The following is a 46497-nucleotide window of genomic DNA, read 5'->3' as shown; positions in this document are numbered from 1 at the left end:
TTCGGAACAGCTATTTAGGCTGCCGTTCTGAAAAAACAAGGCTAAATAAACGACAGAGATAGACTCATAATTACCACATAGTACCGATGCCCCCACTCTGCATCGGCCCAGTCTATGTTTGATAGACATGAGGAATACCTTAATAAAAAGCACAGTGCAACACAATCCACTATATCAAATCAGGAGAGTAGGTCTGCAAACTCAGTGGTTAATGATATACCCCCTCCCCAATTAAGCCCTTGAAGAAATTGCCATCAAAAAATTATCTTATCCATATAAATCATCATGTTATGATGCCCCTGATAGCTGGTTCTTGATTTCTACAGCTGCAAAGGTAGTAACCAATAGGAAAGGCAGCACTTTAAGAACTGGCTTTCCCGTGAGATTACTGTCCCTTGGCTTCCTTTGCTGCACTATTGGCTCGCTGATCAACGCTATTGATCACTGAGGTGGCTACAGAGCCTGTCAATAAAGGCTCGGTTGGGTATAGCACCAACGCCTCACGACGCAGTGCATTGGCATCCTCAATCCGCCCCAGTGCATTAAGAGCTATGACCATATTGGCGTATATATTGGCTCTTGGCGTATGGCGAACAAACTCTTTGCCCCAATCAAGATAAGCTTCAAGTTCACCTTTGTTATGGGTCTGCAAACCAACCATAAGACGAACCGAGTTCACATCAAACTCAACTCTGGTCAACCATGCCATTGGATTGACGATATCCAGTAACAAGGTCGGCTCCTTATAGCCACCTCGCTCATATTTGGTAACTACCCAGGCGGTATGGATCGCTGTCAGCATAAAAGGAACCACGACCAGAGGAATCGCAATTGCCATAAAACGCAATAACAACCAAGGGCGACACTCAAATTCCCACCATGTGGTACGCCCATCATTGGCAAGAGCGGCCTCTTCAATCTCTGCATCAATAATGTAAATAAACGTCAGAAGCAGCCACCACAATGCGATAGCATGATAGAGAGGATATTCAGTCTGGGTATGCAGCAAGATGGGTGTAACCAGCGCCAACAACGCCATTCCATGACTCAATCTTGTCTTGCTTAGCTGCCACAATAGTGCCCCCCCCATGATCACCATTCCGACCATGGGGGCAATGCCACCTTCAACAGCCCAGTAGAGAAATTCATTATGTGGATGATCTAGGTTGTATTCGATCTGAACCATGCCAGGATTCAGCGCTTTATCCGCCATGTAGTGATGCAGAAATACTGACTCAAAATTGCCATATCCCCACCCAGTCCAGGGTGCCTGTAAAATCATCTTTATTGCGTAGGGCCAATAAATGGATCGCATACCTCCAGATTGATAAATCTCTAAGCCACGCTTTGCTCCTGCCATCCAATATTGTGATAGCAATCCAATCACTACCGCCGATATAATCAGAGCCAATACGCGCCAGAGCAATTGGTGACGATACAGTTGCGGCCACAATAAAAACAGGGCTAAGAGGCCACCCAATTGGCCCACTCGGGATTGTAAAACAACCAGTAACAGTGCCGCAGATAGAATGACGCCATAGCGCAGAGTCATCAGCAAGCGACTCACCTCGCTACGTAATTCCAACCAGATAGCAAGAGCAACCCCGGTTGCCATAAAGGTTGCCATCACATTTGGCTGCTGGAATATCCCATATGGGCGATTGGCCTTGGTGTCATAGCCAATCCAGTTGCCCGGAGTCAACAGATAGAACTGCACCAGACCAATCACAGCCTCTATTGCGATCGCAATCAGGATCAGGTAGAGCAGGCGATCACGCTGCAGCCGATTAAAGCTCCATTGATAGAGCCCGAACAAAAACAGCAGACCAGCAAACAGCCCCAACAATCTGGGAATGGCAAAATCCTTAAGTGCAAAACCTGGATAGAGCATAGGGAGCAGCAGCAAAAAAGCCCCTATCCATAACGCAGCCTGTAATGAAGAAAATACCAGACGCTGGCGTAACGTCACTTGCCACAATCCTAGCCCAATAACCAACGAAGCAAAGACCCACCCCCATGTATTAAAGGGAAGATACAGCCCTGCACCACCAGGGTTGTGCATAAAAAAGTGCATGCCCATCAGCCAGTAGAGCACGCTTAAAATCATCATGATTCGCGTTAACGTCATAGCCCAGTTCCTGAAGCAGACCCAAAACTGAAAGGGCACCGAAAAGATAGATAAAAAGAAAGGGGGCAAATAGCCCCCTCCACTCAGTCAACCACTCACATTATGCTGCTTCTGGCCGACGAAAAGCATGGCGTACCAGCACAATTGCGACCCCCAGCATACCACCGAGCAGGGTTGCCAATACCACTATCAATGGACGTTTGGGTTTATCACGGCTTAGCGGCTCTTCTGGAGCATCAAGATACGAGAAGGGTCTGAAGCTAATATCATCCATTTTGACAAGCTTGAGACGATCAATCTTCACCTGAATCTCGGTCAATTTAGGTTGATATGTGGTCAGATCGAGAGTTTTGAGCACCTTCAGTTTTTCTTCCAACCCTTTGGTACCCAAAGTGAGTGCAAAGCGATCATCGTTATTATAGTTAGTCAGTGGTTGCTCAACTCCAGCCGCTTTGGCAATTGATATAGTCAGAGCCAGATTATCAATATCACTTTTTAACGCGCGTTCGGCATCTTCTTTGATTAATTGCAAGCTAGTGCTCAAAATAGAAATATCAGCTGACTGTTTTTCCTTCAGTTTGCTGACTAATTCGTGCTGTTGCTTTGAAATAATGAATTGAATATAGGTTTCCAGCAACGTTAATGCTTGACTAGAATTTTCTGCACTGCTCGTAATGATACTCCCGGGTCTTTCCCCCTTTTTATCCACGGCCTCAGCAGTGATAAACTCGGCCCACTTACGTAACCACAGGCGTTGTTCACGCGAATCCAGCTGAGCCTCTTGGACTTGTTCTTGGAAGAAGGAAGTACCCTTCAAAAAATCGCGACGATTCTCATAAGAGTTGAACTCACGAACGAACTCATCATACAACTCCTGTCCACTGGGAAAGTCGCTTATCCCAAGCAACTTGGCTTGGTTTGCAGCCCGTACCAGAGAACGAAGATCTTCGCTACTCGGCACAGAAATGACCGCCTTGGCTGACCAAATTTGTGGCGATAATATGGCATATGCGATCCCCCCCATAGCAAATACGCCAGTCACCAACAATATCAATACTTTTTGGCGCCACAATACCAATACCAGTTCACGCAGATCGATCTCGTCTGATTCAGGTGTTTGTACCCACTGGTTAGGAATGGCTGGCGTTTTTTTGCTCATATATCTCTCTCGTCATTATTAATGTTAAAAATATTACAACAAGGACACGACTAAGGGGCACCAACAAAACAAGGGGCTTGGCGATCTTTATCCGACAGCAATAAGGGCCACTGTTCAGATAGTGGCCATTTTATCGCCAGATTAGGGCTATCCCATCGAATAGTAGCTTCATCACCGGGATGATAATAATCGCTACATCTGTAAAAAACATCAGCGCTATCACTGACCACATAAAAACCGTGCGCAAAACCGGGGGGAATCCAGATAAGCTCACCAAGTTCTGCATTTAACAAACAACCCAACCATTGCCCGTACGTTGGCGACGCTGGCCGAACATCAACCGCCACATCAAAAATGGTTCCGCTGATGACCTGCACTAGCTTGCCCTGTGGTCTGCTGCATTGATAATGCAAGCCACGCAACGTGCCCCCGACCGAACGACTCAGATTATCTTGCACCAGCGGATAATGGCCGCAGTGTTGCTCAAACTCATCTTGACGAAAACACTCACGGAATTGGCCACGATGATCAAAAAAAGTTGTGGGCGTAAGGATCATAACCCCCGCTAGCGATGTTGCACGATATTGCATTGATAAACCCATGCGAAAAAGAACCAGATAACCGCTTGCTTACTGTTTGACTTCCCAGACCGAACGTCTCCTTCAAAAAACTCACCCGACTCACACATCAGGCCGAGTGGCAAGCAACCGTATCAGGTATTGACCATATCCATTTGTTGCCCGCTGATTAACGAGCGTTCGCAACTGATCTGCATCGATAAATCCCTTGCGCAAAGCGATCTCCTCTGGACACGCAACCTTTAATCCCTAGCACTTTTCGATGGTCTGAATAAAGTTACTCGCTTCAATCAGGGATTCATTAGTTCCGGTATCAAGCCAAGCATAACCGCGCCCCATTATGGCGACAGTCAATTGCCCGGTGGTAAGATAGTGATTGATGATATCCGTTATTTCCAACTCACCACGTGGCGATGGCTTCAAGCTCTTGGTAATCTCTACCACACTGTTGTCGTAGAAATAGAGGCCGGTAACTGCATAGTCACTCTTGAGCTCCAATGGCTCCTCTTTCAGAAAGATAGCGGTACCCTCTTTATCAAATTCCATCACCCCATAACGCTCAGGGTCATGCACGTGGTAGGCAAAGACGGTAGCGCCACTCTCTTTGGCTGCCGCAGTTTCAAGCTGTTTCTGCAGGTCGTGGCCGTAGAAGATGTTGTCGCCCAGCACCAGCGCGCAGGGGGCTGACCCGATAAACTCTTCACCCAGAATAAAGGCTTGTGCCAACCCGTCCGGACTTGGCTGCACCTTGTACTGCAAATTCAGTACCCCACTGGCTGCCGTCACCCAGCAATTGCTCAAAACGGGGGGTATCTTGCGGCGTGCTGATGATCAAGATATCGCGAATACCCGCCAGCATCAGAGTGCTGAGCGGGTAGTAGATCATCGGCTTGTCATAGATGGGCAGCAGCTGCTTGCTCACCGCCATGGTCACCGGATAGAGACGGGTGCCTGAGCCACCGGCCAGAATAATACCTTTACGTTTGGTCATGATGCTTGTTTCTTATTTTTAAATTGCAAAAGAAAAGGATGGCGTTAGGCCACTCCTTTCTGTTTTATCCCTGCCAGACAGGGAGGCGTTCAACACATCCCTAGCCAGTGATTTATTTGCCCAGGATCTCGGTCAACATCCGCTCTACACCGACGGTCCAGTCCGGCAGCACCAGATCGAAGGTACGCTGGAATTTGCTGGTATCAAGGCGGGAGTTATGGGGGCGTTTGGCCAGGGTCGGGAAGGCGCTGGTCGGCACCGCATTGAGTTGCGTGACAGCCAGTTCAACCCCGGCCTCTCTGGCTTTGGCAAACACCAGTTGGGCGTAATCAAACCAGGTGGTGGTACCGGAGGCAATCAGATGGTACAGCCCGGCGACCTCGGGTTTGCTCTGCGCAACGCGGATCGCATGAGCCGTGCAATCAGCCAGCAACTCGGCACCGGTCGGTGCGCCGAACTGGTCATTGATAACCGACATCTCGCGACGCTCTTTGCCAAAACGCAACATGGTCTTGGCAAAGTTGGCACCACGGGTGGCATAGACCCAGCTGGTGCGGAAGATCAAGTGACGGGAACAAAGGGCAGCGCCTTGCTCACCCGCCAGCTTGGTTTCGCCATAAACGTTGAGCGGTGCCGTCGCATCGGTTTCCACCCAGGGGCGCTCACCGCTGCCATCAAACACATAGTCGGTGGAGTAGTGCACCAACCAGGCTCCTAATGCCTCCGCTTCTTTGGCAATCGCAGCCACACTGGTGGCATTGAGCAGCTCGGCAAACTCCCGCTCGCTCTCGGCTTTGTCTACCGCAGTGTGGGCTGCTGCGTTCACGATGACATCCGGCTTGACCAGGCGTACCGTTTCGGCCACCCCCGCCGGGTTGCTGAAATCGCCACAATAGTCGGTGGAGTCAAAATCAACGGCAGTGATACGACCCAGCGGCGCCAGTGCACGTTGCAGCTCCCAGCCTACCTGACCGTTTTTGCCAAACAGCAGAATATGCATCAGGCACGCTCCCCCATCGTTCTGTTCAATCGCGGATATAGTGCTGCTCAATCCAGGATTGGTAGGCACCGCTCTTGACGTTGCCGACCCACTGCTGGTTATCCAGATACCAGTGCACGGTTTTACGAATTCCCGACTCGAACGTTTCTTGCGGTTGCCAAGTAAGCTCACTGCTCATCTCGGTCGCATCGATCGCATCGATCGCATAGCGACGATCGTGACCGGGACGATCCGCCACATAGGTGATTTGATCGCGGTAAGAGCCCGCTTTTGGCACCATCTCGTCCAGCAGATCGCAGATGGTGTGTACCACCTCCAGATTCTGTTTCTCGTTATGGCCGCCGATGTTGTAGGTCTCCCCCACCAAGCCCGTGGTCACCACCTTGTAGAGCGCGCGCGCATGATCTTCTACATAGAGCCAGTCACGGATCTGGTCGCCCTTGCCATAGACAGGTAAAGGCTTGCCATCCAGCGCGTTAAGAATGACCAGCGGGATCAGCTTCTCGGGGAAGTGGTACAGGCCGTAGTTGTTGGAGCAGTTGGTGACTATGGTGGGCAGACCGTAGGTGCGGCGCCAGGCGCGTACCAGGTGGTCACTGGAAGCCTTGGAGGCAGAATAGGGGCTGCTGGGGGCGTAGGGGGTAGTTTCGGTAAAGAGCGGCAATGGCTCACCGGCTGCGACTTCATCCGGATGGGGCAGATCCCCATACACCTCATCGGTGGAGATATGGTGGAAACGGAAGACCGCCTTGCGAACCTCGTCCAGGCCGTTCCAGTAAGCGCGAGCCGCTTCCAGCAACATATAGGTGCCGACGATATAGGTCTCGATAAAGTCAGAGCGATCAACATGACTCTCGGCAGCCAGATGCATCACCGCATCCGGCTGGTGCAGGGAAAATACCCGATCCAGCTCGGCGCGATTGCAGATATCCACCTGCTCAAACACATAACGCTCGTTCGACGATACATCGGCCAGGGATTCCAGATTGCCGGCATAGGTGAGTTTATCGAGATTGATAACGGAGTCCTGAATATCACGGATGATATGGCGCACCACGGCAGAACTGATAAAGCCTGCGCCACCGGTAACGAGACTTTGCAACATATTTAAGCGAGAATTTCTATTATATGAGGTCGGCTGACGATATATGGTTGAAGAGTATTTCCCTGATGAGGAGAGAGGATTGCTAACAGGCTATTTATGCTCAACATATCCTCCCTCTGTCCATCTATCTGCTCAGCTATTGACGCAAACCGCGCGCATGCCATAAGGCAAGCAGTTTATTGCATCGGCTGATGACTCTCTGAATCAAGAAATTCAATGTCCTCAACCACACTTAGACACGGTTCATGCGGCAAAGTGTTTTTGGCTTGCCACACCAGATCGCAGATCCCGTCGGTAGGATTAAAACCGGTCGGCATACTTAATAGCAGGCTTCGAATCTCTTCATGATCAAAACGGAAACACGCACTATCGAGTTCGGCCAAAAACGCCCGCAGTTGTGGCCATGGCAGCATTAACTCGGAGGCTTTCATGATCCGAGGATGGGCAGTGCCCTCAACCTGTTCACCAATAAGCAGCTCCTCAAACAGCTTCTCACCTGGGCGTAAGCCAGTGATCTTAACCTCAATATCACCAGTGGGGTATTTTTCGCTCTTGAGCTTCAGACCACTCAAACGGATCATCCTGTGCGCCAAATCGATAATCTTGACCGGCTCACCCATATCCAACACAAACACATCCCCCCCCTGCCCCATGGCTCCCGCTTGGATCACCAACTGCGACGCTTCAGGAATGGTCATGAAATAACGAATGATGTCGGGGTGGGTCAAAGTCAAAGGGCCACCATCACGGATCTGCTTACGAAACAACGGCACAACAGATCCGGATGATCCCAGTACGTTACCAAAACGCACCATGCAGAAACGGGTTTGCTGCTGCGCAGCAGCCAACGATTGCAACACCAGTTCGGCCAATCGCTTGGTGGTCCCCATGGTATTAGTGGGACGCACCGCCTTATCAGTCGAAATCAACACAAAGGTTTCAACTTTGGCCCTGATAGCCGCCTGTGCACAATAAAGAGTGCCAAAAACATTATTGCGCACCCCCTCAACCACGTTATATTCAACTAGGGGGACATGCTTGTAAGCCGCAGCATGGTAAACCGTCTGTATTTGGAAGGTGCTCATCACCGCTTGCAAGCGATGTTGTCGCTGCACCGATCCCAGCAATGGCACTATATCAACCTGTAACCCTTCTTGCCGGCTAATTTCTTGCAGTTCTTTATCGATGGCATACAAGCCATATTCAGACAGCTCAAACAACACCAGTTGCTCGGGTTTGCAACGGATAATCTGACGACACAATTCAGAACCGATGGAACCGCCCGCTCCCGTCACCATCACCCGCTTGCCAGATATATTGGCATTGATCAGTTCAGGGATTGGAGCAACCGCATCACGCCCCAACAAATCCTCAATACTGACTTCTTTAAGCTCATCGATATGAGCATTCCCCTCAACCAGATCAGCCATACCAGGGATAGAGAGAACCTCACATGGGCACTGCTCCAATCGATTGATCACCGCTTGCCTCACACTACGCGAAGCACTCGGCATAGCAAGCAAGATTTTTTTAATATCAAAGCGCTCAATCAATGCCTCGATAGCGTCAGTACTGTAAACGTTAACCCCCTGAATCACGGTCTTAACCAATGCGGAATCATCGTCAACAAACGCCACTGGCAGGTACTCCTGACCTTGATTCAATGCAAGTTGCAACTGACGCCCGGAAGAACCTGCACCATAAATAAGCACTGCCACTCGTTGCTGACGATTGCGCTGAACTAACGCCCGGAAAAACAGCCTCACCCCACCGATCAGCAACACCGAAAACGCAAAATAGATAACAGATACAGTACGAGGAAGTGAACCCCCCATAAAAAATGCCAGCATAACCAACGACATCGTAGAAAGAAGAGCTCCAAGCGACACAGTCCACAACACCTTGAAACCGACATAGCGTAATACTGCGCGATAAAGTCCTAACCGCATAAAGATGATGATGGTTATCGGCAGTAACAACGCCAGCATTTGCCAATGCAGCCCACTCTGAAATGGAATATTATCATCAAGGCGAACCCAATAACCGCCCCAGAATGCCAAAGTTAGCAATAGCAGATCAGCACAGACACTAATTCCCCGTTTATAAACACGGGGGATAGCCAAGAAAGAGGTCAACATAATGGCACCATCTTGTTAACAACGGTAAGTAAGATAAGGTGAAGCAACTAGGTACAATACTATTTCGATCCAACCGCATCGCCTGTACCACTACCAGTTGCCGTCATGATGATATAACGAAAGTAGCTAGTTAAGGTGAGGGTATCGATCATCTGCCGATCTGTTTTAGCCAGCAATTCCGGAGTAGACATATCGATATTTTGTACCTGTGCCAATCCGGTAATTCCGGGTAAAACCTCATAAACTCCTAGAGCATCACGCTCTTTGATTAGTTCCTCCTGATTAAAAAGATTAGGCCGCGGCCCAACCAAGCTCATCTCACCTTTAAGTACATTGATCAGTTGTGGAAGTTCATCAATTTTAGTCTTACGTAAAAAAGCCCCTAACTTGGTGATCGAACTTGTGCTCGCCAAGTGGCTCGCCACCGACTGGGTATCGACCGACATGGTACGAAATTTAATCAGCTTGAATGGTTTTTTGTGTTTACCAACTCTGGTTTGCACAAAAATCGGCGAGCCAGTGTCAAACAGGCCAATAATAGTGACGATAAGCAAAATGGGCCATAACAGCAGCAGCCCCAAAAAAGCTGCGCACAAATCCAGCAACCGTATCAACATAATTATTCTTCCTCAATAAAACAACGCTGAATACCTTCTGCGACCGATATAGGTGGTTGCCAACCCAACGTATGTTTGGTGTGACAGATATCAACCTGAAGATTACCACACAGTCGCTCTATCACAGCCTGTTTTCCTGTCATGCGTCCCAAGAACTGCAGCCAACTCACCGGCACCGGTAATAACAGTGGCTGTTTACCCGCTGCGCGCGTCATCATCTCAAGCAATTCGGTTGTTGAAATATCGTCATCATCACTGACTAAAAAGGTTTGATTCGCCGCATTAGGATGACGGATACAGGTGATGATCAAATGGACCAGATTAGCCAGTGCTACCATGCTGCGTTGGTTATTGATAGATCCCAATGGCAACGGAAGATTTTTTTTTGCAATAGTCAGTAATGAAGAAAAATTACCTTTAACACCAGGCCCATATACTAGTGGTGGACGAATTATTACCAGCTCCATTCCTGAGTTGGCCACCAATTGTCGTAGTCCATTTTCTGCAGCTTGCTTTGAACGCCCGTAAGCATCCTCAGGGGCAGCAACACAATCATGCGTAAAAGGCTGGCTATAAATGGTCGATTCGCCATTTACTTTAATAGAACTGATAAAGATAAAACGCTTCACGCCCGCAGTAATTGCCTGGCGCGCCAATTTCAAGGTACCATCGACATTAATATCCCGATAAAGATCTACCTCATTACACACTAAATCATTCATCACATGCGCTTGTGCTGCACAATGAATGACCACATCAACATCAACCAAGGCGGCGGCATAATCCACTGTAGCGCTAATCCCTCCCACCACATGGCTAATCATTTGAGAACTGGTATCGGCAGCACGGTTAGCCTTTATGCCAACGGGTGCGCGACGACCATAAGTACGTATTGTTACATCAGGTTGCTGCATTAACTGCTTCAATACTGCATTACCCACAAAGCCGGTGGCACCGGTTAGCAATATTGTCATTTATTTGACTCTAAAAATGTATTAATTATCTGTTGAGCCGCGGCCTTAACTGAAAAGTTAGCTGCAAGAACAGCATAACCACGCTGCCCCATTTCAACACGCAATGTTTTATCATTTAAAAGATTAACTGCCGCCGTTAACAAGGCATCATCCTCACCATTGATATATGCCCATCCAGCACCTTGGCCATTAATGAAATCAATCACGTCATTCCCCTGATTCACACTACCAAGAATCGGCAAAGACTGAAGCATATAACCAAGCAACTTCCCGGGAAAGTTATGTGCTTTATGTGTTTTAGCTAATGAAAACAAACCAACATCAACCTGCGTCAAAACTTGCTTATATGCATCTTGGTTGATTGAAGGTAGCAGCGTTAGGTTGTGAAGGTTTTCAACAACTATAGCCTTCTTGACTAACTCGAATTCATCACCCTGGCCAATAAATAAAAAATGAGCATTTGAGTATCGAGTCATATTTTTAACTAAACGTAATAAATTACGCATATCTTGGGCGTGGCCAATATTTCCGCCATAAAAAAATATGACTTTACCATTCAAACCATATACTTTCCTAATATCTATAAGTTGCGACGAGAAACTGATAGGATTAATATCAGCCCAGTTCCTTAGCACTTGTAGATTATTGTACTCGGAATGCAGAGTTCTAAAATAATCAACATTTGCAGGAGACATTAAACCAATGCAGTCAGATGCATTGTAATTTATTTTTTCAAAAAAATGGAAGTATGATGCGATCGGTGATTTAGCAGAAATCAATCCTTCATCAATTACCCATTGTGGGAAAATATCTCTCAATACCAAATAATTAAATGTTTTTGCTTTACGTTTAAACCAATGCATTAATGGACCAAAAAAAATAGTTGGAGAATAATTAATGCATAGTTCGAATGAATATATATCCTTTCTATTTCTAATGGCAAAAAAAGCATTAAGAGATAGCAATGATTCACTTATCACTCTTTTAACCTTGCCCTGCCCCCGCATAGGTGGATTACGAAAACGCCATATTTCTACACCATCGATAGAATCAACCTGAAGACGTTTAATTTGTTTGCCATGGCTGGGTGTTATTATCACCGGTTCATGGCCAAGCCTTTTAAGCTCTAATGCCAGTTCATGGAACATTTTGGCATGAACTAAAGTACTATTCGGTAAATAATCATCAGGGAACAGGGCGATTTTCACAGCGACTTTCTCCACACCACTCGATTGACATAATCGGTGTAGCTTAAAATTGTGCGAAGCACTTTATCTGATACATTCGGAGCAATGTAATCTTGTACCTTATTGATCAGACGTGTTGTACCACGTGATTGTTGCTCCAAAACTTCAATCGCCTGAAGGATCCTTTCAACACTCATTCCGGTGAACATCACAGCTCCTTCTTCAAACCCTTCTGGACGCTCTTGTGCTTCCCGAATATTGATGGCAGGGAAGTTCAAGATAGATGACTCTTCCGTAATGGTACCGCTATCGCTTAGCACTACCTTGGCATCCATTTGCAAGCGCACATAATCACTAAAACCAAGTGGTTTTAACAAATTAACTAAAGGGTGGAAAGTTAATTTCAATGCTTCAATTTTTTTCCGGGTACGTGGATGAGTCGAAACAATAATCGGATACTGGTATTTTTCAGCAAGCTCGTTTAATACCCTAACATAACTGTAAATATTTTTATCCGAATCCACATTTTCTTCACGGTGTACACTGACCAAGAAGTATTCCCCCTTAGTGAGTGACAGGCGAGTTACCACATCGGCAGTGTGAATTTTATCGTGATAAAATGCCAGTACCTCGTCCATTGGACTACCGGTTTTAACGATTAAATCAGGTTTAATCCCCTCGTTTAAAAGATATTCGCGAGCAATCTCGCTATATGGCATATTCACATCAGAAATATGATCCACAATTTTACGGTTGATCTCTTCTGGTACGCGTAAATCAAAGCAACGATTACCCGCTTCCATATGGAATATCGGGATTTTTTTACGTTTGGCAGAAATAGCAGCCAATGCACTGTTTGTATCCCCCAGAATAAGGAGTGCATCTGGCTTTAAATCAGAAAATACCTTATCTGACTTGCTGATAACTTGCGCCATCGTTTCAGCCGCACTGCTGCCAGCACACTCTAAAAACACATCAGGGGCACGTATGCCTAAATCATCAAAAAATATTTGATTGAGTTCATAATCATAATTTTGGCCGGTATGCACCAAGGTATGATCACAAAACTCATCTAGTTTAGCTATCGTACGTGAGAGACGAATGATTTCAGGACGAGTGCCTACAATAGTCATCACTTTTAGTTTTTGCATTGCACATACCTTGTCAAATAATCGTTATGCATAAATTCAATCAACTCATTCCAACTGGGTACAGTCAAATCCAGCTCTTGGCGCAAGCGGCTAGAATCAAGCGAACGGTCGATCACCAATTGGGTTGACTCATTAATCTCAATATCTTTGCCATAAATATCAGCCACCAACGAGATTAAATTGTGCTTATTAATAGGCTCGGCAGACAAATGGTACAACCCACAAATCTCAGGTCTGTTCAGAATGTTGTCAGCCAGTAGTTTGGCGATGTAACAAGTTGGCACTCCAGAAAACACTGCCTTAGAAAACCCATTCACAGCACCTGATTGACTTAAAAACCAATCAACCAAGCTAACAGCTGAATCCAGCTCATGGCCAATAATTGAGGTGCGCAAGGTTAAGTGGCGGCCATAGCTAACCTCACCTAGACACTTAGACTTACCATACAGATCTGTCGCGGTCGGCAAGTCAGCTTCCTGATACATGCCTTGCTTGCCATCAAACACACAGTCTGTCGAAAAATGGATTAACCGCGCATCATATTGGTCACACAAAGCAGCCAACTGATGTGGCAGCAGTGCATTTATCTCTATCGCCGCCACATGCTGCTTGGCAATATCGTGCTGCTTAATCAAGCCAATACAATTGATCACCACCTCTGGCTTGGTAGTGACGAACGCCTGCTCAATACAGGCGATATCAGTGACATCAATACCTTGCAACAGTTGCTTTTGGTACTGCGCAAAAAAAGCCCCCTTGCCGGTCACGTTGCGTACTGTGCCCATAACGTTTAATGCTGGGTTATCAGCTAAATTGCTAAACAGGCTGTAACCCAACATACCAGTGGCACCCAAGATTAACACATTCACCGTTATACCCCTTCCGGCACGATTAGATTACCGGCTTCGATTTCACGAATGAAATCGAGCTTACGCAGCAGTTGCTTCATCTCAGCTACATCGAGGCGATCAGTATTATGGGAGTTATAATCTTCAATTTGTGACAGATCTTTCTCACCCTCTTCAAAATATTTTGAGTAATTAAGATCACGGTTATCAGCTGGCACTCTAAAATATTGCCCCTGCTCTTGGGCTACAAACATTTCCTCTCGGCTACACAAAGCCTCAAACTGCTTTTCTCCATGCCTAGTTCCTATAATGTGAACCGGGTGGTTTGGTTTACCAAGGATATCAAGCAGAGCTTTTGTTAAAACTTCAATAGTAGCTGCCGGAGCCTTTTGTACAAAAATGTCACCGTTTTTTCCATGTTCAAACGCATGTAAAACCAGATCAACTGCGTCATCTAGTGTCATCATAAAGCGAGTCATATACGGGTCGGTAATGGTGATCGCATCACCATTAACGACTTGGCGAATAAACAGTGGAATAACTGAGCCACGTGAGGCCATCACATTACCATAACGGGTACAGCAGATCGTTGTATTCGTGTTTTCCAAATTACGACTCTTGGCTACGATCACCTTTTCCATCATAGCTTTGGATATTCCCATTGCGTTTATAGGGTAGACTGCCTTATCTGTGCTTAAACACACAATCCGCTTCACACCATGGCTGATGGCGGCCTCTAAGACATTCTCAGTACCAAGCACATTGGTCTTTACCGCCTCTAATGGATAAAACTCACAAGATGGTACTTGTTTTAAGGCAGCCGCATGATAGACATAATCCACACCACGCATAGCATTAGCCACACTTTGATAATCACGGACATCGCCTAGATAAAATTTTAATTTATCTGACTTAAATATCTTCCTCATATCATCTTGTTTTTTTTCATCGCGACTGAATATTCTAATTTCAGATATGTCAGTATCAATAAACCGTCTTAGCACGGCATTTCCAAAAGATCCTGTACCACCTGTAATTAGCAGCTTTTTATCAAGAAACATAAATCCACCCATATTAGTGTTGAATAGAAAATCATTAAAAACTATATACTTATCAGTAAAATGATATTTATAACATGAAAAAATGACGTATATTAGTGAGACTATTACTACATATAGATGCAAATTTAATATGTAATAAATAACATATCGCATCAGTTTTTAGCCTAAAAATTGACATTCATAGAAGCTAACATTAAAACATACTATGAACCAGCCAATTCTGGCATGCCTACCTAGCGTTGAATAAATAGCACTTGATTAAATTCACATTGACCAACCATTAATAATCATAGATCAAATCTAGATTTAAGCGCATTGGGGCCAAATTTTAAAACTGAAAATATAAACGATAATAACGCCCTATACCTATTTATCTTTAATGAAAAATCAGGCTTTTTGGATGAATAGGAAACAAAAAGACTTGTAGTTTTTTTAATGTTAAATTCTGCAGCTTTGTCTCTGTGTAAGCCAGACAAATATTGAAACTCTTCATTGTTCATATAATAAAGTGATGATATTTTATCATAAATAGATACTCTTGTATCAGTTGCACCATCTTCATTATATGAGAACCCCTTAACTTCAGAGAAAAAACCACACGTAAGAGGCATCTTTATGGACTCTATACCAACAATAGACGGTATACCAGCAGAGCTAGCTTCTATTATCGTTGTTCCAGAGCCTATAAAGCAAAAACAACCATCAAGAACTGAATGTAAGTCAGAATACTCTACACTCCCCATGAAATGAACAAAATCACAGACCCCAAGCTTTTTAGCTAAATTTAACAGATCATTTTTCTCCGGTCCATCTCCATAAATAAAATACTCAAAAGGAGCAATTTCACGCAATTCTTTCAACAATGTGATAACATGACGATTGTATGTTTTAAAATCAACCAACCTGCCTACAGATACGATCTTCAGTGAGCTCTTTATTGGTGAAATGGCTTTGTATTTTTCTAAATCAATCCCAAGAGGAAGTATATGTGATTCTGACAGGTCAGAATCAATTAAATCATCGGCCAACTTCAACATAAACTCATTTGGGAACAACGTTAACATGACATTTTTATCATAGAGTTTAAGTAAACTCTCCCTAAAATAACAGGATCGATCCCGCCACCAAGATATTTCTTTGGCATGATAAATTCCAATGCTAAGGTTTGTGAAATTAATTTTGTCTTTATTAAAGAAAACAAAACCCAGCGTCATTAGATCGACCACATGAACAATATCGTATTTTTTCCCAAGCTTTTCCTCAAGTTTTTCCCCACATAATGACATTGCGTTGAGCCAACTAGAAGAGGATATTAGAGGAAAATAATCCAGAATATATATAGATGCAAACTTGGAGAGCTCTTCATAGTTTTTTGCATTAAATGAATTAGATAACAATATAAAATCTATATTTTCGCCTTGTTCTCTTAGTTCTTTAGCCAAGCGTATAACATACGTCTCAACCCCCCCAATATTTAACCCACCAAGCACAAATAGAATGCTTGACATTTCAACCTCCACTTTATTAAAAAGTCAATCCCAAAGAATTAAAATGGAATCCCACCAGACCAGGATGTATTAAAATTAAAATCCATCAACAATGTTAATAATGCATACATAACCACCACTACAACCCCACCTTTTCCGAATAAGACAGAAAAAGCGAATGGTATTATAATGTATTCAAACATTGATATTACAGAATACCCTCTCCCTGACAAAATTGCAAAGCTACCAAAGAAAACTCGAAATGCAAATGCAGAAAAAAAGTACATGAACGAAAAATAAAATGTTGGAAACTTTGCGTTTAAAGCATCCCAATAAAATAAACAAACAACAACAAAAAACAGATTTTTTATATTCACTACATCCCATAATGGTATTTGATATGAATACATATCTGCATTCAAATACAGCTTCAACTTTTCTCCATACTCTCCCCAACCAGAAAGAGTCCACATTATATCTTTAATATTTAGCCATGGAGAAACAAATAATAAAAGAACAGTAAGAAATATTAACGTTCTTTTTGACGGATGAATAAAATATAAAACGATAGGAATTATAGATAATAATGCAGTTATGTGGACACCAAGAGAAACCAACCAAAATAAAAATGATTTAAAATATTTTTTATAGTAAAGCTCTTTTGCCGAGAAAAAGACTAGCGCCGATGCTAATCCGACGCGAATTGCATTTAACTCTTTAGCTAAATAAAAATGAGAAAAATAAACTAAAACTGACACTAAAAAAAATGGAGATAATTCTTTTATAGCTTTCAAATTAAAAGCCACTGCTAAAAATGAAACCACAAAAAACAAAAATATACTATCGCTACCTAAAAGCAAAATTATCTTTAATAAAAGAAAAAATAAAAATTCAACATTATAATCTGAATATCTATACTCAAAAATAGATGCAAGACCATTCCCGGACTCGGCTATTTTTTTAAAAATTTCGACATATGCCTCATCATCACTACCAAATCCAACATTTCGGAAGGTGGCAATAGCGCATAGAACAAAGACAGAATACAAGAATGATATATTATTCGCCGAATCTTCCCCATATATTAATGACCAAAATGCCATTGATAACAACGAAAAGAAAAAAAGTATAAATAAAATCTGACTCTCTAACATTAATAATGCCCTTTTCATAATAGAGCCAAATAAATATCTCTACAAAATGATGTGCAAACGTCTCACCAGAACAATTTTATTCATCTGCTCATTTTATTGCAAATAAAGGAAAAAACAAATAGGCTCAATATAAAATAAATGCAGTAAGACAGTGCATATGAGAACATCACATTTTCAGCATCTATAGCACCTGACAAATAAACTTTCGCATACAAAACAAGCAGAATTAATGAACATTGAAATAACTCTGCAAATATATATATACGACTGGCCGCTTTAGCCACTGCGACAAAACCAAATACACTAGCTGTGATTTTAAAAAAATCACCAACAAGCTGATATATTAATATATCACATAATTTCAAAAAGTCTTTCGAGAGCAAAGTGGAGATAAAAAAACCCCTGAATAAATATAACACCCCCAACCCTAAAAACACTCCGAACGCTGTTATTAGCATCCCCCCAAAGACTTTACGCTTGATTATATACCAGTTTTCTTCTTGAGAAATAATAGGCATGAACCAATATGCCAGGACAACAGATATTAGGCTAGTGTATGCAGCTGATAATCTTAGTGCGCCTTGCCACAATCCAACCTCGTGGTAACCATCATTTATAGAATGAATAATATATTGTCTTATAACTATTTCTGTTAGTGGAAACGAGACAACACTGACCAATAGCATCAAAGTAAACTTACTCAAGTTTCGCGTAAACTTAGGATCATATAAATTTATATTTATTAGTGAATATAGTCCATGCTTAGACGAATAATAAACAGCTGGGATTATTGGAGTTAAAACACTAAGAATAAGAGAAATAATAACACCACTGAACCCCATATTATTTATAAGCAACCAACATATAGGTATGCCAATTATACTTCCTATGATTTGTGATTTAGCATAAAGAACATTCTTTCCTATTCCATTAAACACCCCAAGATTTATATTAAGAAGAGCCAATATAACCTGAGATATAGACAGAACAACTATATAGATATACAACTCTCCGCTGCCAAATATAAATTTTGATATAGTTTCAGAAAAAATAATAAAAATAAGCAGCATTATAACTGATGATATCAAAGAATATCTAATAGCTGAGGATACGAATAGCGTCAAACGTTTAACATCACCTCTATACTCTGATGTATATTTTATCACTCCATTAATAATACCTCCACCAGCCAGAATTCCGCACACAGTTAAAAGGCTCATGAAGTTCCCTATCCTACCGAGACCATCAACCCCCATTTTGTATGCGATTAGTTTTAAAATAAAAAAGCCCATTAATAATTTTGACAAATGAGCCATAAATGTGAGCATTACACCATAATAATTTTTAATTTTCAAAGCTGTACCTGCTAACTCCTAAAAGACAATCATATATTGACAAGTTTAAAAAATTAAAATGCAGCTAAAAAATCAAGACAAGATATATATGAATGCATGGTGTTGATGCATATCACATACACTACCTTGCCTCCTATTCGCTATATTTATGAATTTAAAAAAGTATATAATAACAGGTCTAGTTTCATTTTTAAAATAACAGTGCTACATCACGAACGTAGCACTGTTCAACACAATTATATTTCTTCCAATATAGAGCACACCCTACTGACACAGTGTTCATCTATCCCAAGCCATATTGGAAGACGCAATAAACGTTCACTTTCCTTTGTTGTGTGTACTTCATTATTATGGAATACACCAAGCTGCAAACCAGCTGGTGCACTATGTAACGGAATATAATGAAATGCTGTTGATATACCACCTTCTGTTAAAGCTTGCATAACCGTTGTCCTGGCATCAAGATCCTTTAGCTTTATATAAAACATATGCGCATTGTGTTCGCACCCCTCAGGAATAAATGGTAGTTCAATCGAGACTCGACTTTTTAATTCTGAAAGCTTTAAGTAATACTTATTCCAGAGAGATAATCTAAAATTATTTATTTCATTTGCTTTTTCTAGTTGCCCATACAGATAAGCAGCTTGCAATTCCGAGGGTAAGTAACTACTTCCGATATCAACCCAAGTATACTTATCTACCATTCCGCGAAAGAAAAGACTTCTGTTAGTGCCTTTTTCTCTAATAATCTCAGCTCGTCGAATAAGAGTGGAATCATTAATAATTAGTAACCCCCCCTCACCACCGCTAGTATAATTTTTTGTTTCATGAAAACTATAAGCCCCCAAGTGACCTATAGTACCTAATGCCTTTCCTTTGTAGGTAGACATCATGCCTTGAGCTGCATCTTCCACCACATAAAGATTATATTTTTTAGCTATCCCCATAATTTTGTCCATTTCACATGCTACACCAGCATAATGGACAGGAACAATGGCTTTTGTTCTATCTGTAATAGCATCTTCAATTAAATTTTCATCAATATTCATTGTATCAGGACGAATATCAACGAAAACTATTTTTGCGCCTCTTAATACAAATGCATTTGCCGTGCTAACAAACGTATAGCTTGGCATAATGACTTCGTCACCAGGTTGAATATCTATGAGCAATGCAGCCATTTCAAGAGCTGCAGTACATGACGGAGTCATTAATGCCTTTTCACATGGTAAGTTTTCTTCAAACCAAGATTGACATTTCTTACCAAAAAAGCCATCACCTGAGAGCTTATTACTTTTCACTGCTTGCAAAATATACTGCTCTTCATTGCCTGTTAGTGGTGGCTTATTAAATGGAATGTTCATTGTTAATTTCCTTCAAAAAATCTGACTCAAGTCTGGCAATATTTCTATCTCGTTCTTTCAAACGATAAGCTGGATTACCTATATATATTCCCCATGAGGCGGTACTTTTCAATAAAAGGCTCATAGCACCTATAGCACACCCTTCCCCAATGGTAACGCCAGGGAAGACTACTGAATTCGTACCAATAACGACCTGCTTTTCTATCTTGACAGGCAAAAAAATTTCATTTTTATATTTTTTGGGGATTAGTGAATTGACCATGCTTCGACCAGAATAGTCATCACTTTGTGAAAAAATTTTCACGCCATAGGCAAGTGTACAGAAGTCGCCAAGATATACACCTGGTATACCTCCTGCAATAAGACACATTGGAGTAATATGGCAAAATTTACCAATTGTCACATTGCCAGATAAAATACAAAAATCATCAATTCTAGAGCAATCATCTATTGTAATTTTTTCCGGATCGTAAATTCTGGCTTTATCACTAATTTTTACATTCTTACCAAGAAATTTAAATCCTAGAGAATGCAACTCGTCTTCATTTAGATACGCCATAAATCAAGCTCTAGTTAACTCAATGAGATACTGTCCATAGCTGTTCTTTGCCATTGTATTTCCAATTTTTATTACTTCATTCCGACTAAGCCAACCATTACGTAAGGAAATTTCCTCAAGGCATGCTATTTTGAATCCCTGCCTTGCCTCTATTGTCGCGACAAAATTAGATGCTTCAAGAAGGCTTTCGTGAGTCCCACTATCAAGCCAAGCAAAGCCACGACCTAACAACTCAACATTGAGTTGATTGCGCTCAAGGTATATCTGGTTAATGCTTGTAATTTCGAGTTCACCTCGTTTTGATGGTTTTACTTGTTTAGCGATTTCAATGACCTGGTTATCATAAAAGTAGAGTCCAGTTACTGCAAAGTGAGACTTGGGCTGAGCGGGTTTTTCTTCAATAGAAATTACACTTTGTTTTTCATCAAATTCGACAATACCGAAACGTTCCGGATCTTGCACTTTATAACCAAATACCGTGGCGCCATCTGTTCTCTGTGCAGCTTGACGCAGCATAGGTGAAAAACCCTGCCCCCAAAACAAATTATCACCCAAGATAAGACAAACTGACTCTTGGCCAATAAACTTTTCACCAATGATGAAAGCCTGAGCCAGTCCATCTGGACTTGGCTGAACCTCATATGTCAATGAAATCCCAAATTGGCTACCATCACCTAAAAGTCGCTGAAAACTAGCCTTATCTTCAGGAGTGGTAATAATCAAAATCTCTCTTATGCCAGCCAACATTAATACCGATAGAGGGTAATAGATCATAGGCTTGTCATAAACGGGTAATAACTGCTTGGAAACTCCCATCGTAATGGGGTAAAGACGGGTACCAGAGCCACCAGCCAGAATAATGCCTTTCATTATTTTTTCTCCCCGTACTGTAATTCAATCCAAGATTGGTAAGCACCGCTCTTGACGTTATTCACCCACTGCTGGTTATCCAGATACCACTGCACGGTTTTACAAATGCCAGACTCGAACGTTTCTTGCGGTTGCCAAGCAAGCTCACTGCTCATCTTGGTCGCATCGATCGCATAGCGGCGATCGTGACCGGGACGATCCGCTACATAGGTGATTTGATCTCGATAAGAGCCCGCCTTCGGCACCATCTCGTCCAGCAGATCGCAGATGGTGTGTACCACCTCCAGATTCTGCTTCTCGTTGTGGCCGCCGATGTTGTAGGTCTCTCCGACCACGCCGGTGGTCACCACCTTGTAGAGCGCGCGCGCATGATCTTCTACATAGAGCCAGTCACGGATCTGGTCGCCCTTGCCATAGACCGGCAGCGGCTTGCCATCCAGTGCATTGAGGATCACCAGCGGGATCAGCTTCTCGGGGAAGTGATAAGGGCCGTAGTTGTTGGAACAGTTGGTGACGATGGTCGGCAGGCCGTAAGTACGGCGCCAGGCGCGTACCAAATGGTCGCTGGAAGCCTTGGAGGCTGAATAGGGGCTGCTGGGGGCGTAAGGAGTGGTTTCGGTAAAAAGCGGCAATGGCTCACCGGCAGCCACTTCATCCGGATGGGGCAGATCCCCATACACCTCATCGGTGGAGATATGGTGGAAGCGGAAAGCAGCCTTGCGTACTTCATCCAGACCGTTCCAATAGGCACGTGCCGCTTCCAGCAACATATAGGTGCCGACGATATTGGTCTCGATAAAGTCAGCCGGGCCTGTGATGGAGCGGTCAACATGACTCTCGGCGGCCAGATGCATCACGGCATCCGGCTGGTGCAGGGCAAACACCCGATCCAGCTCGGCACGATTGCAGATATCCACCTGTTCAAACGTATAACGATCGCTTGTCGATACATCGGCCAAGGATTCCAGATTGCCGGCATAGGTGAGTTTATCGAGGTTGATAACGGCATCCTGAGTATCACGGATGATATGACGCACCACAGCAGAGCCGATAAAGCCTGCGCCACCGGTAACGAGAATTTTCATAGATATGCGTTCTCTTGCGAGGAATGAATACGGAATTGGGTATCGGAGGGATAGAACGGTGATCAGCTATAGCTGCTCAAAAAAATCAACAGATAGCGTCTGTTACTAACACTATGCAGCGCCCCTGGTTAAACATTAAGCAAAAAGACGGGTGATACCATGGCTACCGCCCCTGGGTTACAGCCCCCAGTTTGCTGCTTTTAACCGAATTTTGTTTGCTGTTGGTCATCGTGTCCTCCAGCATTTTTATGTTTTGATGGTCGATAACAGTGTTACCCGCTCGCATTTTATATGCCAAAAGAGGGGTACCAAACCAAACGACACATAGTCTACCAGCCCGATAAGGGGCAGATTCTATCTCGTTTTCTGTAAACCTGCACACCAAAAAGTGCCTTCATCAAGGGTTTTCAATCAAGATTCGATGGAGAACCGAAAGCACTTGATGATCTCATCCGAATCACCTTTCAAAATCGAACAGATCACAGCCAAGTTACCGTTTTTCAGGTGGAAAAAATGGGGCAACCGCTCGTCTTGCCCCATTTTATAGTCAGCTTTAACTGACTCATTTATCAAATTGTGATCTGTCGCTCAGAACAGATGGACACGCTTTTGCTCAGTCACCTTTTGACTCAACCGCTGCAGCCATGCGCGCCTCTTTGCTCTGGTGGCTGGTGAAGTAACGCATCACCAGCACAAAGAAGAGCGGCACGAAGAAGATGGCCAGCACGGTGGCGCTGATCATCCCCCCCATCACGCCGGTACCGATGGCATTACGGCTGCTGGCACCGGCGCCGGAGCTGATCACCAGCGGCAGCACCCCGAGGATAAAGGCGAGCGAAGTCATCAGGATCGGGCGCAGACGCAGACGCGCCGCCTCCACCACCGCCTCACCCAGCCCCATCCCCTTGTCATAGAGCTCTTTGGCAAATTCCACGATCAGGATCGCGTTCTTCGCCGACAAGCCTATGGTGGTGAGCAGGCCCACCTGGAAGTAGACGTCGTTCTCCAGCCCGCGCAGGGTGGCAGCCAGAATAGCCCCCAGTACCCCGAGCGGCACCACCAGCATCACCGAGAAGGGGATGCTCCAGCTCTCGTAGAGGGCCGCCAGACAGAGGAACACCACCAGCAAGGAGATGGCGTAGAGCGCGGGCGCCTGCGAGCCGGCCTGCCGCTCCTGGAAGGAGAGCCCGGTCCACTCGATGCCCACCCCTTCCGGCAGCTTCTTCACCATCTGCTCGATGGCGGCCATCGCATCACCGGTACTCTTGCCCGGTGCAGCTTCCCCGACGATCTCCATCGCCGGCACGCCGTTGTAACGCTCCAGCCGCGGCGAGCCGAAGCTCCACTCGGTGCTGGCAAACGCGGAGAAGGGCACCATCTGACCGGCGCTGTTGCGCACATACCAGAGCTTCAGATCTTCCGGGTTCATCCGGAAGGGAGCATCCGCCTGCATATAGACCTTCTTGATCCGGCCACGGTCGATGAAGTCATTGACGTAGGCAGAACCCCAGGCGCTTGCCAGCGTGTTGTTGATCTCCGCAATGGAGAGCCCCTGCGCCAGCGCCTTTTCGTAGTCGATCTTGATATCGAGCTGCGGCGTATCTTCCATCCCGTTCGGGCGCACCCGCACCAGAGTCGGATCCTGCGCCGCCATGCCGAGCAGCTGGTTGCGCGCCGCCATCAGCTTCTCGTGGCCGATACCGCCGCGATCCTGCAGGAAGAAGTCAAAACCGGTCGCCGTCCCCAGCTCCGGGATGGGAGGCAGGTTGAAGGCGAAAACCTGCGCCTCCTTGATGCTGAACAGATAGCCCATGGCGCGGCCGATGATGGCATTGGCACTGCGATCCGGGCTCTTGCGCTCGCTCCAGTCTTTGAGTTTGATAAAGGCCATACCGCTGTTCTGACCGCTACCGGCGAAGCTGAAGCCCGCCACCGTCAGTACGGAATCGACGTTATCCTTCTCGTTTTTCAGGAAGTAGTCGCGCATGTCCGCCAGCACCACCTCGGTGCGCTGCTTGGTCGCCCCCACCGGCAGTTGCACCATGGACATGATGACCCCCTGATCCTCCTCCGGCAGGAAAGAGGTGGGCATCCGCATAAAGAGCACCGCCAGCACCACCAGCATGGCACCGTAGATGAGGCTGTAGCGCACGCCCTGCTTGATCACCTTGCCCACCCCGCGCTGGTAGCGCTGGGTGCCGGCATCAAAGGCGCGGTTGAACCAGCCAAAGAAGCCGCGCTGGGCACCGAACTCGCCATGTTTCATCGGCTTGAGCAGGGTGGCACAGAGCGCCGGCGTCAGGATCAATGCCACCAGCACCGATAAGGTCATGGCCGAAACGATGGTCAACGAGAATTGGCGATAAATGGCACCGGTCGAGCCGCCGAAGAAAGCCATCGGCACGAATACGGCGGAGAGCACCAGGGCAATCCCCACCAGCGCGCCGGTGATCTGGGTCATCGACTTGCGGGTCGCCTCCAGCGGGGAGAGATCCTCCTCGCTCATCAGCCGCTCCACGTTCTCCACCACCACGATGGCGTCATCCACCAAGAGGCCGATGGCCAGCACCATGCCGAACATGGTGAGGGTGTTGATGGAGAAGCCGAACGCCGCCATCACCCCGAAGGTACCGAGCAGCACCACGGGCACCGCAATAGTCGGGATCAGGGTCGCCCGGAAGTTCTGCAGGAAAAGATACATAACGCAGAACACCAGGAAGATCGCCTCGATCAGGGTCTGCACCACCTCCTCGATGGAGATCTTCACGAACGGCGTGGTGTCGTAGGGGTAGACGATCTTCATGTTGGCCGGGAAGTACTCCGACAGCTCGTTCAGCTTGGCACGCACCTTCTCGGAGGTATCCAGCGCGTTGGCACCGGTCGCCAGCTTGATGGCTACCGCCGCGGTGGGCTGACCGTTATAGAGCGCCTCGGCGTCATAGCTCTCGCCAGCCAGCTCGACCCGGGCCACATCTTTCAGCCGCACCTTGGCGCCATCCTGAGTCACCCGCAGCAGGATATCGTTGAACTGCTCGACGGTGGAGAGACGGGTCTGGCCCATGATGGTGGCGGTGAACTGCTGATCGGCCACCGAGGGGGTACCCCCTAGTTTGCCAAACGCCACCTGGGCGTTTTGCGCTTTGATCGCCAGCTGCACATCACTCGGGGTCATCTGCACCCGGTTGAGCTTGTTGGGGTCGAGCCAGATCCGCATGGAGTACTGGCTGCCGAACAGGGTGATATCCCCTACCCCGTCCAGACGGCTCAGCGGCTCCTTGATGTTGGAGACCACATAGTCCGCCAGATCGTCGTTCTTCATGCTGCCATCGCTGGAGATGAAGGCGGCCACCATCAGGAAGCTGCTGGAGGTCTTCTGCACCCGAATGCCCTGTTGCTGCACTTCTTGCGGCAGCAGCGACATCGCCTGCTGCAGCTTGTTCTGCACTTGCACCTGGGCGATATCTGGATCAGTCCCCGGCTGGAAGGTCAGGGTCACTGACACCCGGCCGGCAGAGTCGGACTGGGAGGACATGTAGAGCAGGTGATCCAGCCCCGTCATGTTCTGTTCGATGATCTGAGTCACCGAATCCTCTACCGTCTTGGCAGACGCGCCCGGATAGCTGGCGGAGATGCTCACCGCCGGCGGCGCAATGCTCGGATACTGGGCGACCGGCAGCTTGATGATGGCCAGGCTGCCCGCCAGCATGATCACCAGCGCGATCACCCAGGCAAAAATGGGTCTGTCTATGAAAAATCGAGCCATGAAGCGACTACTCCATCCTACTTGTTGGCCGGGGTGGCGGCAGTTGCCGACGCCGCAGCCTGTTCAGCCGGATTGACCACGGCACCCGGACGCACTTTCTGCAACCCGGCCACGATCACCCGCTCGCCGGCATTGAGACCGGACTCAACCACCCAACTGGTGTCGACGATGCGGCCCAGCTGAACGTTGCGCAGGTCCACCTTGTTGTCAGCGGTCACTACCAGCACGGTGGCGCCACCATTAGGAGTGCGGGTTACCGCGGTTTGCGGCACCAGCAGCCCTTTGGCCCGCTCGCCCTCTTGCAGGGTGGCGCGCATGAACATGCCGGGCAACAGCAAGTGGGTGGGGTTGGGGACAATCACCCGCAGGGCCACCATGCCGGTGGTCTCATCCACGGTGACGTCGGAGAACTGCAGCGAGCCCTCTTCGCCATAGGTAGTGCCATCTTCCAGCTGGAAGCTCACCTTGGCCCCTTTATGTTCGTCCTGCACCACCTTGCCCTCGGCCACCAGTCGCTTGAGACGCAGCAGATCGGCGGTGGACTGGCGCACATCGACATACATGGGGTCGAGCTGCTGGATGACGGCGAGGCTGTCAGCCTGCTGGGCGGTTACCAGCGCCCCTTCGGTCACCGCGGAGGTGCCGATGCGGCCGCTGATGGGCGCCGTGATGCGGGTGTAACCCAGATTGATCTCGGCGGTGCGCAGGGCTGCCTTGCTCGCCATGATTTCAGCCTGCGCCTGCTTCCAGCTGGCGTCGGCATCGTCATAGTCCTGACGGCTGATGGAGTTGACCTTGAGCAGCTCCTGATAGCGCTTGGCCTTGAGGCGGGCGCTCTGCTCGTTGGCCTGCGCCTTGGCCAGATTGGCCTTGGCGCTGGCGACAGCAGCCTGATAGACAGCCGGATCGATCTGATAGAGCAGATCGCCAGCCTTCACATCGCTCCCCTCGGTAAAGAGGCGCTTGAGGATGATGCCACCCACCTGCGGGCGCACTTCGGCCACCCGCAACGGGGCGCTGCGGCCGGTCAGCTCACTGGTCAACTTGAGCGGAGCACTCTGCAGGGTCACCACGTCAACCGCAACGGGAGGCATGCCCCCCTGTCCCTGCGGCGCGCCCTTGTCGCCACAACCTGCCAGCAAGCCTGTTGCCAGCAGGGCAAGACCTACCGAACGAGCAAGAATATGTTTATGCATGAAACACCTGAGCCTTTGCCAGTCAATGAACAATCAGGGCCACGTGGGCCCTGTTGGTAAAAATCGGAAAGATGAGGCAATATACATACATTCATAAATGTATGTAAGTGACTTTTTTTGCTGATTAAGGGGCGCAGAAGCAGATGGCCAGACGGACCAAAGAGGAGGCACAGCAGACCCGCTGCACCATCATGAAGACGGCGCTGGATCTCTTCTGCAGCCAGGGGCTGGCCAAGACCAGCCTGACCGACATCGCCAGAGCCGCTGACCTGACGCGCGGGGCCATCTACTGGCACTTCAAAAACAAGGAGGAGCTCTTCTTCTCCCTCTGGGAAGAGCTCTGCCAACCCCTCGCCCATCAGCTCGACGCCTGCGTCAATGAAGAGGAGCCCGACCCCCTCGGCAAGCTGCGCGACTTCCTCAAAGAGGTGCTAACCCGCATCACCCGGGATCAGGCCCACCAGCAGATGTTCACCATCCTGTTCAATCTGGAATCACTGGAGGGGGAAGCCATCTCCCTGCGCGAACATATCCGCAGCCAGTCCAGCAACTTCTTTCGGGATCTGGAGACCACCCTCACCAACGCCATCCGGCGCGGACAGCTGCCCGCCAATCTGGATCTGCGGCGAGCCTCCACCCTGCTCCACTGTACCCTCGATGGCTACATCATCAACTGGCTCCACTTTCCGGAGCGGATCGATCTGGCCGCCGAGTCGGAGTACCTGCTCGACTGCATGTTCACCATGCTGACCCAACCCCGCAATCCGGCGGTTCGTTCCTAGTGTTCCCCCTCTGCGCCAACTTGCGGGCCACTTTGCCAGCGCAGCCCCCGATTTGCTAAGGTAGCGCCCCCTGCAGCCGCTTCGGCCCGAGACCATCGCTGTGACATCCACTGACGCCATCACCCAAGATACCGCCCATTCCGCCAGCCCGACTCCGGCGCACACCGCCTTTACGGCCCGGCTGGCCGCTGGCGCCCACCTGCTCAACCTTGACTGCGACGACGGGGTGGACCTCTGCTGGTTGCGGGATGGTGGTTTTCGGGTCACCGCCTGCGAGCCCGAGCTGGCGCTGGCCCGCAGCGCATCGCGCCGCTCGGGTCAGGCGGTGCGGGTTTGCCCCATCGCGGGGATGCGCAGCGTGCTCCCCTATGACGGCATCTGGCTCAGCCGTCCCGCCGACCTTGCCGGGCAGAAAACAACTGACACCCTGCGCCATCTCGCTACCCTGCTCAAACCGGGTGCGCCGCTGGCGTTGCCGGTTGCAACCGATCGCGCGGCAGCCATGACTCAACTGGCCGAGCGACTCAAAGAGGATGAGATCCCGCTGGCGATCTGCGCGGAGCAGCCCGCCCAATCCGCGGCGGCGTCGAGTTATCTGCTGCTGACCCGCACGTTCGCTTGATTGGCGGCGGCGGTTAACCCCTTAACGGCGCTCGCTTTTATCCCTAGCAGGCTCTAACCCCGAGGCCCCGCACGCCCTCTGTCAGCCCACCATGTTCGATACACCATGCCGCATCTTGCGCGTTTAAATATCGGCGTTTTCCGGTCGGGAAAAATAGCCGTTAACAATATTTAACTCGGCATTAACCCATTCAAGACAGACATAATGCGGATTCTGTGTTAGAAAGTGTGATTAATATCAAAATTTAATAACAAATCTGACAATACAACCAACACCGGATTTCCTTATGAAACTTGTCCTCAAACTCATTGCTGGCATCCTTGCCGGTCTCTTGCTCGGTCTCTACGCCCCTGAGTGGGTGGCGCGCGTGCTGTTTACGGCCAAGACAGTCATAGGTCAGCTCATTACCTTCACCATTCCGCTCATCATCCTCTTCTTCATCATGAGCGGTATCGCCAGCCTGCCGAAGAACTCTGGCAAGCTGCTGGGCAAAACCGTGGCCCTCTCCTACTGCTCCACCATTCTGGCGGGCCTGTTCGCCTTTACCGTGGCGAGCCACCTGATCCCGCAGCTGACTACAGCCGCCGAACCCACTACCGCCGAGGCGGTCAAGCTCGCCTCCTACGTCAATCTGGAGATCCCGCCGCTGTTTGGCGTGATGTCCGCGCTGGCCGCCGCCTTCGTGTTCGGTATCGGCATCAGCGCCACCCAGGCCACCGATCTGCGTCGGGTCGCCGATCAGGGCCGTGACATCATCGACCGCCTGCTGGCCAAGGTGATCATTCCGCTGCTGCCGTTCTACATCGCCGGTGTCTTTGTCGAGATGACGGTGGAAGGCACCGTGTTCGCCACCCTGAAAACCTTCGGCGTGGTGCTGGTGATGGCGATCCTGATGCACTGGGTATGGCTCTCCGTATTGTTCGTCGGTACCGGTCTGGCCCTTGGCCGTTCACCGGCCCAGCTTATCAAGAACATGCTGCCAGCCTATTTCACCGCGCTGGGTACCATGTCGAGCGCCGCCACCATTCCGGTTGCCCTGCAGTCGAGCAAAAACAACGGCGTGAGCGACGGCATCGCCAACTTCACCGTGCCGCTGTGCGCCACCATTCACCTCTGCGGCTCCACCATTACCCTGGTGACCTGCGCCACCGCAGTGATGTTCCTCTCCGAGCATCTGGCCATTCCGGGCATCGACACCATGCTGCCCTTCATCATGATGCTGGGTGTCATCATGATCGCCGCCCCGGGGGCTCCGGGTGGTGGCGTCATGTCGGCACTGGGTCTGCTCACCTCCATGCTCGGTTTCGGTGAAGCCTCCATCGCCCTGATGATCGCCCTCTATCTGGCGCAGGACAGCTTCGGCACCGCCTGCAACGTCACCGGTGACGGCGTGATCGCCCTGTGGGCCGATCGCTTTGCCAATGGCAGCGAGAGCGCTGCCCCCGTAGCCGAGGCTGAACAGGCGTAAGCTCGCCGGGATGGCCCGACCATCCTCTGCAAAAACCACAGGCCCGAACCTCTGTTCGGGCCTGTGTCGTTTCTGCCTTAACCCATCTGACCAGAGCCAGTCAGGCAGCATCAGCGCAAGCCGGCACCCCACACCATCAAATCGGCATCATGGGGCCACCCGCTGCACTCGTCAGATTGTTACTTTAGCGAAACAGTTGCCAAGTAGACTGTTGCGCCCAAGATAACAATCAAGCGCATCAACCGCCGCCGGGCCATACTTGCTGCCAGCATCACAGCCGCCCGATCACCACGCTGGCGGCCGCCATCACCGCAGGAGAAGAGATCATGTCCATCTGGTTATTGAGTCTGCTCGCCTCGTTTGTGCTGATCCTCGCCATGACCACCCTCATCTGGTGGCGCCAGTATCGGCTGGCCCAGCAGCGACCGGACAAGCAGATCCGCCCCTGCGGCTGCTCGGGTGCCAGCGCTGACCACCTCGACCAGTCAAACGAGTCGCCGCGCAAACCATAAGGGGCTGCGGGCGACGAGCCACAAAACCGCGGCCATCAAATCTGACAAATGCAAAGGGGACGCTCGCTGGCGTCCCCTTCTCTTGCTCTGCATCGTTGACCCTCTTGCTTGCCCCTTGTCCCCCTTGCGCTGGCTTTGCCGCCCCCATCTCACTCAGCCGGTTTCGCCTCGTCCGTCTCCGGTGTAGTGGCCGGATCCTGATACTGCTGATAGATGGCATAAAACTCGGCCTTGTTGCGCAGGGCCGCGGCGACACAGGCGGGATCGAACTGGCTGCCGGCATGCTCCTCCAGATAGGCAAAGGCCGTCTCGAACGGCCAGGGCTGCTTGTAGGGGCGCTCGCTGGTCAGGGCATCAAACACATCGGCCACCGCCACGATGCGCGCCGCCAGCGGGATCTCCTCCCCCGCCAGCCCCAGCGGATAGCCGGTGCCGTCGAAGCGCTCGTGATGGCTGGCGATGATATTGGTCAGCATGTCGGTGTGGTGAATGCCGTCGAGGCCAAACTCGCTGATCATCAGGTTGATCATCTCCCGCCCCTTGCCGGGGTGGCACTTCATGATCTCGAACTCTTCCGGGGTCAGCTTGCCCGGCTTGAGCAGGATGCCGTCCGGCACCGCAATCTTGCCGATGTCGTGCAGCCCGGAGAAGAGATAGACAAACTCCACCTCCTCATCGCTGAGGCCAGTAACAGGGGCCAGGGTTCTGGCGATCAGCCGGGAGTAGGCCGACATCCGGTGCAGATGGTTGGCGGTCTCCTCATCCCGATAGCGGCTGAACTCCCGCGCCGTGGTCAGCGCCCCGCCAAGGGTCTGAATGGAGAAAAACTCGACGGCGATGATGGCCGAGAGCATCTGGGCATAGGCTGACAGCTCGCTTCTGATCGGCTCGTTGAAATAGTCCGGCTCCATGGCATCGCAAAACAGAAAGCCAAACAACTTGCTGTTGAACAGCAGCGGCTCGGTATAGCTGGAGGCATAGCCCGCCTCCAGCAGCTTGCGGCTGTGCTCCGACACAGAGTCACGCAGAACATCGAGATTGCCGAGCACGCGGGCGTGGTGGTGCTCCGCCAGATAACGCAGGGAGGGGACATCGCTCAGCTTCACCTCGTACTGCACCAGCGGAGAGTGGCCTTCGGTGCTGTGGGCAAAGGTCTTGAGCTGATCGGTATGAGGGTCGTAGATTGCGATGGCCACCCGGCTCAGCTTGTCAAAACGCTCCCTGAGGGTGGCGTGTACGCTCTGCATCCTTTCGCCAAATGAACTCTCCATCACCTTCTCCACCGGATCTCCGTGATGGGATTATAGTGACTCCCTCTGTCCCCCTCACCTCTGTTGACATGAAAATCAACAAAGCGGGATCCCGATAACAACCCCGCTCTGCGGAGGCGATAGCCCCATTGATGGCAGGCCTTTGGCGGCGATTCGCGCCGCCCAATCCTGCCCACTCGGAGATATTGTTCGGTTCTCCCGGCTCCGCTGTATAGTTTTTGGTTAGCCATTTAGGTAAAATCCGCGCCCTTAAAGAGAAGCCACCTAAGAGTGATTGAGCGATGTCCAACACAAAACAGGCCCCCAAAGTAGGATTCGTCTCCCTGGGTTGCCCGAAAAACCTGGTCGATTCCGAGCGCATCCTGACCCAGCTGCGTACCGAAGGGTACGACGTGGTGCCCAGCTATGACGATGCCGAGCTGGTTGTCGTCAACACCTGTGGCTTTATCGACAGTGCGGTGCAGGAGTCGCTCGAAGCGATCGGCGAAGCGCTGGCCGAGAACGGCAAGGTGATCGTCACCGGCTGCCTTGGCGCCAAAGAGAATCAGATCCGCGAGATCCACCCCAAGGTGCTCGAGATCACCGGCCCCCACGCCTATGAAGAGGTACTGGGTCACGTCCACAAATATGTGGAGAAGCCGCAGCACAACCCCTTCACCAGTCTGGTACCGGCCCACGGCGTCAAGCTGACCCCGCGCCACTACGCCTATCTGAAGATTTCCGAAGGGTGCAACCACCGCTGCACCTTCTGCATCATCCCCTCCATGCGCGGGGATCTGGTGAGCCGCCCCATCGGCGACGTGCTGGCCGAAGCCAAGCGCCTGAAAGAGGCCGGCGTGAAGGAGCTGCTGGTGATCTCCCAGGACACCTCCGCCTACGGCGTCGATGTGAAGCATCGCACCGGTTTCTACGACGGCATGCCGGTCAAGACCAGCATGGTCGCCCTGTGCGAAGAGCTGGCCAAGCTCGATATCTGGGTACGTCTGCACTACGTCTACCCCTACCCGCACGTGGATGACGTCATCCCGCTGATGCGCGATGGCAAGATCCTGCCCTACCTCGACATCCCGCTGCAGCACGCCAGCCCGCGCATTCTCAAACTGATGAAGCGCCCGGGTTCGGTCGAGCGTACGCTGGAGCGGATCCAGAAGTGGCGCGAGATCTGCCCGCAGATCACCCTGCGCTCCACCTTTATCGTCGGCTTCCCGGGCGAGACCGAGGAAGATTTCCAGATGCTGCTCGACTTCATCGACAAGGCGGAGCTGGATCGGGTCGGCTGCTTCAAATACAGCCCGGTCGAAGGGGCGCTGGCCAACGAGCTGCCGGATCCGGTACCGGAAGAGGTACAGGAAGAGCGCTTCCAGCGTTTTATGGAGCTGCAACAGCAGGTCTCCATCCGCAAGCTGGCCCGTAAAGTGGGTCAGGAGATGACCGTTATCATCGACGAAGTGGACGAAGAGGGTGCCACTGGCCGCTCCTTCGCCGATGCACCGGAGATCGATGGTCTGGTCTACCTCAACGGCGAAACCGGCCTCAAGCCGGGCGACATGGTCAAGGTGCGGATCGACGAATCCGACGAATATGACCTGTGGGCCAGCCTGATTGGCTAACCCTGCCATGGGTAAACACACCGCGCGTTGAGCCGATAGCGTTCAACGTAACTAAACAAAAAGCGCCTGATGGCGCTTTTTGTTTAACAACTACTGGCGATAAACCCCTAGCCGAGGTCGTGCAGCGCCTTGCCAAGGGGCGGGGTGAGTCGCAAATCAGAGAAGCGCACCGCCAGCCCCTGCCGCTCCGGGGTGCAGCACATCACCCCGATAAAGCAGCGCTCGCTTGGCGGGAACGGGGCGAGGCGCAGCAGCGGCCACACCTTGCCATCGGTGGAGTATTGCAGGCGCAGACAGTCCGCCAGCCGGGTCAGCCGCAGCCAGAAGCGGCGCGGGTTGCCGCTGAAAATACCGGTGGCCCAGTCAGAGCGCGGATTGGTCAACACGCTGCCGATCATCGGCTGATCGTCGTTGTACTCGATGCCGGCCTTGAGCCAGTGCGCGTCGTCTTGCAGCAGCATCAGCCCCGCCTGATCGTAGAGGGTGGTGAACTCCCCCTCGACGCAGACCTGAAAGGTAAACTCACCCGCCACCTCGCAGCCATAGACATGGCCGCTGTGGCGCTCGAAGCCATACCAGGTGCTGCGCCAAAAATCGGTCTGCTGGTCTGTCACCACCAGCAAACCGCCCTCGGTCTTGTGCCACCGGGCCGGTTCATTGAGCCAGCGCCACAGCGTCCCTTCCATCATCTCGTTCAACTCCTGTTGTCTCGCCAACTTTGCCTCCAGCGGCCCGCTTACTTGCCCTGCTTGAAGAGGATGGCGGTAAAGTGGCTCTCTTTGGTGCGCGGGAAGTAGCGATCCTTGTAGCACTGCTTCTCACTGCTCTCGCAATGTACCCCGTTGCTCAGGGTGTAGCTGCCAGGGTCGGCCCCCTGCAGGTTCTTCTGCAAACGGCTGGCCGCCTGCTCCCCGAGATGGGCGCGTGTCAGGCCAATCGAGATCCCCTGCGGGTCGGCGCAATAGCCGCCTTTCTTGTCGCACACCACCTTGGCGGCGGGAGAGAAAACGGCCGGAGCCGCGTGAACGCCCCCGATTAGCAGCAGCGCCACCAGCGCAGCCGAGCGTTTGAACATGGTGTTACCTTGATAAACCTTGAAAATCAGGGCGTTAATTTATCACTCCGCTTCCGTGATGGCCAATTGCCAGCCACCCTATCAGCCGGTTGCTGCGCAAAGCCCACATAGAGGCTTGGTGCCAACCGGGCCGCCACCGCAGCGGGGCTGGCTTATCGGGAGGCGAACATGTGTAATAGCCGCCTCTACACGTCAGTCAAAGAGTCCGCCATGCAACTCAAACCCCTTCTCAAGGGGCGCTTTCAGCCCCACTGGCAGGCCAGCCATGATCTCATTGAACAGGTGGTCATCTCCTGCATCACGGAGCGGCGCCTGATCCCCGAGGGGGAGCCCCTGATGCGTCAGGGGGAGCTATTGCGGGATCTGGTGCTGGTGCCAAGCGGCCGCATCGCCATGGGCCACACCGCCATGAATGGCCGCCGCTTTCAGCTCGGCACCCTGGAGTGCGACAACCAGCTCTTTGGCGAGATGGAGTTCTTCACCGGCTACCGCTGCCAGCTCGACATCATCGCCGAGGAGCCGCTGGAAGTGGCCCGCATCGACGGCGAGCAGCTAGAACAGGCTCTGGTCGCCCACCCCAAGGTGGCGCTCTTCTTTGCCACCGCCATCGCCATCGACTATCAGGACACGGTGGATATTTTCACCTGCCGCATGCTCTACCCCATCAGCTACAACATCGCCCTCGACCTCTATCACAGCCACTGCCACGACAATCCGGTGAGCGGCTTTCGCAAAGGGTATCAGGAGGCGGAACGCTTCGGCACGACCGACCGGGTCTACCGGCGAGCAGTGAAGGAGCTGATGGATAAAGGATTGGTGGAGCGCGGCGAGGAGGGGCTGCAGATCCGCGATCTGGCGGAGCTCAAGGCCTTTCTGGAGCAGCCATAAGTCGCAGGCATCAGTTGCCGGTTAAAGACAAAAAAGAGGGGCGGTCGATACCGCCCCTCTTGCTGTTTACTCTCCCGCTCAGGCGAGACAGGGCTGGGGTCGGGCCATGCGCAGCGACGCCACCAGCATGGCGAGGATCACGCCGTAGATAAGCGGGATGGCGTACATCACCGCCTGCAGACCGACCACCTGCTCCAGCAGGGCGCTGATGGCCGGGCTGAACATGGCCCCCGCGCTGCCGCTGATGAGGATGTAGGAGACGTTCTTGCTCGATGCCTGGCGCACAAACGACACCCCGTAGGCGATAAAGGCGTTGTAGAGCGCCGCGCAGACAAAGCCGTAGCCGTAGGTGAGGTATGGCAGCTGGCTCAGGTTGTCGGTGGTGACGATGAGCGCCGTCATCCCCATCGCCAGGGTGATGATCACCAAGAGGAAGGTGCGGATCGCAATGCGGGTCACGATGGCGGTGGAGACCAGCGCGCCGAGCAGGGCCGCCGTCCAGTATTGGGTGATGATGTTGCCCGCCTCCTCGAAGGGGATACCGAACTTGTTCTTCACGAACATGGGCGCCCAGGTGAGGAAGGTGTAGAGCGCCAGCATGCCGAGAAAAAGCCCCAGCCCGCCGCTGATGATGCCGAGGTTCCACTCCGAGTGCTCGTTGCCGGCGCTCTCGCCGCCCGCCTCGCAGCTGCGGAAGTTGGTCAGCACCGCCACCAGCATGGTCGCCAGCGCCACCACGCCCACCGCCAGATAGCTCCAGCTCCACGCCATGGCGTGAGTCAGGGTGTAGGTAGTGATAAGCGGGAAGACCACCCCGGCCACGTTGAAGGTGGCATCCTGCACCACCAGCATGGTGCTCTGCATCCGCGCCTGCCAGACGCTCACCACCAGGGTCCCCGCAATGCAGAGCCCCACCCCGCCACACAGGCCGATCACCGTCATGGCCGCCATCACCACATAGAGCGAGCCGGTCAGATGGAGCGAAGCCGCCGCCAGCGCGATCAGGCCGTAGCAGATCAGTGTCATCCGCTTGAGGCCCACCTTCTCGATGAGGAAGAAGGCGGCAATGGTGCCCGCCAGCGCCCCGCCGTTGAGCAGGGAGAAGATGGAGGCCACCTGATTGACGTCGGCGCCGAACTTGGCGGCGATGGGGTCGATCAGCATGCCGAACTGGGTCGCAAAACCGGCCATCACGAAGTTGGCCAGGAAGCTGATGGCAGTGAGGGAGAGCTTATTGTTCATATTGGATCTCTCTTGGGGTCAGGGTGCGTGCAGGGTTGGTCGGGGCCGCGGCGCTTACAGCGCGGTGTGCAGCGCCAACTCGATCATCTGGTTGAAGGAGAGCTGCCGCTCCTCGGCAGTGGTCTCTTCACCGGTCAGGCAGTGGTCGGAGACAGTCAGGATGGCGAGCGCCTCGATCCCCTGCTGATGGGCCAGCCCGTAGAGACCGGCTACCTCCATGTCGATGCCGAGCACGCCGAACTTCTCCAGCGCCGGAATGAGGTTTTCGTCCGGATCGTAATAGAGATCGCCGGTGAAGATATTGCCCACCTTGACCGGAATCGCCTTCTCCTGCGCCTTGGTAAAGGCCTTGTGCAGCAGGGCGAAGTCGGCCGAGGTGGCCATCTGGTAACCGGCGCTGCGCTTGGCGTTGGTCGGGGAGTCGGTGCCCGCCGCCTGCGCCAGAATAACGTCACGCATCTGCACGTGGCGCTGGGTCGCCCCCAGACTGCCGATGCGGATGATCCGCTTGACCCCGAAGTCGTTCACCAGCTCGTGGGCATAGAGCACCATGGAGGGGATCCCCATGCCGTGGCCCATCACCGAGATACGCTGGCCATTGTAGTAGCCGGTGTAGCCCAGCATATTGCGCACATTGGTCACCTCGCGCGCATCGGTCAGAAAGGTCTCGGCGATATAACGGGCCCGCAGCGGGTCCCCCGGCATGATGACGGTCTCGGCGAAATCGCCCGGGTTGGCATTGATATGAGCGGTCATTGTTGTTGTGCTCCAGTTTGACTCGTGTGGATAAGGGCATCCTAGCCCCCGCCCCCTCGCCCCTTGCAGGACAAAAGTCCTGTTGCCCCGATCGAGATCCCAGTTCCGGCAACTTCTCCCAGGCCGCCCCCGCTTGCCCCCTGCGCCGCCGCTTGTTGGCTCTGGATCAGCCCTGCCCTTGCGGCAAGCGCCGTGTCACCCGCCCAGCGATAACGCCCCTGCGCCCCAAAAAGCGCGGGGGGCCTGATGGCCCCCCGCAAACACACCGGATGAGAAAATGCCTTACTTGGCAGCGCTATCCTTCACGCACTTCTGGACAAAGCTGTTCTTGGCCGCGCCAGCCAGCTTCTTGTCGGCTGCCGCCTTCTCGCACTTGGCCGCCGGATCCACCGCCGCGCCCGTCTTCACGCACTTCTGGATAAAGCTGTTCTTGGCCGCACCGGCCAGCTTCTTGTCAGCCGCCGCCTTCTCGCACTCGCCAGTTGCGGCGCCAGCGACATCTTTCACGCACTTGCCGACAAAGCTGGTCTTGGCGGCGCCGTTAAGCTTTTTGGCCGCGGCCTGCGCCTCGCACTGCAACTGGGCTGCGTCGTTGGCAAAGACCGGATTGGCCAGCAGCACGCTGCCGCAGAGCAGGCCGAACAGGATGGTACGCTTCATGGGTGATCTCCTCTCTATCTGGTGATGTGTTTGCATGGTCATATTTGCATGACGATGTGTTGCAAATGGCTGTGATTGCAACAGCTGATTGTTGCCGCAGATCCCCCGCCTCGCCAGCTTGGGAGACGGGGCACAGGGCAACCAGCGCCCGCACTATAGCGCCGATTGGCCATGCGGGATTGTCCCCGCAAGGCCTTCTCCAACAGCAAGCCCGCCCCCTACTTTCCCGCCACGCCCGCCAACCCCAATAGAATCAAGGGCCATGGGAATCCAGTGCCCGGTCAGTGCGATTTGTTGAGCAGGCGCAAAAAAGGCGATTTTTCTGATAGTTACGTCATTTTTTGACTGGCACGACCAGATTCGATTGGCTTAACATAGCCATCCGGTGCCTATTCATCTGCGATGGGCGACTGCCCTCGCTGGTTAATGGAGCATTTTGGAAGCTGTAATCCAAGGGCGGTAGCTTGGGTTTTGGTGGTGTTACGCCTTGCTCAGAAAGGTGGGTATCCCAGGTTTTCATGCCATGGTACATCTCAGACTTAAACCATACCACACCATAAATTATTTTATTTAAACCAATATATATTAGAAATTCTAGAGACCATTATTATATGAACACAGAAAGACCATTAGAACGTAAAGTAATCTGTTCAGTTGAGCGAGCATACTCAAATTCAGAGAGTGATGTAGGTAAGCTTAGAGCATACTATGAAATACTTCCTTCTAATGAAATAGTCCAAATAAATAGCATAGAGTTATTTTGTGAAACAGAAAGAGTTTTCGTTACAGGACAATTCACTGAGCTCAAGGAAAAATTTGGAGACAGGCTTTTTGAAGTAACATGCATACCATCTAGTTTCGAAGCCAGAGAAGGTGATTGTAAATATGTAACTAGATTTACTTCATGTACAGATATCAAAGGCTTAGTTTGTTGTCAGATTTATGATCATCCATTACCAAGTGTTGCCTCACCAGAGTTTATAACTAATAAAAAACCAGTTACTAAAAACATAGTACTTAGAAATGCCTCTAAATTGTATGGTCCCTTTGAGTACCTGTGTGATACAGATAACAATTTAGATAGTTATAAAATTCAAATAAAAGCGATATCAACCCCCCTAAACAACACACTACCGTTCCATATCGGTGAAATAAAAGCTGATGAGTGGAGCTCATACATATTCGAAAAACCAGGTTTACCAACACTATTAGGAAACATAAAGAAGTGTTTCGAGCATTCTGAATCAATCGATTATATAACTGACGATCAGATAATTTCTGTTTATGGTTCAAAAATCGCTCAAAACTCTGAAATAAGATCTTTCAACAAAGGTACTATCGCTCAGATTAGAAAGTCATTTGCAGCATCCGTTGAACAAAGAAAATACCCAGATAGATTTAGGCGTCTATTTGAAGCTTTAGATAACGCAAATAATTGGGAAGGGACAAGAAAGGAACTAATTGATAATTTCTTACTAACCCAATCAGGCCGAAATATACTAGAAGCATATATCGAAACAAATAAGGAAGTATTCTTTAAAGATGAAAAACAAGCTTTTCTTAAAAAGCTTGAATCCACTCACGTGCAACTTAAAAATGACATCCAAGAACTGACATCCAAAAAAGATAAAATTGAAGGGGAGATCCGAAAGTCATTGCGAGAGCGTGAGGAAATGGAGCTCAATGCAGAATCTACCTTATCAATTGATACATTATCTAAAAAACAAAAGGAAGTACTTGATAATGCGATTGCCGAGAAGAAATTAATATTAGATGGATTGTCAAATCAAGTAGAAAGTTTGCAAAGAAAACACTCTAGATTCAATACATTGGAGGCTATAGAGCAAGAAATTAAGGAGTTAGACCGCGACAAAGAGAGAGCTCAAGGTCGACTTAATGAAATGAACTCTCAGGTTGAAGATGTTGCGACAAAATTGAGAAGTTCAAATGAACAGCTTACTACACGACTATTAGAGTTGAAGCCACATGTTGATGCATTATCAGGTATTGCACCGAAACCTCAAGCCACACAGATAAGCTATCATGTCCCAGTGAAGGCATTGGCATTGAATACTCAGGATGATGACCTCAGGGAAGACCTAATAGATGGTGTGCTAGAGTCATTAAATTCGTTAGGGCGAAAAACAGATTATAACTCAGTAGCAAATATTTTAACCACCATTGCACAAACACAGTTTACGCTATTTTCTGGGAGACCAGGAACAGGTAAGACATCATTAGCAAAAATGCTTGGCGTGACTCTTGGTTTAAAGAATAGAATGCTGAATATTCCTGTTGCAAGGGGATGGACAAGTTCAAGGGATGTTCTTGGCTTTTATAACTCATTATCCTCTTCGTTTAACTCATCAGCTACTGGTCTCTATGAGTTCTTGACTCAATTGCATAGTGAAACAAAATCCACTGCCGAGGCAGCCCCTGCGATATGTTTATTAGATGAGTTTAACTTAAGCCAGCCAGAACATTATTTCAGTCCTTTTTTAGAAATGGCCGATCCGGAATCAAAAAGAATAATTACGACTGGTGATCAAACATCTCCATTCCTTGAAATCCCTAAATATCTGCGTTTCCTAGGAACGATTAACAATGACGAATCGGTACAGTCACTCACTCCAAGAATGTTAGATCGCTCAGCAATTATAAGTTTTGATGATTTTGAACTCGATTATGACATATCGCTAAGTCCGGTAAAAAGTTTAGATGATTTAGATGTAACTGCGATTTCAGGGAATAAATTCATTGAGATTTTCACGCCACGCTCACTTGAACTCCCTCAAGATATTGATCGCACCTTGAGATTAATAATTGATACTCTAAGGGAAGAAAAACCTGAATTTGGTCCATCAATTAGTGTTTCATTTAGAAAAATAAAGGCCATCAGAGCGTATCACAGTGTCACATCATCAATGTATATTGATAGTCGATTTGCGGCTCTTGATTACGCGGTATGTCAACATATCATCCCATTATTAAATGGATACGGCCAAAATTTTGGCAAGAGATTGATGCAGCTGTCTTATGTTATTCCTGATGAGATGGAATTAACTCATAAGATGCTTAAAAGAATCATCGACATTGGCAACCAAAATATGTTTACCTATGGCTTTAACATATGATTATTTGGAGAATGTTAGTTCTCAACAGTGATAGCCACGAGGAGAGCTTTGATCTCTTGGCCACGACTGAAGAGAGATATCAGCTTAAAGAAACTGATAGCATTCAGTTTCTAGTGACATTGAGTGATGAAAAGTTCAATGAAGTTGGAGAACCCATCGTACTTATTTCAGATATACCGGTGGAAATGGAGGTAATGCATCTTAAAGATAATGAGAGGACGTTCTCCTCGATAGCGCCTTTAGGAAACCATCTCTCTCGATATTTTTATAACTGCTTTGGTGAAAGTGAAATATGTTTATCCTTTAGCGAGGAACATAAAATTCACTCTGCATATACGGTTAACATTCTAGCTCGTGCCGATAACGCTCGGCTCGCAAATGAGATTTTATGCTATATAACTGATAATTTTGAGGATGCAGTTGCTGTATGTTTCTCAAGAAGCAAAATTTCTGGAGGGTATTCCAAGGACAACTCATTCCAGTTTAGTCGACTAGACATAATTGAAAAAGCATTAGCATATTTATCCGATACTCTCCCCATATTTATTCGTGAGCATAAATATTCTTGGCAACCTGAAATGCAGTTTTCAGAAAGGGGGCAACCGATTGGCCCAGACTCAGTATTCTGGGTCCTATCTAATTTGGACCGTCTCTCACCTGCCAGTACTGAACATGCAAACTTAATATATAATGGTAGAGGGTATAGCTTAGATATATTGCCTAAAGAAGGCATCACAAACAATCATGATGTTTTTGAAAATCGAGTAATCCATACGTTTTTACACGATGTAAAGTCTTTTTTGATTGAGTTAAAAGATAGTTTCAAAATATCAAATCCTCCACTGCATGATTTTTCAAACAATGACTTCGTTCGGTTTGACCACACCATGCAGAAATATGTTCAACTAGCACTTAAGCATAAGAGCATACAACTTGACGCTCTACTGATATCGGTCAATAGGATACAACGAACATTATCTAAATTTATCCCCGCAAAGATAATACCAGGCATACAACCTAAAATGACCTCGTACGTATCAAAGCATATTCATTATCGTACGGCATTTAACTTTATAGAGCAGTGTCATTCAGCGCCAGCTCCAACGTTTGAAGGGAAAAATGTTTTACTGGGACTTAAAAACCTGTCAATAGTATATGAAATATCTAGTCTCTTAATGCTCAACGAGCTCATAAAAAAATGTTTTACAGTCGAAACTATAGAACAATCATACCGCTCTTATTCAAAAGAAAAAGTATTTGGCGGCGTTCGAATAGAAAGACCATATGGAGAGGTTAATAACTATTTTCTATATCGTAGCGATGTTTATGACATTGAGATGCTGTATGAACCAAAAATATATCCTTACAGCGAATTAAGTAAAGCTGGAGACCTGGTTGACACTAGTGACACCAGGCCACACAAAATATACGGGGAGCATCATTTCTGCCCCGACTTCATAATTAAAATCAATTCAAAACGATGGAGAAAAGCCATTACTTTAGTTTTAGATGCCAAGTATAAAGATGCAGCCACCATTAAACGATATGATATAGATGAATTAACAAAGCAATACTTATTAAATATCCATCAGGTTAATGAAAAAGGTCGATTGGGGGTCTCTCCAATTCAGTTGCTTCTATTACTGTTTGCGCATGATCGCTCTGGGACTATTGTTAGAACCGTAGCTCCGCGCCATTGTTTGACAGGTACGCTACCAGTTCTTCCTCAAGCATGTGCTGTTTTGTTAAAACCAAGCAATATGTTATTGCTAGATCAACAATTTAGAGCATTAGTTGAAATTATGGGCCGCGAGTATATTTAAATGAAATATCTTTATACTGTTGATACTTTTTAATAACTAGGGAGTAATGGGCCACCGATACGAAATACCCTTCATCGGATGATAATAAAAATCCCCCGTTACCGGGGGATTTTTATTTCTATCGGTTATCTCAGCTCAGCTACTTACCCCACCAAGAACGCCCTTAACCGGGCTAACTCCGCAGACAAATTAACGGAAAGCAGCGGCAGCTCGGCATGCTTGGCGAGCGGGCCGGGCAGCGGCACGTCGAGACTTAGGATCTCGTCCACCGACTCCTTGAACTTGGCAGGATGAGCGGTGCAGAGGAACACGCCGACTTCATCCTCGGCCAGCTGTTCCCCCAACAGATCCCAGGCAATGGCGCCGTGGGGTTCGCACAGGTAATCCAGCTGGTGCAGCCGTTTCAGCGCATCTCGAGTCTGAGCATCGTCACGCATGCCAGAACCCAGGGTCTCCAGCGCCCAGCCCTTGCGACGGCACAGCTCCTCTACTCGCGGCCAGTTGTTGGGGCGGCTGACATCCATGGCGTTCGACAGGGTGGCCACTGTCTGGTGTGGCTCCCACTGACCGGTTTTCAGGTAACGCGGCACGGTGTCGTTGGCGTTGGTTGCGGCGATAAAGCGCTTCACCGGCAGCCCCAGCGCCTTGGCGATAAGGCCCGCAGTGAGGTTGCCAAAGTTGCCGGACGGCACGCTGATCACCGCCTTGGCGCGATCGGCCTTGGGCAGCTGGGCGACCGCTTCGAAGTAGTAGCAAACCTGCGCCAGCAGACGGCTGATATTGATCGAGTTGGCGGAGTTGAGGCCAATGGCCTTTTTCAGCGCCTCGTCGTCAAAGGCCTGTTTCACCAGCGCCTGACAGGCATCGAAGTCGCCATCGATGGCGATGGTGCGGATATTGCCGCCAAGGGTGCAAAAGAGCTTCTCCTGCAGCGGGCTGATCTTGCCCTTGGGATAGAGGATCACTACCTCGATCCCCTCCAGCCCGTAGAAGGCGTGGGCCACGGCGGCGCCGGTGTCGCCGGAGGTGGCGGTGAGGATGGTGATCTTGTCATTTGTTCTGAACGCCGCGAGGCACTGAGCCATAAAGCGGCCGCCGAAATCCTTGAACGCCAGGGTCGGGCCGTGGAACAGTTCGAGGGCATAAGTGCCATCCTTGAGTTTCACCAGCGGCGCCGGGAAGGTGAAGGCGGCATTGACAAGCTCGCTCACCTTGGCGGCGGGCACTTCGTCCCCCAACAGGTGGCTCAGGATGCGGGCAGAGCGTTCGGCCAGCGGCAGATCGAGCAGGGCATCCACATCGGCGAGCGGTTCGAGTTGTTCGGGGAAGAAGAGCCCCTGTTCGCGACCCAAGCCCTGACGCACCGCCTGCGCGAAGCTCACCTGTTCGCTGTTGTCCTTGATGTTGTAGAGATTCATAGCTCGCTTCCTGTTACCCGTGCCCCGGCCATGTCCAGTTTGCAGACCCGGGCAAATCCATCTTCGTTCTGCACGAAATGTGCTTCCATCCAATCCTTCATCCGCTCGGCCTGCGCCAGCTCCTTCATCACCACAAACACGGTGGGGCCGGAGCCGGAGATGCCGGTGGCCAGCGCCCCGTTCTGGGCCGCCTGCGCCCGCACCTCGGCAAAGCCTTCGATCAGCGCCGCGCGGTAGGGCTCGGCAATCACGTCTTTCAATACGCTCGCCGCCAGCGGCTCCTGCCCGGTGTAGCTGGCGTGGACAAAGGCAGCCAGGCGGCGGCCGTAGGTGAGGCAATCCTGACGGCGATATTGGGCCGGCAGAATGGCGCGGGCGGCGGCGGTGGAGACCACAGTGCCCGGGTAGCAGACCACCCAGTACCACTCGTCAAACACCGGAATGCCCTGGCTGATAACGCCCGCCTCCTCCACCACCAGCTGCATGCCACCCAGATAGCAGGGGGCGACGTTGTCGTAGTGAACGGAGCCGGAGATGCGCCCCTCCATCTCACCCATCAGCAGCAGCAGGGCGTGCTCGTCGAGCGGCTCGCCATGAAAGGCGTTGAGCCCTTCCAGCGCCGCCACCACGCTGCAGGCGCTGGAACCCAGACCAGAGCCAACCGGCAGGTTCTTCTCCAGCACCATTTCAAGCGGCTTGAGGCCAAGACCGCGCTTCTCCAGTGCCTCGCCATAGGCGACCCAGCAGTCATAGAGGATATTCTTTTTCGGATCGTCCGGCAGCTTGTGGGCGTAGCGGCCCACGGCGGAGAGGGCGAACGGCACGTCAGCCGCTTTTACCTGCACCCGATCGCCGAGCAGAGAGCCATCCACGGGGGCGAGCGCCGCCCCCAGTACATCGAAACCCACGCTCAGGTTGGCGCTGGAGGCGGGTGCATAGGCGACCACGCTACTGCTCTGGTACATGTCTGAACTCATGCTTATAGCTCCTGCTTCCAGTTCTGGGTGCGCAGCACATCGGCAAAAACGCCCGCCGCGGTCACTTCGGTACCGGCGCCATAACCGCGCAGCACCAGCGGGATCGGCTGGTAGTAGGTGGAGAAGAAGGCGAGCGCGTTCTCCCCGTCTTTGACCTTGAACAGCGGCTCGTCGGCACCGACCGCCTTGATGGCGACCTTGCACTTGCCACCCTCGATGGAACCTACATAGCGCAGCACCTTGCCTTCGCGCTGGGCCGCGGCGAACTGGTCGCGGAACCAGCCATCGGCCTCCGGCAGGCGGGCCATAAAAGACTCCACATCTTCGCTGGCATCACCCTCTTTTACAAAAGATGGCGGCAGCGCCTGCTCGACTTCGACATCGGAGAGCTCCAGCGCCATGCCGGCCTCGCGAGCCAAGATCAAGAGCTTGCGCGCCACATCCATGCCGTTGAGATCGTCGCGGGGATCCGGCTCGGTAAAGCCGTTG

Annotated in this window: 37 protein-coding genes and 2 pseudogenes; 8 read left to right on the top strand and 31 right to left on the bottom strand. The window is 50.1% G+C overall.

Annotated elements, in window-relative coordinates; translation table 11 throughout:
* Nucleotides 1-385 precede the first annotated feature (385 nt).
* From AACR93_RS15810 to AACR93_RS15705, 22 genes and pseudogenes are all read right to left on the bottom strand, one after another.
* On the bottom strand, nt 386-2128 hold the full coding sequence (locus AACR93_RS15810; RefSeq protein WP_043851292.1) for a PglL family O-oligosaccharyltransferase: 1743 nt from the start codon (nt 2126-2128) through the stop codon (nt 386-388).
* Nucleotides 2129-2228: 100 nt separating this feature from the next.
* A complete protein-coding gene (locus AACR93_RS15805; protein WP_052497087.1) occupies nt 2229-3287 on the bottom strand; it encodes an LPS O-antigen chain length determinant protein WzzB in 1059 nt (352 codons plus the stop codon).
* A gap of 50 nt (nt 3288-3337) precedes the next feature.
* Nucleotides 3338-3877, bottom strand: coding sequence for a dTDP-4-dehydrorhamnose 3,5-epimerase (gene rfbC, locus AACR93_RS15800; protein WP_082044131.1), 540 nt, complete (start codon nt 3875-3877; stop codon nt 3338-3340).
* Nucleotides 3878-3967: 90 nt separating this feature from the next.
* Nucleotides 3968-4856, bottom strand: a pseudogene (gene rfbA / locus AACR93_RS15795) (glucose-1-phosphate thymidylyltransferase RfbA).
* Nucleotides 4857-4968: 112 nt separating this feature from the next.
* Entirely contained in the window at nt 4969-5856 is an 888-nt protein-coding gene (rfbD, locus tag AACR93_RS15790) for a dTDP-4-dehydrorhamnose reductase (protein ID WP_043851291.1), read from the bottom strand.
* A gap of 25 nt (nt 5857-5881) precedes the next feature.
* Entirely contained in the window at nt 5882-6958 is a 1077-nt protein-coding gene (gene rfbB, locus AACR93_RS15785) for a dTDP-glucose 4,6-dehydratase (protein WP_043851297.1), read from the bottom strand.
* Between the two features lie 179 nt (nt 6959-7137).
* Nucleotides 7138-9099 (bottom strand): polysaccharide biosynthesis protein, encoded by a 1962-nt coding sequence (locus AACR93_RS15780; protein WP_043851290.1) that lies wholly within the window; start codon nt 9097-9099, stop codon nt 7138-7140.
* Between the two features lie 59 nt (nt 9100-9158).
* A complete protein-coding gene (locus AACR93_RS15775) occupies nt 9159-9716 on the bottom strand; it encodes a sugar transferase (protein WP_156152984.1) in 558 nt (185 codons plus the stop codon).
* 2 nt (nt 9717-9718) lie between these two features.
* Nucleotides 9719-10690, bottom strand: coding sequence for a UDP-glucose 4-epimerase family protein (locus AACR93_RS15770; RefSeq protein ID WP_043851289.1), 972 nt, complete (start codon nt 10688-10690; stop codon nt 9719-9721).
* A complete protein-coding gene (locus AACR93_RS15765; protein WP_043851288.1) occupies nt 10687-11898 on the bottom strand; it encodes a glycosyltransferase family 4 protein in 1212 nt (403 codons plus the stop codon). The genes AACR93_RS15770 and AACR93_RS15765 overlap by 4 nt, the downstream gene beginning before the upstream one ends.
* Nucleotides 11895-13028 carry a non-hydrolyzing UDP-N-acetylglucosamine 2-epimerase gene (wecB, locus tag AACR93_RS15760; RefSeq protein WP_043851287.1) on the bottom strand — a complete coding sequence of 378 codons (1134 nt, stop codon included), beginning with the start codon at nt 13026-13028 and terminating at the stop codon, nt 11895-11897. The genes AACR93_RS15765 and wecB overlap by 4 nt, the downstream gene beginning before the upstream one ends.
* A complete protein-coding gene (locus AACR93_RS15755; RefSeq protein WP_043851286.1) occupies nt 13016-13897 on the bottom strand; it encodes a dTDP-4-dehydrorhamnose reductase family protein in 882 nt (293 codons plus the stop codon). The genes wecB and AACR93_RS15755 overlap by 13 nt, the downstream gene beginning before the upstream one ends.
* 2 nt (nt 13898-13899) lie before the next feature.
* Entirely contained in the window at nt 13900-14937 is a 1038-nt protein-coding gene (locus AACR93_RS15750) for a polysaccharide biosynthesis protein (RefSeq protein ID WP_043851285.1), read from the bottom strand.
* Between the two features lie 287 nt (nt 14938-15224).
* Nucleotides 15225-16445, bottom strand: coding sequence for a glycosyltransferase (locus AACR93_RS15745; RefSeq protein ID WP_052497086.1), 1221 nt, complete (start codon nt 16443-16445; stop codon nt 15225-15227).
* A 38-nt stretch (nt 16446-16483) separates the two neighbouring features.
* Nucleotides 16484-17578, bottom strand: a complete 1095-nt coding sequence (locus AACR93_RS15740; RefSeq protein ID WP_197077969.1) for an EpsG family protein — start codon at nt 17576-17578, stop codon at nt 16484-16486.
* Between the two features lie 80 nt (nt 17579-17658).
* Entirely contained in the window at nt 17659-18933 is a 1275-nt protein-coding gene (locus AACR93_RS15735; RefSeq protein WP_156152982.1) for an oligosaccharide flippase family protein, read from the bottom strand.
* A 236-nt stretch (nt 18934-19169) separates the two neighbouring features.
* Complete coding sequence (gene rffA, locus AACR93_RS15730; protein WP_082044130.1) at nt 19170-20297, bottom strand: dTDP-4-amino-4,6-dideoxygalactose transaminase; 1128 nt, start codon at nt 20295-20297, stop codon at nt 19170-19172.
* Nucleotides 20281-20856, bottom strand: a complete 576-nt coding sequence (locus tag AACR93_RS15725; RefSeq protein WP_082044129.1) for an acyltransferase — start codon at nt 20854-20856, stop codon at nt 20281-20283. Before AACR93_RS15725 ends, rffA begins: the two co-directional genes overlap by 17 nt.
* 3 nt (nt 20857-20859) lie before the next feature.
* Nucleotides 20860-21726 carry a glucose-1-phosphate thymidylyltransferase RfbA gene (rfbA, locus tag AACR93_RS15720; protein ID WP_043851283.1) on the bottom strand — a complete coding sequence of 289 codons (867 nt, stop codon included), beginning with the start codon at nt 21724-21726 and terminating at the stop codon, nt 20860-20862.
* Nucleotides 21726-22811, bottom strand: coding sequence for a dTDP-glucose 4,6-dehydratase (gene rfbB / locus AACR93_RS15715; RefSeq protein ID WP_043851282.1), 1086 nt, complete (start codon nt 22809-22811; stop codon nt 21726-21728). Before rfbB (AACR93_RS15715) ends, rfbA (AACR93_RS15720) begins: the two co-directional genes overlap by 1 nt.
* A gap of 613 nt (nt 22812-23424) precedes the next feature.
* A complete protein-coding gene (locus AACR93_RS15710; RefSeq protein WP_043851281.1) occupies nt 23425-26574 on the bottom strand; it encodes an efflux RND transporter permease subunit in 3150 nt (1049 codons plus the stop codon).
* Nucleotides 26575-26591: 17 nt separating this feature from the next.
* Complete coding sequence (locus tag AACR93_RS15705; RefSeq protein ID WP_043851280.1) at nt 26592-27770, bottom strand: efflux RND transporter periplasmic adaptor subunit; 1179 nt, start codon at nt 27768-27770, stop codon at nt 26592-26594.
* A 143-nt stretch (nt 27771-27913) separates the two neighbouring features.
* Between AACR93_RS15705 and AACR93_RS15700 the strand changes: the two genes are divergently transcribed.
* The 4 genes from AACR93_RS15700 (at nt 27914) to AACR93_RS15685 (ending at nt 31154) form a co-directional block, all read left to right on the top strand.
* Nucleotides 27914-28552, top strand: a complete 639-nt coding sequence (locus tag AACR93_RS15700) for a TetR family transcriptional regulator (RefSeq protein ID WP_033115834.1) — start codon at nt 27914-27916, stop codon at nt 28550-28552.
* Nucleotides 28553-28652: 100 nt separating this feature from the next.
* Nucleotides 28653-29174, top strand: a complete 522-nt coding sequence (locus tag AACR93_RS15695) for a hypothetical protein (protein ID WP_052497084.1) — start codon at nt 28653-28655, stop codon at nt 29172-29174.
* Between the two features lie 286 nt (nt 29175-29460).
* Nucleotides 29461-30642, top strand: coding sequence for a dicarboxylate/amino acid:cation symporter (locus tag AACR93_RS15690; protein ID WP_041208319.1), 1182 nt, complete (start codon nt 29461-29463; stop codon nt 30640-30642).
* Between the two features lie 326 nt (nt 30643-30968).
* On the top strand, nt 30969-31154 hold the full coding sequence (locus tag AACR93_RS15685; RefSeq protein WP_043851279.1) for a hypothetical protein: 186 nt from the start codon (nt 30969-30971) through the stop codon (nt 31152-31154).
* Between the two features lie 149 nt (nt 31155-31303).
* On the opposite strand, the gene AACR93_RS15680 is transcribed toward AACR93_RS15685, so the two are convergent.
* Complete coding sequence (locus tag AACR93_RS15680) at nt 31304-32425, bottom strand: HD domain-containing phosphohydrolase (protein WP_043851293.1); 1122 nt, start codon at nt 32423-32425, stop codon at nt 31304-31306.
* Nucleotides 32426-32706: 281 nt separating this feature from the next.
* On the opposite strand from AACR93_RS15680, the gene rimO reads away from it, so the two are divergent.
* Nucleotides 32707-34035 carry a 30S ribosomal protein S12 methylthiotransferase RimO gene (gene rimO, locus AACR93_RS15675; protein WP_042032463.1) on the top strand — a complete coding sequence of 443 codons (1329 nt, stop codon included), beginning with the start codon at nt 32707-32709 and terminating at the stop codon, nt 34033-34035.
* A 107-nt stretch (nt 34036-34142) separates the two neighbouring features.
* Here rimO and AACR93_RS15670 read toward each other — a convergent pair whose 3' ends face one another.
* Together AACR93_RS15670 and AACR93_RS15665 are read right to left on the bottom strand one after the other, a co-directional pair.
* Entirely contained in the window at nt 34143-34724 is a 582-nt protein-coding gene (locus tag AACR93_RS15670) for a DUF1349 domain-containing protein (RefSeq protein WP_043851278.1), read from the bottom strand.
* A gap of 47 nt (nt 34725-34771) precedes the next feature.
* Nucleotides 34772-35110, bottom strand: coding sequence for a YcgJ family protein (locus AACR93_RS15665; RefSeq protein WP_043851277.1), 339 nt, complete (start codon nt 35108-35110; stop codon nt 34772-34774).
* 210 nt (nt 35111-35320) lie between these two features.
* On the opposite strand from AACR93_RS15665, the gene AACR93_RS15660 reads away from it, so the two are divergent.
* On the top strand, nt 35321-35998 hold the full coding sequence (locus AACR93_RS15660; protein WP_043851276.1) for a Crp/Fnr family transcriptional regulator: 678 nt from the start codon (nt 35321-35323) through the stop codon (nt 35996-35998).
* Nucleotides 35999-36076: 78 nt separating this feature from the next.
* Here AACR93_RS15660 and tsgA read toward each other — a convergent pair whose 3' ends face one another.
* The 3 genes from tsgA to AACR93_RS15645 all read right to left on the bottom strand — a co-directional run bounded on the left by tsgA (nt 36077) and on the right by AACR93_RS15645 (nt 38656).
* On the bottom strand, nt 36077-37240 hold the full coding sequence (tsgA, locus tag AACR93_RS15655; RefSeq protein ID WP_043851275.1) for an MFS transporter TsgA: 1164 nt from the start codon (nt 37238-37240) through the stop codon (nt 36077-36079).
* Nucleotides 37241-37294: 54 nt separating this feature from the next.
* Complete coding sequence (gene deoD / locus AACR93_RS15650) at nt 37295-37996, bottom strand: purine-nucleoside phosphorylase (protein WP_005303072.1); 702 nt, start codon at nt 37994-37996, stop codon at nt 37295-37297.
* 282 nt (nt 37997-38278) lie between these two features.
* On the bottom strand, nt 38279-38656 hold the full coding sequence (locus AACR93_RS15645) for a hypothetical protein (RefSeq protein ID WP_043851273.1): 378 nt from the start codon (nt 38654-38656) through the stop codon (nt 38279-38281).
* A 611-nt stretch (nt 38657-39267) separates the two neighbouring features.
* On the opposite strand from AACR93_RS15645, the gene AACR93_RS15640 reads away from it, so the two are divergent.
* Both AACR93_RS15640 and AACR93_RS15635 read left to right on the top strand, forming a co-directional pair.
* A complete protein-coding gene (locus tag AACR93_RS15640) occupies nt 39268-41790 on the top strand; it encodes a PhoH family protein (protein ID WP_043851272.1) in 2523 nt (840 codons plus the stop codon).
* 56 nt (nt 41791-41846) lie between these two features.
* The gene (locus tag AACR93_RS15635; protein WP_197077968.1) at nt 41847-43613 is read left to right on the top strand and encodes a nuclease domain-containing protein; all 1767 of its coding nucleotides are present in this window, start codon (nt 41847-41849) and stop codon (nt 43611-43613) included.
* A gap of 143 nt (nt 43614-43756) precedes the next feature.
* Here the strand turns inward: AACR93_RS15635 and thrC are convergent, their stop codons facing one another.
* From thrC to thrA, 3 genes and pseudogenes are all read right to left on the bottom strand, one after another.
* Nucleotides 43757-45031, bottom strand: coding sequence for a threonine synthase (gene thrC / locus AACR93_RS15630; protein ID WP_043851270.1), 1275 nt, complete (start codon nt 45029-45031; stop codon nt 43757-43759).
* A complete protein-coding gene (gene thrB, locus AACR93_RS15625; RefSeq protein WP_043851269.1) occupies nt 45028-46008 on the bottom strand; it encodes a homoserine kinase in 981 nt (326 codons plus the stop codon). Before thrB ends, thrC begins: the two co-directional genes overlap by 4 nt.
* A 2-nt stretch (nt 46009-46010) precedes the next feature.
* Nucleotides 46011-46497, bottom strand: a pseudogene (gene thrA, locus AACR93_RS15620) (bifunctional aspartate kinase/homoserine dehydrogenase I); the annotation flags it as partial.

The sequence above is a fragment of the Aeromonas sp. L_1B5_3 genome (genome assembly GCF_963866575.1).
GTDB lineage: Bacteria > Pseudomonadota > Gammaproteobacteria > Enterobacterales > Aeromonadaceae > Aeromonas > Aeromonas jandaei.
Note: the sequence above shows the minus strand (reverse complement) of the source record. Positions and strands in the feature narration are given on the sequence as shown.

Excerpts from the sequence above, each read along its gene's own strand:
- AACR93_RS15810 (WP_043851292.1), bottom strand. The coding sequence starts at position 2,128 with ATGACGTTAACGCGAATCATGATGATTTTAAGCGTGCTCTACTGGCTG.
- AACR93_RS15805 (WP_052497087.1), bottom strand. The coding sequence starts at position 3,287 with ATGAGCAAAAAAACGCCAGCCATTCCTAACCAGTGGGTACAAACACCT.
- rfbC (WP_082044131.1), bottom strand. The coding sequence starts at position 3,877 with ATGCAATATCGTGCAACATCGCTAGCGGGGGTTATGATCCTTACGCCC.
- rfbD (WP_043851291.1), bottom strand. The coding sequence starts at position 5,856 with ATGCATATTCTGCTGTTTGGCAAAAACGGTCAGGTAGGCTGGGAGCTG.
- AACR93_RS15780 (WP_043851290.1), bottom strand. The coding sequence starts at position 9,099 with ATGTTGACCTCTTTCTTGGCTATCCCCCGTGTTTATAAACGGGGAATT.
- AACR93_RS15775 (WP_156152984.1), bottom strand. The coding sequence starts at position 9,716 with ATGTTGATACGGTTGCTGGATTTGTGCGCAGCTTTTTTGGGGCTGCTG.
- AACR93_RS15770 (WP_043851289.1), bottom strand. The coding sequence starts at position 10,690 with ATGACAATATTGCTAACCGGTGCCACCGGCTTTGTGGGTAATGCAGTA.
- wecB (WP_043851287.1), bottom strand. The coding sequence starts at position 13,028 with ATGCAAAAACTAAAAGTGATGACTATTGTAGGCACTCGTCCTGAAATC.
- AACR93_RS15750 (WP_043851285.1), bottom strand. The coding sequence starts at position 14,937 with ATGTTTCTTGATAAAAAGCTGCTAATTACAGGTGGTACAGGATCTTTT.
- AACR93_RS15745 (WP_052497086.1), bottom strand. The coding sequence starts at position 16,445 with ATGTCAAGCATTCTATTTGTGCTTGGTGGGTTAAATATTGGGGGGGTT.
- AACR93_RS15740 (WP_197077969.1), bottom strand. The coding sequence starts at position 17,578 with ATGTTAGAGAGTCAGATTTTATTTATACTTTTTTTCTTTTCGTTGTTA.
- rffA (WP_082044130.1), bottom strand. The coding sequence starts at position 20,297 with ATGAACATTCCATTTAATAAGCCACCACTAACAGGCAATGAAGAGCAG.
- AACR93_RS15725 (WP_082044129.1), bottom strand. The coding sequence starts at position 20,856 with ATGGCGTATCTAAATGAAGACGAGTTGCATTCTCTAGGATTTAAATTT.
- rfbA (WP_043851283.1), bottom strand. The coding sequence starts at position 21,726 with ATGAAAGGCATTATTCTGGCTGGTGGCTCTGGTACCCGTCTTTACCCC.
- rfbB (WP_043851282.1), bottom strand. The coding sequence starts at position 22,811 with ATGAAAATTCTCGTTACCGGTGGCGCAGGCTTTATCGGCTCTGCTGTG.
- AACR93_RS15710 (WP_043851281.1), bottom strand. The coding sequence starts at position 26,574 with ATGGCTCGATTTTTCATAGACAGACCCATTTTTGCCTGGGTGATCGCG.
- AACR93_RS15705 (WP_043851280.1), bottom strand. The coding sequence starts at position 27,770 with ATGCATAAACATATTCTTGCTCGTTCGGTAGGTCTTGCCCTGCTGGCA.
- AACR93_RS15700 (WP_033115834.1), top strand. The coding sequence starts at position 27,914 with ATGGCCAGACGGACCAAAGAGGAGGCACAGCAGACCCGCTGCACCATC.
- AACR93_RS15690 (WP_041208319.1), top strand. The coding sequence starts at position 29,461 with ATGAAACTTGTCCTCAAACTCATTGCTGGCATCCTTGCCGGTCTCTTG.
- AACR93_RS15685 (WP_043851279.1), top strand. The coding sequence starts at position 30,969 with ATGTCCATCTGGTTATTGAGTCTGCTCGCCTCGTTTGTGCTGATCCTC.
- AACR93_RS15680 (WP_043851293.1), bottom strand. The coding sequence starts at position 32,425 with ATGGAGAGTTCATTTGGCGAAAGGATGCAGAGCGTACACGCCACCCTC.
- rimO (WP_042032463.1), top strand. The coding sequence starts at position 32,707 with ATGTCCAACACAAAACAGGCCCCCAAAGTAGGATTCGTCTCCCTGGGT.
- AACR93_RS15670 (WP_043851278.1), bottom strand. The coding sequence starts at position 34,724 with ATGATGGAAGGGACGCTGTGGCGCTGGCTCAATGAACCGGCCCGGTGG.
- AACR93_RS15665 (WP_043851277.1), bottom strand. The coding sequence starts at position 35,110 with ATGTTCAAACGCTCGGCTGCGCTGGTGGCGCTGCTGCTAATCGGGGGC.
- AACR93_RS15660 (WP_043851276.1), top strand. The coding sequence starts at position 35,321 with ATGCAACTCAAACCCCTTCTCAAGGGGCGCTTTCAGCCCCACTGGCAG.
- tsgA (WP_043851275.1), bottom strand. The coding sequence starts at position 37,240 with ATGAACAATAAGCTCTCCCTCACTGCCATCAGCTTCCTGGCCAACTTC.
- deoD (WP_005303072.1), bottom strand. The coding sequence starts at position 37,996 with ATGACCGCTCATATCAATGCCAACCCGGGCGATTTCGCCGAGACCGTC.
- AACR93_RS15645 (WP_043851273.1), bottom strand. The coding sequence starts at position 38,656 with ATGAAGCGTACCATCCTGTTCGGCCTGCTCTGCGGCAGCGTGCTGCTG.
- AACR93_RS15640 (WP_043851272.1), top strand. The coding sequence starts at position 39,268 with ATGAACACAGAAAGACCATTAGAACGTAAAGTAATCTGTTCAGTTGAG.
- thrC (WP_043851270.1), bottom strand. The coding sequence starts at position 45,031 with ATGAATCTCTACAACATCAAGGACAACAGCGAACAGGTGAGCTTCGCG.
- thrB (WP_043851269.1), bottom strand. The coding sequence starts at position 46,008 with ATGAGTTCAGACATGTACCAGAGCAGTAGCGTGGTCGCCTATGCACCC.